The organism is Rivibacter subsaxonicus (genome assembly GCF_004217215.1).
GTDB lineage: Bacteria > Pseudomonadota > Gammaproteobacteria > Burkholderiales > Burkholderiaceae_C > Rivibacter > Rivibacter subsaxonicus.
The window spans coordinates 838,198-892,388 of sequence record NZ_SHKP01000004.1 but is presented as its reverse complement, the minus strand read 5'-3'; the positions used below and the strand labels follow the sequence as shown (position 1 = coordinate 892,388).

The following is a 54,191-nucleotide window of genomic DNA, read 5'->3' as shown; positions in this document are numbered from 1 at the left end:
GCTCTCGGGCGCCTCGGGCGTCGAACTGCTGCCGAGCCCGAAGGCGGTGAAGCTGCCGGCGTCGACCGCCGAGCAGTCGCCCAAGGAGACGATCGTCGTGATCGTCAGCGAGCAGGACATCCTGGTCGACGGCCGCAAGGTGGCGTCGGTGGCCGAGGTGATGGCGCGCAACGACGACCTGATCGAGCCGCTCAAGGCCGAGCTCGAACTGCTCGGCGGCCGCCAGGCGGTGCGCGCCGAGAACCAGGCCAAGAGCAAGTCGGTGACGATCATGGGCGACCAGTCGATCCCGTACCGCCTGCTGCGCAAGGTCATGTACTCCAGCGCACGCGCCAACTTCAGCGACGTCTCGTTCGCGGTGCGGCGGAGGGACGGCGTATGAGCGCCGCGATGAGCGTCTCCTTCCGCCCGCAGGTGCTGCCGTGGGCGACGCTGGTCGAGGATGAGGCGCGGTTCAAGCGCATCCTCGGCCGCGTGCTGGTCGGCGTGACGATCCTGTGCCTGGCGATGCTGCTGATGCCACGCCCCGAGATCGACCGCACGCAGGCGCAGGAGCTGCCGCCGCGCTATGCCAAGCTGCTGCTCGAACGCGAACTGCCTCCACCGCCGCCACCGGTGGCAGCGGCGCCAGCCAAGCCTGAGGCCGCCAAGCCCGAGGTCGAGAAGAGCCCCAGCGCCACCAAGCCCGACCCCAAGCGACCCGAGCCGCCGAAGGCCGCGATCGCGCCCGAGGCACGCAACCCGCAGCCGAACAAGGCGCCGGGCGAGGTGGCCATCGACAACGCACGGCGCAAGGCCGCCGGCGTCGGCCTGCTCGCGATGTCGGACCAGCTGGCCGAACTGCGCGGTGCACCGGTCGCGGTGCAACTGAAGCAGGACATCAAGCCGGGCGCCGGGGTCGGCACCGGGGTCGGTGTCGGCGTCGGCTCCGGCACCGAGGCCGGCGTGCCCGATCGCGCGCTGATCACCTCCAACGCGACCGGTGGCAGCGGCGGCATCAACACCGCCGCCTACAGCCGCAACACCGGTGGCGGCGGCCTCGCCGGCCGTGCAACGACGCTGGTCGAGGGCGCGGCCGGCGGCGGTGGCGGCGGCGGCTACGGCGGCGGTGGCGTGCGCGGCGGCAAGGGCAGCGGCGACGGCACCGGCGCTGGCGGCGGCGGTGCCGGCGGCACGCTCAGCAAGGGCGCCAGCGGCAAGGCCTCGCGCTCGATCGAGGAGATCAAGCTGGTCTTCGAGCGCAACAAGGGCGCGATCTACGCGATCTACAACCGCGCGCTGCGCGAGGACCCGGCGCTGCAGGGCAAGGTCGTGCTCGAGCTGAAGATCGCCCCCGGCGGCAACGTGGTCGAGGTGAAGATCCTCTCGAGCGAGCTCAAGGCAAGCGAGCTCGAGGCCAAGCTGCTGGCGCGCATCCGCCAGTTCGACTTCGGCGCCAAGGACGTGGACGTGATGGTCGTGAGCTGGCCGGTGGACTTCCTGCCGTCGTGACGACCTGATTGATGCGAAGCGTCGATGGCCGCCAGGCCGTCGACGCGCTCGCGGCAAGCTGCTTAAACTCCCGAGGGGCCTGCGTGACAGGGCGCCGGGCTGGCGCCGACGCGCCCACACGGAAGGAGAGAAGCCATGTCGCTACGCATCAACGACACCGCACCCGATTTCAGCGCCACCACCACCCAGGGCCAGATCCGCTTCCACGAGTGGATCGGCGACGGCTGGGCGATCCTGTTCTCGCACCCGAAGGACTTCACCCCGGTCTGCACCACCGAACTCGGCTACATGGCCGGCATCGAGCCCGAGTTCACGCGCCGCAACTGCAAGCTGATCGGCCTGTCGATCGACCCGGTCGACAACCACGCGCGCTGGGCCCGGGACATCGAGGAGACCCAGGGCCACCTGCCGCGCTACCCGATGATCGGCGACACCGATCTCGCGGTCGCCAAGCTCTACAACATGCTGCCGGCCGACGAGGCCGGTGGCTGCGACGGCCGCACGGCGGCCACCAACGCAACCGTGCGCTCGGTCTTCGTCATCGGCCCCGACAAGAAGATCAAGCTGATGATGACCTACCCGATGACCACCGGGCGCAACTTCGACGAGATCCTGCGCGTGCTCGACTCGATGCAGATGACCGCAAAGCACAAGGTCGCCACGCCGGTCAACTGGAAACAGGGCGAGGACGTGATCATCGCCGGCTCGGTCTCGGACGATGACGCCAAGGCGCTGTTCCCCGATGGCTGGAAGGCACCCAAGCCCTACCTGCGCATCGTCAAGCAGCCCAAGCCGTGATCTTCGAGCAGATCGCCACCGGTGGCTGCCAGTCCTACCTGGTCGGCTGCGAGAAGACCAGCGCCGGCGCGCTGATCGATCCCGAGGCGAGCCAGGTCGACCGCTACCTGGCGCTGGCCGCGCGCGACGGGCTGCGCATCCGCTTCGTGATCGACACGCACACGCACGCCGACCACTTCTCGGCCTCGCGCCAGCTCGCCGAGCAGCTCGGCGCGCTGAGCGTGATGCACCGCGCGAGCCCGGCGCCGGGCGTGCAGATGCGCGTCGAGGACGGCGAGATGATCGTGCTCGGGCAATTGCGACTGCAGGTGCTGCACACGCCCGGCCACACGGTCGACTCGATGTGCCTGGTGTGCGAGGACCGCGTCTTCACCGGCGACACGCTGCTGATCGGCGGCACCGGCCGCACCGATCTGCCGACCGGCGATCCGGAGGCGCTCTTCGAGAGCCTGTTCGGCCGCCTGCTCAGGCTCGACCCGGCGCTGAAGGTCTACCCGGCGCACGACTACAAGGGCCGCAGCCACTCGACCCTGGGCGACGAACTCGCCACCAACCCGCGCCTGCAGCAACGCGACAAGGCCGCCTTCGTGCAGATGATGCGGCAGCTCGACCTGTCGATGCCGACCCACCTGACCGAGGCGCTGCGCACCAACATGAGCGGCGGCAAGACCGTGGCGCAGATGCTGGCCGAGGCCAGCGCCAGCGTGCCGTTCATGGCGATGGCCGAACTGCTGTCGCGCGTGCAGGCGGCGCCGACCGAGCTGATCGTGCTCGACGTGCGCGAGCGCGACGCCTACGAGGCCGGCCACATCCCCGGCGCGCGGCTCCTGCCGCGCGGCCAGCTCGAACTGCGCGTCAACGCCGAGCTCCCCGACCCCACCGCGCGCATCGTCACCTGCTGCGAGTTCGGCCGCATCTCGACGCTGGCCGCGGCCACGCTGCGCTCGATGGGCTTCCAGCGCGTGGCGGCACTCGACGGCGGCATGAAGGCGTGGCTAGAGGCGGGGTATCCGGTCAGCGCGGGGCCGGGGGCCTGAGGCGACTTCGCACTCGAGGCGCAGGGCCGCTTGCGGCCACGAAGAAACCTTCGTCCCGGAGACGCAAAGCGGCCTGTCGCGGGCGACAACCAACTGCCGTCCAGGCGCGACGAGGTACGACGCACCTCGGTCCCGAAGTCGGCCCCCGGCTGTCATGGTCTGGCAGGACGCTGCACGCCACACCACGCGGCGCGGCAGGTGGGACCGTTTTGATGCAGGCGCCCCTGCAGCGACGCCTGAGGCGCCAGGCTCAGGCCGACAGGGCCTTCATTTCCTTGAACAGGTCGGCCTTGCCCTCGAAGCCGATGCCGGGCAGGTCGGGCAGCGTCACGTGGCTGTTGTCGACCTTCACGCCGTCGGGGAATCCGCCGAAGGGCTGGAACAGGTCGGGGTAAGACTCGTTGCCGCCCAGGCCCAAGCCGGCCGCGATGTTCAGCGACATCTGGTGGCCGCCGTGCGGTATGCAGCGGCTGGGGGACCAGCCGTGCTCTTTCAGCATCTCCAGCGTGCGCAGGTACTCGACCAGGCCGTAGCTGAGCGCGCAGTCGAACTGCAGCCAGTCGCGGTCGGGACGCATGCCGCCATAGCGGATCAGGTTGCGCGCGTCCTGCATCGAGAACAGGTCCTCGCCGGTGGCCATCGGGTTCTTGTAGTACTGGCGTAGCGTGGCCTGCAGTTCGAAGTCCAGCGGGTCGCCCGGCTCTTCGTACCAGAACAGGTCGTACTGCGACAGCGCCTTGGCATAAGCGATCGCGGTCTCCAGATCGAAGCGGCCGTTGGCATCCACGCACAGCTTCTGGCCGTCCTGCAGCACTTCCATGATGGCGTCGATCCGGCGCAGGTCTTCGTCGAGCGAGGCGCCGCCGATCTTCTTCTTGACCACCGTGTAGCCGCGGTCGATGTAGCTCTTCATCTCGTCCTGCAGCTTCTTGTAGTCCTGCCCGGGGTAGTAGTAGCCGCCGGCGGCGTAGACGAAGATCTTGCGGTTGGGCTTGCCGTCGCCATAGCGATCAGACAGCAGCTGGAACAGCGGCTTGCCTTCGATCTTGGCGACGGCATCCCACACCGCCATGTCGATGGTGCCGATGGCCACCGAGCGCTCGCCATGGCCGCCCGGCTTCTCGTTCCTGAACATCGCTGCCCAGATCTTGTGCGGATCCAGGTTCTTGCCGCTGGCGTCGATCAGATCGTCGGCAGGCGTCTCCAGGATGCGCGGGATGAAGCGCTCGCGCATCATGCTGCCCTGGCCATAGCGGCCGTTGGAATTGAAGCCGTAGCCCACCACCGGCTTGCCGTCGCGGATCACATCGGTGACGACGGCCACGAGGCTGAGGTTCATCTTGCTAAAGTCGATGTAGGCGTTGCGGATAGCAGAGCTGATGGGGATGGTCCTCTCACGAATCTCGACGATCTTCACGGGTGTCTCCTGCGGGTCGGTTGGGGTTGCGGTGTCGAAATGATCGTCGGCAACGACGCTCTTGCCCAATGCCGTTTATCTCGTCTTTGATGCCCGGAAAGCACCGCCATGTCGATGAACCTGTCCTGGATCGACGACTTCATGGCGCTGGCGGCCACCGGCAACTTCTCGCGTGCCGCCGCTGATCGCCACATGACGCAGCCGGCGTTCAGCCGCCGCATCCGCGCGCTGGAGGAGTGGCTGGGCGCCGACCTGTTCGATCGCACTTCGCAGCCGGCGCGGGTGACCGAAGTCGGCGAGTGGTTCCGCACCGTGGCCCAGGATCTTCAGGCGCGCGTGGCTGGCATCCCGGGCGAGGCGCGGGCGATCGCCGAAGCAAGTTCGACGGCGCTGCGATTCGCGGCCACGCACGCGCTGTCGTTCACCTTCATGCCCCGCTGGCTGCATGCGCTGGAGGCCCACTCGTCGATGGGCCAACTCCAACTGATGTCCGACACGCAGCAGAAGTGCGCAGCGCTGCTTGCGCAGAACCAAGTGCATTTCATGCTGGCCCACGCGCATCCCGGCGTACGGGGTCCGCTGGACGTGGCCGAGTTTCCGAGCCTGGTCGTCGGCTCCGACGAACTGCTGCCCGTGTCGGCGCCCGACGAGGCCGGCCGGCCTCTGCACGGCCTGCCGGTCAGCGGCAAGGGTGCCACGACGCAGTGGCTCGGCTACAGCGCGGAATCCGGGCTTGGCCGCATCCTGCGCGAACTGAAAGGGCCGGCGCTGGATCGCCTGCACGTCCATCAGGCCTTGACCGCGCACCTGGCCTCGGTGCTGCGGACGATGGCGCTCGACAAGCGCGGCCTGGCGTGGCTCCCACAACTGCTCGTGGGTGACGACATTGCCACCGGCAGACTGGTTGCCGCGGCGCCCGACGAGTGGCGCATCGATCTGGAGATTCGGCTGTACCGCCGTCGTGGCGAGGTGGGCAAAGCCGCCGAGGCGTTCTGGAACTCCGCAACCGCAGCAGCGCAGACAGCCTGAGACGGCGCACGCGGCGGCGGTGCTTTGAAAGCATCGAAGCCAAGAAAACGGGCATTGGCCTTGGCCGAATCGGCCGATGATCATCCGAGTCACAGCGCCCTCAGTGGTGCGCCCACTCGGAGACAGAAATGGACAAGCTCAATCGGCGTGCGTGGGGCCTCGCGATGGCCTCGGTGGTTCTTCTCGCCGCGGCAAGCACTGCGCGCGCCGAGTTCCCGGAGAAGCCGGTGACGCTGGTTGTCCCGTTTGCTGCAGGCGGGCCCAGCGACAAGATCGCCCGTGATCTGGCCGAGGCCCTGCGCAAACGGCTGAACCAGACCGTCATCGTCGAAAATGTCGGCGGCGCGGGTGGCACGCTGGGCGCGGCCAAGGTGGCGACGGCGACAGCCGATGGCTACACCCTGCTGGTGCACCACATCGGCTTCGCGACGGCACCGTCGCTCTACCGCAAGCTGCCCTACAAGGGCATAGACGACTTCGAATACCTCGGGCTGATCAACGAAGCGCCGTCGACCTTGATCGGCCGCACGACCCTTTCGGCTGCGAGCTTCGCCGAGCTCCGCAAGTGGATCGCGACAGATTCGACCAAGGTGAACCTGGCGCATGCAGGCGTCGGCTCTGCCTCGCACCTCTGCGGCCTGATGCTGCAAAGCGCGTTGAAGGCCGAGATGACGACCGTGCCGTACAAGGGCACGGGCCCAGCCATGACCGATCTGATAGGCGGCACGGTGGACCTGATGTGCGAGCAGGCCACGAACGCGGTGCCCCAGATCGAGGGCGGCAAGGTGAAGGCGTTTGCTGTCACCAGCAAGGAACGTATGAAGCTGCCCGCCTTGGCCGCCGTGCCGACGCTGGCGGAGAGTGGCCTGACCGACTTCAGCGTATCCGTCTGGCACGGCCTCTATGCGCCGCGCAACACACCCGTGCCGGTGCTGGCGAAGCTGAACGAGGCGCTTCGCGGGGCGCTCAAGGACCCGGAACTCATCAAGCGCCAGGAAGCGCTGGGCATCAGCGTGGTGACCGATTCGCGGCTCGAGCCTGCGGCGCACAAGAAGTTTGTCGAGGGTGAAGTGGCACGCTGGGCAACGGTCATCAAGGCAGCTGGTGCCTACGCGGACTGACCAAGACGCGTTTCACGATCTCCACCACTCCTCGGAAGTGCGCCTGCTTCTCGCTTTCCCGCTCGCAGGGCTTCCGATATCTGAGGCGCCTTGAGCGACGGGCAAACGCGCCGCGCTCTTGCGATGACCGTAGCGACGGGAGGCTGTCATGCAGTTGAGTCCGAATGCCCAACTGTGAACGTCCGCATTCATCATCCGCGGACGTCAGCTACGGGTCGAAGGCTGCCGATACCCGGCGAGCCAGGGCACGCCTGGGCTCGATCAAGCGACCCCTGCCGCACACCCTCGCGTCAGCTCATTTGCGCTCTGCAGGGCCGATTGCGTGTCGACGCGTAAGCCCTGCGTCTTCGGCGCGTCTCTTGACAGCAAATGTGGCGTGATCGTCGAGTGTTCCCGCGCTCCTGCATGCGCAGTGCGCATCGAGGCAGCACCGGTGCTTACAACCGAAACCGTTACACCCGCCCGCGCCGCCGGCCGCAACTAGCTTTACGCGCAGTCACACAGCCCGGCACCGTTCGAGGCCCGTCACGCACGATAAGGGCCGCTCTCTGTCGCGACTGCCCACTCGCACGCCGCAGAAGAGGCCCTCTCATGAACACGCACGCACGTTGGCTTTGCTGGTCGTCGCTGGCCCTGTTGCAGGCGGCCTGCAACCCCACGGAAGATGAAACGAGCAATGTCGCGGCGGCCGCGCCCGCGGCTGCATCGGAGCAACGTGCGCAGATCGCCGCGGTGCAGGCCGACAGATCGCAGTTCGTGTCGACCTCGGCGATCGGCTCCGGTGCCCGCGACCCGGGACCGCGCGGCGCGCTGGTCGGCGCAGGAGGGCCGCTGCCCGGGCTCAGCGTGCTCGAGTTGGCCCTCTTCCAGGTCGGCAGGGAAGACTTCATCGAGGAAGAGTCGGCTTCGGACGGACTGGGCCCGACGATGAACCTCGACAGTTGCGGCGGCTGCCATTCGCAGCCCGCGATGGGCGGCACCAGCCCTGCGGTGAATCCACAGGTGGCCTTTGCCGGCAAGCTGAGCGCCACCAACGTGGTCCCGCCGTTCATCACGCTCAAGGGCCCGGTGCGCGAAGCACGCTTCGTGAAGGGCAGCGACGGCCAGCGCGATGGCGGCGTGCATGCGCTGTTCACCCTGGCCGGGCGCACCGACGCGCGTGACTGCCGCGTCAGGCAGCCCGACTTTGCCGGCGCGATGGCCGCGGGCAACGTGATCTTCCGCATTCCGACGCCGCTGTTCGGCGCCGGGCTGATCGAGCTGATTCCCGACGGCGAGATCCTGGCCAACCTCGGCCGCAACACCAGCACCAAGCGCAGCCTCGGCATCCGCGGCCGCGGCAACATCATGCCGGCGGCGCAGGCCATCTCGGCGCAACCGAACAAGAACGGCAACGACGGCACGCTGGGCCGCTTCGGCTGGAAGGCGCAGAACAAGTCGCTGCTGGTGTTCTCGGGCGAGGCCTACAACGTCGAGATGGGCATCACCAACGATCTGTTCCCGACCGAACGCGACGAGACCGAGGCCTGCCAGTACACCCACTCGCCCAACAGCGTGACCCACCTGGAGGCGGCGACGCCGCTCGAAGCCATCAGCTCGATCGAGAAGTTCACGGCCTTCATGCGCCTGCTGGCGCCGCCGACCCCGTCGACCGACCAGCCCGGCGGCAGCGCTTCGATCGCCAACGGCAAGACCTTGTTCGCCAACGTGGGCTGCGCGCTGTGCCATGTGCCGAGCCTGCGCACCGGCAACGCGTCGGTGGCCGCGCTGCGCTACAAGAACGTGAATCTCTATTCCGACCTGCTGCTGCACGACATGGGCGCGGGCCTGGCCGATGGCATCTTGCAGGGCGAGGCCGGCGCGCGCGAGTTCCGCACCGCGCCGCTGTGGGGCCTGGGCCAGCGCCTGTTCTTCCTGCACGATGGGCGCACCAGCGACCTGAAGCAGGCCGTGCTGGCGCACCGCAGCGACGGTTCCGAGGCCAATGGCGTGGTCTCGAAGTTCGGCGCCCTGGCGGACCGCGAGCAGCAGGACCTGCTGAACTTCCTGCGCTCGCTGTAGATGCGCGCAAGCGGTTGGCGTGCCGCCTGCGCTCGTCGCGTGCCGCCCGCCTACTCCGAGATCGTCACCACCCGATAGTTCGGGTCGGCGGTGATCTGTGCGTCGGTGTAGGGCAGCTTGGCCCACTGCCCGGCCGAGTAGAGGCGGGTCAGGTCGTTGAAGTGCTCGCTCGAGGCGTGCGAGGACTGGCCGTAGGTCAGCATGCCCTCGGCCACCGGGCCGCTGGCGTCCCAGGTGACGAACTGCATGTAGCTGTTGCCGTAGGCGCCCTGGTTGTTGAGCGGGTCGGCCAGGTAGGCGAAGTTGCCGGACAGCGGCGGGAACTCGGTCTTCTGGCCGCGCCAGTTGTTGAAGGTGTAGCGACCACCGGGAATCGGCTGCGGCACGCCGCCGCGGATCACGAGCTGGCTGTCGATCGGCCGTGCGCGGCGCTTGAGCGCGGTGTCGAACTGGCGCGTCAGCACCAGCGCCTCGAGCTCGACCAGCGCGGCGGCGGTGCTGGCGGCGCCGCGTGGCGTCTCGAGCGGATCGGACACGCTGTAGGGCACGGCCCACCACTTGGGATCGCGCAGCTCGCCGAGCCGTTCGTAGAACTCGCGGAACAGGATGGCGCCCGAACTCAGCATGCCGTGGCGCAGGTTCCAGCCCTGCAGCACGCTGCAGGCGTCCTTGGCCGCGGCCGAGGCGGTGGCCGAGGCCAGGCAGGCCGCGACGAACTCGGGCACCCATTTTTCGGCGCGGAAGAAGCGGCCCTGCAGGTAGAGCTGCTGCAGGTTGGCGACGTTGAACTTGTTGCCGGCCAGGCCGTCGGCACCGGCCAGCCGGTCGCGCACCATCGCGTGGCCGTTGCGGGTGCGCTCGCCCTGCACCATGGCCTCGGCATCGGGGCCGGTGGCGATGATCTTGGGATAGCCGGAGAGGAAGGTCGTGGCCTGCGGCCACCAGTGGCTGTCGTTGGCGTTGAGGATGTAGTCGGATCGCGTGACCCACGGCCGCTGCGCGGCGCCGACGCCGCCGGCCCAGTCGCACAGCGAGGTGCTGCCGGTCATCACGACCAGGCCGATGCTGTTCATCAGGTCCTGGAAGGGATAGGGCGCGCCCGGCACGCAGCCGGCGATCTGCGCGTCGGCCACGTTGGCGGCCACCGAGAAGTTGCCGTAGAGCGTCTTGCCGGCCTTGTCGGCCGCCATCGTGTTGACCCAGGGCATCGCCACATAGGTGGCGGCGGCGGTGCGCAGCGAGTCGACGTCGGTGGCCTTGCCGTTGAGGATGACCTGGTCGATCAGCTTGTAGTTGACGTAGTTGGCGTCCTGGATTGCGAAGGCCGAACCGGCGCTCCACGCAAAGTCGGCATCGGCCAGCATCGGGCCGAACTCGCTGAGGTAGAGCGTGCGCGTGATGTCGTGCAGCGAACCGTCGCTGCGCTTGGCGCTGATGGTCAGCGGCACCGCGGTCAGTGGCTTGGAGACACCGTCCTTGACGTAGCGCGTGGCGTCGGTCGGATCGAGCGTGAGCACGCGCAGCGTGAAGCGGTTGTCGGTCGAGAAAGTGTGGGTCCAGGCCAGCGTGCTGTTGAAGCCGATCAGCGGCAGCGGCACGCCGAGCAGCGTGGCGCCATAGACGTCGTAGCCGGCCGAGGCCACCGTCATGTGGACCTGGTTCAGCCGCAGCGTGCCCCACCACGGAAAGTGCGGGTTGCCGAGCACGATGCCGGCCCCGCTCTCGGTGGCGTCCTTGCCGAGCGCCACACCGTTGGAGCCGATCACATGCTCCTGGATGACCTTCAGCGAGGTCGCGATGCTCGAGTTCTGCAGCGCGGCCAGCGTCAGCGGCTTCGCCGCCTTTGCGTTCTGGGCAAGTTGCGTAGCGCGGGCCTTCGGCGTGCGCGTAGCGACGACCACCCCCGGCGGTTGTGCGCTGCCAATGGACCGGATGAAGGCCATCGAGCTGCCGGCCATCGCCGCCTGCATGTAGCGCAGGTAGGCGTCGTCCTCGGTCATCGGCACGACCCAGTCCGCGCCCTTGCATTCGGCCGGCAGGCCGGCGGCGCCGACCTCGCGCAGGTAGCGGTTGTAGCCGGCGACGAAGCCGGCGGTGATGTCCTGCGAATCCTGGCCCGAGGCCGCCTTCACGCGCGCGGCCAGCGCCGGCGTGAACAGCAGCTTGTAGAAGAAGTCGGAGGAGATGTTGTCCCACTGGTCGCCGAGCTGCCCGAGGTAGCCGCCGGCCTCGCCGAAGACCTTGGAGCGCTCGCCGTGCAAGGTGACGATCTCTTCGGCGAAGGTGCAGATGTTGTCGCGGGCGAAGGCGTAGCCATAGCCATAGCCGGCGCCCTTGAAGTTGTCGGCCTTGACATGCGGCACGCCGAAGGAGGTGTAGCGGATCGTGGCCGAGTAGCTCGCGGGCGGCGGGGCGGGATCGGAGTCGGAGTTCGAGCAGGCCGCGAGCAACAGGCCCGCGCCGGCAAGCGCCAGCGCGAGCGCGCCGCGGCGCAGTGATGCCATCGATGAAGACATGAGCGAGGCTCCTCGGCGGTTGGTGGGCGCACTCTGCGCGATGCAGGCATCGCGGCGGCTCGCCTCGTGGTGGAGATTGACCATACGCGGTCGTTGCCGGGCACTGCATCGGGCTTGCCCTGAGAGGCGGCCCCGGCCCCTCCCCACGACTGTTTGATCGGACCGACACCACGCCGGCGCCAGCGGTGCTACAACCGGCGCCCCACCCTGCAAAGCGCACCCGCCCACGCCATGAAGCTCTGGGACATCTCGCCACCGGTCAGCGCCAGCGCGCCGGTCTTTCCGGGCGACACGCCCTACTCGCAGCAATGGGCGGCGACCATCGGCCCCGGCTGCCCGGTCAACGTCAGCGCGATCACGCTTAGCCCGCACGTGGGCGCGCATGCCGACGCGCCGCTGCACTACGACGCCGACGGCGCGACCATCGGCGCGGTCGCGCTCGAGCCCTTCCTCGGCCGCTGCCGCGTGATCCATGCCATCGGCGTCGGCCCCCTGGTGCGGCCCGAACACATCGCGCATGCACTGACCGACCTGCCGCCGCGGGTGCTGGTGCGCACCTATGCACGAGCACCGCTCGACCGCTTCGACGAGGCCCTCGCCGCCTACGCCCCCGAGACGATCGAGCAGCTCGCCGACCTCGGCGTGCAGTTGGTCGGCATCGACACCGCGAGCATCGACCCGGCTGACAGCAAGCTGCTGCTCAGTCACCAGGTGATCCGCCGGCGCGGCCTGCGCGTGCTCGAGAACCTGGTGCTCGACGAGGTGGCCGAGGGCGACTACGAGCTGATCGCGCTGCCCCTCAAACTCACGACGGCCGATGCCTCACCGGTGCGCGCCATCCTGCGAGAACTGCCATGACGATGTCCAGAGACCAGGCCCTTGCCCTCGACGCCAAGGATCCGCTCGCGCCGCTGCGCGCGGCTTTCAGCCTGCCGCCAGGCCGCATCTACCTCGACGGCAACTCGCTCGGCGTGCTGCCGGCCGCCACCTCGCAGCGGCTGCGCGAGGTGGTCGAGCACGAATGGGGCACCGAGTTGATCGAGAGCTGGAACAGCGCCGGCTGGATCGAGCAACCCGGGCGCATCGGCGACAAGATCGCGCGCCTGGTCGGCGTCGGCCCCGGCGAGCTGGTGGCGGCCGACTCGACCTCGGTCAACCTCTACAAGGTGCTGCACGCGGCCTGCGCGATGCAGCGCGCCGACCGGCCGGGCCGCAGGCTGATCGTCTCCGAGCGCAGCAACTTCCCGACCGACCTCTACATCGCGCAGAGCGTGGCGCGCGAGTTCGGCCTCGAGCTGAAACTGGTCGACGCGCCCGAGGCGCTGCCCGCGGCGCTCGGTGGCGAGTCCGGGGCCGAGGTCGCGGTGCTGATGCTCACGCAGGTGAACTACCGCACCGGCGTGCTGCTCGACATGGCGGCGCTGACCGCGGCCGCGCATGGCGTGGGCGCCCTCACCGTCTGGGACCTGGCGCACAGCGCCGGCGCGTTGCCGGTGGCGCTGAAGGACTGCGACGCCGACTTCGCGATCGGCTGCGGCTACAAGTACCTCAACGGCGGTCCCGGCGCGCCGGCCTTTGTCTGGGCCCACCCGCGCCATGCCGATCGCTTCTGGCAGCCGCTGTCGGGCTGGATGGGTCATGCGGCGCCCTTCGAGTTCACAAGTGACTATCGGCCGGCGCCGGGCATCGGGCGTTATCTGTGCGGCACGCCGGCGATCCTCGGCATGGCCGCACTCGAATGCGGCGTCGACACCGTGCTGGCGGCCGAGCCGCTCGGCGGCCTCGCGGCACTGAGAGCCAAGTCGCTGGCCTTGACCGATCTGTTCGCAAACCTCGTCGAAGAGCGCTGCACCGGCCATGGCTTGACGCTCGTTTCGCCGCGCGAGCCGGCGCGTCGCGGCAGCCAGGTCTGCCTGGCCCGGGACGAAGGTGCCTACGCCATCGTGCAGGCGCTGATTGCGCGCGGCGTGGTCGGCGACTTCCGCGCCGGCGACGCGCAGGTGCCCGACATCCTGCGCTTCGGCTTCACGCCGCTCTACACCCGCTTCGTCGAGGCCTGGGATGCGGTCGAGCATCTGCGCGCCGTGCTCGAAAGCGGCGAGTGGAAACGCGCCGAGTTCAACCGGCGCAATGCAGTGACCTGAGCACGACCATGAACACCCCCAGCAAGCCCGAAGACATCGTGCGCGAGGAGCGCGCCCAGCTCGACTTTTCCAAGTCGATGAGCTACGGCGACTACCTGTGCCTGGAGCAGGTGCTCGGCGCGCAGAAGCCGCTGTCGCCGGCTCACGACGAGATGCTGTTCATCATCCAGCACCAGACCAGCGAGCTGTGGATGAAGCTGATGCTGCACGAGCTGCGCGCGGCCACCGCGGCGGTCGCCGCCGATCATCTGCCCGAAGCCTTCAAGATGCTGGCGCGGGTCAGCAAGATCATGGAGCAGCTGGTCCACGCCTGGGACGTGCTGGCGACGATGACGCCGCCCGAGTACAGCGCGCTGCGGCCCTACCTCGGCCCGAGCAGCGGCTTCCAGAGCTGGCAGTACCGCTGCATCGAGTTCAGCCTCGGCAACAAGAACGCGGCGATGCTCAAGCCGCATGCGCATGCGCCGGCGCGCCTGGCCGAGGTCGAGGCCGCGTTCCACGCGCCCTCGCTCTACGACGAGGCGCTGCGGCTGCTGGCGCGGCGCGGCATCGCGGTGCCGGCCAGCCACCTGGAGCGCGACTGGTCGCAGGTCTACGTGGCCGATGCCGGTGTCGAGGCGGCCTGGCTGCAGGTCTACCGCAACCCGCAGGCGCACTGGGAGCTCTACCAGCTCGGCGAGGAACTGACCGACCTCGAGGACGCCTTCCGCCTCTGGCGCTTTCGCCACGTGACCACCGTCGAGCGCGTGATCGGCTTCAAGCGCGGCACCGGCGGCACCGGCGGCGTCAGCTACCTGCGCAAGATGCTCGACGTGGTGCTGTTCCCCGAGATCTGGACGCTGCGCACCAGCCTGTAGCGCGACGATCGCCGCCATGTACCTGCAGCGCCGGCCCGCAGCACCGCTCGACGCGGTCGTCGCCTGCCTTTGGGCCAGCGAGCGCGGTGCACTGGTCCATGCGCGCGAGCGCATCCTGCCCAGCGGCTGCGACAGCGTGGTCATCGCGCTGCACGAGGCGCCGCTGCGGCGCTTTGCCGATATCGACGATCGCTGCGGCAACAGCATCGGCAACGCGCTGTGGCAGGGCGTTCACGATGCGCCGGTGCTGCGCGACACCTCGGCGCCGGCCTGCGTGGTCGGCATCAGCTTTCGCGCCGGCGGTGCCGCTGCCCTGGCCGGCGTGCCGATGGGCGAACTGGCCGGCCGTACGGTCGCGCTCGATGCCCTGTGGGGTTCGGCGGTCGCAAGGCTGCGCGAGCGACTCCAGGACACCGCAGGCGCCGCGGCGCGACTCGATCTGCTCGAAGCCTGGCTGTATCGGCGACTTGCAAGCGCCCGTCCCGGCGATCCGGTCGTGGCGCAGGCACTCGCGCTCTTTGCGAGCATGCCGACACGCGCCGAGGTCGGGCCGGTGCAATTGGCCGTCGGCTGCTCGCCGCAGCGCTTCGTCGCGCGCTTTCGCGATGCAGTCGGGCTCACGCCCAAGCGCTATGCCCGCGTGCTGCGCTTTCACACCCTGGTCCAGCGGCTGGCCGCCGTCGACGATGCCGGCCTCGCCGAGCTGGCACTCGATGGCGGCTACGTCGATCAATCGCACCTGAGCAACGAGTTCCGCCGCCTTGGCGGCCTCACGCCCATGGCCTACCGTCCGGTGGCCGGCGACCGGCCGACGCATGTGGCGATCGGCGGCTGACCCAGAAAAATCTGCAAGACGGCGGCCACGGCACGCAGCATGCTGAGCGCCATCGCCACCGTTCTCCCCGGGAGATCCACATGACCGAGGCCGCCCCCTCCCCCATCCACGAGGTCTTCGCCTACCTGTGCGTCAGCGACAGCGCCGCGGCGATCGAGTTCTACCGCCGCGCCTTCGGCGCGACCGAGCGCTTCCGCCTGGTCGAGCCCTCGGGCCGCATCGGCCACGCAGAGTTGCAGCTCGGACCGGTGGTGCTGATGCTCTCCGACGCCTTTCCCGAGTTCGACATCCACCCGCCAGGCGGCGGCGCGCTGCCGCCGGTTCGCATCCACCTGCACGTGGACAACGCCGACCAGATGATCGCCAGCGCCATCGCCGCCGGCGCCACCGCGCTGGGCGAGGTGTCGGATGCCTTCTACGGCGAGCGCGGCGGCCGCATCAAGGACCCCTTCGGCCATGTCTGGCTGATCGGTCACTCGATCGAGGAGGTCAGTCCCGAGGAGATGCAACGCCGCTACACGGCGATGTTCGAGGGCTGAACGCGGCGACCGGCGCCGCGGCCCGCAATCACTTCGCGGGCGACAACCTCAGCAGCACCGCGCCGGCCTCATCGACCAGTAGCAGCTTGTCGCCGTCCATCCTGGCGCCACGGGTGGCGTCGAGCTTCTGGTGCATCGTGCGCTCGGCCTTCATCGCGCCGTCCTCGCACATCATCATCGATTGCGCGAGCGGGCCGATCTTGAGCTTGTCGCCGTCCATCCTGGCGCCGCCGAAGAAGTTGTTGCAGCCACCGAAGCCGGTGACCTCGGGCGCGTCCTTGGCGCCAAAGACCACCGTCGGCTTGCGCCCATCTGATCGGCCGGGATCGACCTCGCTGGCGACCCAGCTCGTGCCCTTGAGCTTGTCCAGACTCAGCATGGCGGACTTGCCCCCCATGGTCGATGAGCAGGCGGCGACGGCAAGCGCCGCCACGAAGGGGAGGATGAGCTTCTTCATGGGCCGAGAATAAGCGGGCCGCCGCAACCCGGGCAAGCCACCCGTCCGTGCCGATGAATCCCTCGCCCGTCGCCGACCCGACCGCAGCCTTGCTGCGCGACTTCGACCGACGCTACCTGCGATGGGGCTTGCCGCTGTGCCTGGCGTGCCTGCTGGCCGTGGCCTGGCTCTGGAGCCAGCCGGGCAAGCACAACCTCGGCGCCCCGTTCTGGCAGGCAGTGCAGTTGCTGGCGGCCGCGGCGGCCCTGCTGAACCTGCCGTCGTGGTGGCTGCAGCGGCGCAGCCTGCGCGCGCAACTCGAACGCGCAGCGCCGATCGGCGCGTGGCGCTTTGCGCTGCGCTTCTGGCTGATCAACCTCGCGCTGGCGGTGGCGCTGTCGGTGCTGCTGTGGCGGCCGCTGCTGAACCTGCTGTTCTTCTTTCGGCTCTACCCGGTCGCGTTCTGGCTGCTGCCATGGCATGCGATCCTGGGACTGATGCTGGGCCGGTGGCTGCAGCTGCAGGCGAGCCCGGCGCCGGTCCCGCCTGCCGCATCGCGCTGACCGCGACGCGTCCTTCGCCACCCACGGGCTCGCACGCCCTTTGCGCCGGGCCAGCATCGTCGCTGGGCGATGCGCCCGATGCAGGGGGCCGATGCTGGTGGCATTGGCAGCATGAAGGCTCGAGCCCTCACGCCGCCACGAGCTCAGCGGTAGAGGCCGATGATCTGCAGGTTCCAGGCCGCCTCTTTGCCCGAGCCCTGGCCTTCCCAGCGCTTGGCCTCGGCCGCCAGGAAGGCGCGCGCCTCGTCGCTGCCGAGGTCGCCGATCGACTTGAGCGCCATGCCGCGATCGGCCCAGACCGCAGTCTTGTTCTGCGACAGCGACTTCAGCATCTCGAGCTGGGCGTTCGCGCGCAGCGTGCCGAGCGAGGAGATCGCCGCCAGCCGCACGTTCTCGTCGGCGTCGGAGACCAGGCGCACCAGGGTGTCGACCGAGCGCGGGTTGTTGGCAAAGCCGAGCGCGTAGACGTCGAGCCAGGTGTCGGCATCACGCTTGGCGCCGATGCGCGCGATCAGCGCGTCGACCTTCGCATCGCTGGCGCGATAGCCGTAGAGCTCGTTGGCGACCTTGCTGGCGATCTCCTTGACCGCGATCGACAGCGGCTGGTTCAGCGTCGGCTCGATGACCTCGTCGAAGCTCATCACCGGCACCTTGCCGCGCTTGACGAAGGCCGCCACCCGCTTGCGGCCGGCCGGCGTGTCGAGGTCGGCGCTCAGGTAGGTCAGGGTCACGAAGGGCGCAAAGCCGTTGCTGCGGTGGTTCTGGATCTTGAAGGTGCGCAGTTCGAGCCGTGGCTGGCCGGTGGCGCCGGCGGCGACCGTGACCGGCAGGCCGCGCGAAGCCAGTTCCTGCTGCAGCGCCGTCGCGAGGTAGGCCGGCGGGTCGATCGCACCGCTGGCGGTGTTCAGGCCGGCTGGCAGCGTGCCGGCGGAAAAGACGCGATCGCTGGGCGGACGCTGGTCGGCCAGCGCCAACTCGGTCTTTGGCGGCGCCGCCTGGACGCTGGTTTCATAGCGCTGGCCCGAGGGCTCTGGCGTCTTGACGATGTAGTGTGCCGGCGCGCAGGCCGACAGCAGGGCCGCGCAAGCGGCAGCAAACCCGGCCCGGCCGAGCAGGTAGCGATTGACGTGCACTGAAGAGTCTCCCTCGAAGATCGTTGTCGTTGGCGGACCATGAGCGATCCGCGCCCGCCGGGGCAGGCCCGCCGGGCAGGCGCGACTGTAGTGCGCCGATCGGCGCTCGCCGCGGGTCGGTAGCGAGCGCACAACGCCGCCATTCGGCGGAGCGACAATAGTCACAAATGCAACGCCAGAGCGCGACGCCGCCGGCCCACCCTCCTCGACCATGGCAACCATCCTCCAGAACCTGCCCGCCGGCCAGAAGGTCGGCATCGCCTTCTCCGGCGGCCTCGACACCAGCGCCGCCCTGCACTGGATGAAGCTCAAGGGCGCGATCCCCTACGCCTACACCGCCAACCTCGGTCAGCCCGACGAGCCCGACTACGACGAGATCCCGCGCAAGGCCATGCAGTACGGCGCCGAGCTGGCGCGACTGGTGGACTGCCGCGCGCAACTGGTGGCCGAGGGCATTGCCGCGCTGCAAAGCGGCGCCTTCCACATCAGCACCGCCGGCGTCACCTACTTCAACACCACGCCGATCGGCCGCGCCGTGACCGGCACCATGCTGGTGGCGGCGATGAAGGAAGACGAGGTCAACATCTGGGGCGACGGCAGCACCTTCAAGGGCAACGACATCGAGCGCTTCTACCGCTACGGCCTGCTGACCAACCCGGCGCTGAAGATCTACAAGCCCTGGCTCGACCAGGCCTTCATCGACGAACTCGGCGGCCGCGCCGAGATGTCGGCCTTCATGACCAAGGCCGGCTTCGGCTACAAGATGAGCGCCGAGAAGGCCTACTCGACCGACAGCAACCTGCTCGGCGCCACGCACGAGGCCAAGGACCTCGAGCAACTCTCCAGCGGCATGAAGATCGTGCAGCCGATCATGGGTGTGGCCTTCTGGCGCGACGAGGTCGAAGTGAAGCGCGAAGAGGTGACGGTGCGCTTCGAGGAAGGCCAGCCGGTCGCGCTCAACGGCGCGGGCTTCGCCAGCCCGGTGGAACTGCTGCTCGAAGCCAACCGCATCGGCGGCCGCCACGGGCTGGGCATGAGCGACCAGATCGAGAACCGCATCATCGAGGCCAAGAGCCGCGGCATCTACGAGGCCCCGGGGCTGGCGCTGCTCTTCATCGCCTACGAGCGGCTCGTCACGGGCATCCACAACGAGGACACGATCGAGCAGTACCGCGACAACGGCCGCAAGCTCGGCCGGCTGCTCTACCAGGGCCGCTGGTTCGACCCGCAGGCGATCATGCTGCGCGAGGCCGCGCAGCGCTGGGTCGCACGCGCCGTGACCGGCGAGGTCACGCTCGAACTGCGGCGCGGCAACGACTACTCGATCCTGAACACCGAGTCGCCCAACCTGAGCTACGCGCCCGAGCGGCTGAGCATGGAGAAGGTCGAGAACGCGCCGTTCTCGCCGGCCGACCGCATCGGCCAGCTGACGATGCGCAACCTCGACATCAGCGACACGCGCGCCAAGCTCGGCATCTACTCGCAGGCCGGGCTGCTGTCGCAGGGTGGCGGCGCGGCGTTGCCTCAGTTGGGGGTCGTCGACGACTGAGGCGACTTCGGCGCTGCACCTTGCGGATCTGGTCTTCCTTGCAGTCGCTGCCCCCGCACCAATAGGTGCAGCCCTTCTCATCGAGCTCGGGCGTGCCGCAGGCGGCCCGGTCTGGACTCGACGCGATGCGGCTGGTGCGTGGCAGGCGCGTCGTCGTGACGGGAGTCGACCTGCACCAGCGGCCGTGCCGCTGACCCCGGCAGCCTCGGTGGTTGCCGCCGGCGCGATCTGACGCTACCGTGACCACCTGTGGCCGGCTTGTGGCCGCGGCAGGGCGCTTGGCGCGTCCGGAAACCGAGGTCCACGATGATGCGACAGGCCCACCACCAAGTGCCACGCGACGCCAGCCGAATCGGATCGGCCTGGAGACTGCTCGTCATTGGGCTGATGCTCCTGGGCGGCGCCCTGTCTGCGGCACACGCCCAGGACGCCACCTTCAAGGACGAGGAACTCGACCAGATGCTGGCGCCGATCGCGCTCTATCCGGACTCGTTGCTCGCCCAGGTGCTGATGGCCACCACCTACCCGGCCGACGTCAAGGCGGCTGCGGCCTGGTCGAAGGCGCACCCCGACGCCAAGGGCGATGCGGCGGTCAAGCAGGTGGAGAACCAGCCCTGGGAGCCGGCGGTGCAGTCGCTGGTGGCATTCCCGCAGGTGCTGGCGATGATGAACGACAAGCCCGATGACGTGCAGCGTCTCGGCGATGCCTTCCTCGCCGACCCCAGCCGCGTCATGGACCGGGTCCAGGTGCTGCGCAAGAAGGCCGAGCAGGCCGGCAACCTCAAGAGCAACGAGCAGCAGAAGGTCAGCACCCAGACCGCGGAGAGCAAGCAGGTCATCGTGATCGAGCCGGCGCAGCCGCAGTCGGTCTACGTGCCGGTCTATCAACCGACGGTCTACGGCACCTGGGCCTACCCCTCGTATCCGCCCTACTACTGGCCGCCGCCGGCCTACTACTACCCGGGAGCGGCCTTCGTCGGCGGCGTGATCTGGGGCGCGGCGGTGGTCGGGATCGCCAACGGCCTCTGGGGCGGCTGCAACTGGGGCGGCGGCGACGTCAACATCAACGTCAACAAGTACAACAACATCAACAGCAACCGCCAGATCAATGCCAACAACACCAAGTTCGAGCACAACGCCGATCGCCGAGGTGACGTGCCATACCGCGACAACAAGAGCCGCGAGCAGTACGGCAAGAAGCAGCTCGATGGCGCCAAGGACCGCGAGGCCTACCGCGGCAAGGATGGTCGTGATGCCGAGCGCGACAGGGCAGCCAATACGCTGGCGGAGCGTGGCGCCGACCCGGCCGCCGGCCGCGAGAAGCTGCAGGGCGCCGATCGCGACAAGGCGACAGCCGCGGTACGCGACAGTGACCGCGGCGGGGCCGGCGGTGGTGCGGGCGACCGGGCCGGCGCGGGTCAGAACCGGCCGTCGAACGCGGCGGCGGGCGGCGCGGCCGACCGCGGTGCCACCAACCGCGCGTCCTCGGGCAGTGGCGGTGCCCGCGACAACGCGTTGGCCGGCGCCCACAGCGGCGGAGCGGCACGCGCCAGCGCCGACCGCGGCCAGGCCAGTCGTCAGTCGATGAGCCAGCACAGTGGTGCCGGCCGAGCTGCCGGCGGCGCGCGCGCCGGCGGCGGTGGCGGTGGCCGCCGTCGTTGAGCGCAGGAGCAGCCCATGAACTCGAAAAACATTGCCCGCACCTCAGCCATCGGCGGCTCGGGATCGGGCCTGCGGCAGCAGGCTCGATCCGTCGGCGCGCTGGCGCTGGCGCTCGCGCTCGGCCTGCCGCTGGGTGCCGCTGCCCAGGTGCCGTTTGCCACACCCGAGCAAGCCGCCGACGCCCTGATCGAGGCGGTGGCCACGCGCGATCAGGTCGCGATGCCACGCTTGCTCGGCAAGGACTGGCGCCAGCTGATGCCGCCCGAAGGCGTCAGTGCCGACGACCGCGAGATCTTCCTCGACAAGGCGCGCCAGACGCGCACGGTCAACGTCACCGGCGGCCGCGGCGAACTGGTGGTGGGCGCCGACGCCTGGCCGCTGCCGATCCCGTTGGTGCAGGGAAAGGACGGCCAGTGGCGCTTCGACCCGCGCGGCGGTCGCGAGGCGATCGTTGCCCGCACGATCGGCAGCAACGAGTTGTCGGCGATGCAGGCCGCACTGGCCTACATCGACGCGCAGCGCGAGTACGCGCAGGCCGACCGCAACGGCGACGGCATGCTCGAGTACGCCCAGAAGTTGGTCAGCAGCCCGGGCCAGCGCGACGGCCTGATCTGGAGCACGAGCCTGGACGACGAGAGCCCGATGGGCGAGGCCTTCGCGCCGTCACGACCGGGCGAGGGCTATCACGGCTACCGCTTCAAGATCCTCAACGGTCAGGGATCGAACGCCAAGGGCGGCGCGCGCAGCTACCTGATCGGCAAGCGCATGAGCAACGGCTACGCGCTGCTGGCCTGGCCGGTGAGCTACGGCAAGACCGGCGTGATGAGCTTCATGGTCAATCAGGACGGCCAGCTCTTCGAGCGCGACCTCGGGCCGAAGACGAGCGAGGCAGCCGCCTCGATCAAGCGTTTCGATCCCGACAAGAACTGGCACGCGACGAAGCCCTGAGCGGACCCGGCCTCATGGCCGCGGCATGGCTCGAGGTCGCGCCGCTCAGGCGTCCGGTGCGCCGCCCAGCGCCACCAGCAGATTGACCCGCTCGATGCGCTGTGCGCCCTGCACGCGCAGCATCTGCTGCTGGGTGCCGTAGAGCGCCAGCCGTTGGTTGAGCACACCGCGCAGGTCGGCGCTGCCGACGCGGTAGCGCTCCTCGCTGAGGCGCACCGCGCGTTCGTTGGCGTCGATCTGGGCCTTCAGCAGCGTCTGGCGCTCGCCGAGCGCGATGCCCGAGGACAGTGATTCCTCGACCTCGCCGAAGGCCCGCTGCGCCGTGCTCGCGTAGCGGGCCACCGCCTCGCGCTGCTCGGCATTGCGCACCTCGACCTGCTCCTTGAGCGCGCCACCGGTGAACAGCGGCGCCATCAGCGATGCGCCGGCGCTCCAGACCGGGTTGTCGCGGTCCTTGAGAATGAACAGATCACTAGAGACCGAGTTGACACCGGCCGTCAGCGACAGCCGCGGCAGCCGAGCCGCCTTGGCCTCGGTGACACGGTTGAAGGCTGCCGCCACCCGACGCTCGGCGGCGAGCACGTCGGGGCGGCGCTCTAGCAACTCCGACGGCAACCCGGCCGGAACGTCGAGCGCCAACGGTGCAAAGCGCTGCGCGGTCTGCAGTTCGGTGGCCGGATAGCGGCCGAGCAGCAGTTCGAGCGCGCGCCGCGATTGATCGATCGCGAGCCGCGCCTGCCGTTGCTGGTCGCGCGCGCCCTGCAACGCGGCCGTGCCCTGCGCGACGTCGAGTTCGTCACCGAGGCCGACGCGCTGGCGATCGGCGGCCAGTTGCAGCAGGCGTTCATGGGCCGCGACCGTCTCGCGTGCCAACTGCTCGCGCATGCGTGCCTCGGTCGCCGTGAACCAGCCACGTGCCACGGCGGCGGCGATCGACAGCCGGGCTGCCTCGAGATCGATCTCGGTGGCTGCGAACTGCTGCGACGCACTCTCGCGGCTGGCCCGTACCCGGCCCCAGAGGTCGAGTTCCCAGCTCGCGGTCAACGCCCAGCCGGTGAGCCCGGAGTTGTCGCCGCTCATCTCGCCGCCGCCACGGGCCAGCGCATTGACCTGCGGTAACAGGGCCGCGCCGGCAGCGCGCGCGTACGCTGCGGCCTGGTCGACACGTGCCACCGAGATACCGAGATCGACGTTGTACTGCAGGGCCTCGGTCACCAGTGCGTCGAGCTGTTGGTCCTGGAACAACCCGACCCAACCCGGCGCCACCGAGCCGGCAGCGGCAGGCCCGACCCAGGCCGGTGGCACCACAGCATGCGGCAGCGCCTGTTGCTGCAACTCGGCGCGGTCGGGCGGCGTCGGCAGCGCACAGCCGATCAGCAGCAACGCGAGCAACGGCGAGAACGTCGTGCGCATCAGTGCAGCTTCGGAATGACGTAGTTGAGGTTCGAGCCGACGCGCAGGATGACCTTGCGGATGATGTGAATCATCGTCACGTGCTCGGTATAGATCGCCACGTCGCCCGAAACGCCGGCGGCCAGCACCTCTTCTTCGGTGCCGTCGGCCAGGTTGAACTTGACCGTGAAGCCGCTCGGCCCCGCCTGCAGCGCCGCCGCCATCGGCATCTGGCCGGTGGCGTCGACGCGCGACTGCGCGATGCTGTAGTCCCACACCACCGAGTCGACCTTGGCCTTGAAGATTCGCCCCGGATGGGTCGGTACCGCGAACTCGGCGGCGTCGCCGGGCTTGACGGCACGCAGTTCGTTCTGGCCAAAGACCGCCAGCACCTGTCCGCTGCGCTCGACCAGCGTCATGACGTTGTTGAACGGCATCGCGGTGACGAACACGCCCGGCCGCAACTGCAGGTTGACGACCGTGCAGTCGCAGGGCGAACGGGTCACGGTCTGCTCGATCTGCCACTGGGCGAGCGCGATGTCGGACTTGATCTTGGCGACCGAGGCGACGTCGCCACCGACCACCGCCCCCAATTGGGCCTGGACCTGGGCCTGGTTGGCGACCGCCGCTGCCAACTGGCTCTCGAGTTCGCGCAGCTTGGCCTCGGCCTGCTCGAGGTCGAACTTGTTGCCGGCGCCGCTGGCTGCCAGATCGCGGTACTGCAGCACCCGCTTGCGCGCCAGATCGACGTTGGCGCGCACCGCCGCGGTGCTGCTGACCGCGCCGCGCAGCTGCTCATTGAGGCGCTTGGACTCGCCCTCGGCGTTGGCCAGTTGCGCCTTGAGCGTGTTGAGCGTCAGCTCGTAGGGCGTCGCGTCGATGCGAAACAGCATGTCGCCGCGCTTGACGGCGAAGTTGCCCTCCTCGACGCCAACCTCGACCACCCGCCCGCTGACCTGCGAGACGATCGGCACCTGGTAGCGGTAGACCCGCAGCTTGGTCGACGAGGGCGCCACCACGTTGAGCGTGAGGATGAGGACCGTCATGCCGACGATCGGGATGGTGACGACGATCACCTGCGAGGTGATGTTCCACGGCAGCAGCTTGAACTTGATGAAGATGAGCCAGACGAAGAAGGCGTAGATCGCGAGCAGGATCGCTTCCATGGCTCAGGCTCCCGTGGCCGCGTCGGCGTGGCGCGCGGACATCTGCGCGATCTGCGACCGCAGGCTCTCGAGGTCGGTCGGCAGCGCCCCCTTGGCCGCCATCATGTCGAGCTCGGCGCCGAGCTGGGCCACGTGCTCGTCGACGATCGCATCCGGTCCGAGCGCCGCACCGGCCTGACGGTAGTAGTCCTCGTGCCTGTCGGTGCCGTAGGCCGCCTTGTAGCCGACGGGCTTGGTATAGGCCCAGAGCCACGCGATCGGCCACAGCAGGCCGCCGAAGAACAGCGACAGCAGGCACAGGGTATGAATCGCGTCCTTCTGCGGGTGATGCCTCTTGGCGGCGATCTTCTCCGGCATCACATGCACGATCCAGAACAGCGCGATGAAGATCACCGGCACGATGACCAGCACCGCGACGCCGAGAAAATCGGCCATCTTCTCCTCGAGCTCGGGCGGCAACAGCGAGGCGCGTGAGACGGCCGGCCAGAGCGCCACCGCCAGCAAGCCGCAAAGTCGGGGCAGGCGCCGTGGCGCGCTCAGGCAGGGGCAATGCATCGGCTCGAAAACCTCGGGCAAGGGAGAACCGCTTCGGCGGCCCGGTCGTACTTCTGTGAGGCCAGCGTAACGCCTTTCGCCACCGCCACGGACCGCGGTTTCCCGCGGTTCAGGCAGCTCGTCAGGACAGGCGCGCTCAGTCCGGGATTCGCAGCAACTGCCCCGGATAGATCTTGTCCGGATGGCTCAGCATCGGCTTGTTGGCCTCGAAGATCTTCATGTAGGCATTGGCGTTGCCGTAGGCCTTCTTGGCCACCGCGCTCAGGGTGTCGCCCTTCTCGACCAGGTGGAAGCGCGACTCCGGGGCCGCTTCGGCCACGGTCATCATATCGTTGACCGCGGCCACGCCGGTGACGTTGCCGCAGCACAGCAGGATCTTCTCCCTGGTCGCCTGGTCGGGCGCGACGCCCGAGACGCTGACCGTGCTGGTGGCACCGTCGAAGGCGACGCTCAGGCCGTCGGCGTTGAGCATCTGGGTGCCGATGTACTTCTCGATCGCGGCGCCTGCGGCGGCGTTCAATTCGTCGATCTTGGCCTGCGCCGCGACCGGGTCGGGGGCGGCGGCCACGGCCTTGGCGGCGGCTTCGGTGTCCTTGCTACCGAACAGCTTTTCGCCGGCTTCCTTGAAGAAACTGATGAGGCTCATCGTGACTGACTCCTGTAGGTCGGTCCCGGGGGCGGGACGGCGTCGCGTACCGTAGCACGGCGACGTGACGAAATTCACGCCGACCGGGCGCCATCCCCAAGGCGCGGGCGCACCCCTCGGGCGTCCTCCTCAGTCCTCGTACTTGAGGTACTTGAAGCGCGGGTCATCGTTGGGCGTGCCCTCCAGCGGCGAGCCGTCTTCCTTGCCCGGCTGCCACATCAACACCTCGTCGATCTTGGCGGCCAGCGCGAAGTCCTTGTCGGTCACGCCCTTCGCGGCGTGGTTCACCAGCTTGACGGTAACGAAGGCGTAGCTGACCGTCAGGTCGGGGTGGTGCCAGGCCGCCTCGGCCAGGTGGCCGACGGTGTTGACCACCATCAGCGTGCTCTTCCAGCCCGCGGTCTTGTACTTGCGACGGATCCAGCCGTCCTCGTAGCGCCAGCCCGGCAACTCGGCGGCGAGGCGGGCCTCGACTTCCTCGGGGGTGTAGACGGTGTCGGGGGTCGGTTTGCGCCACTGGCTCATCGCGGTCTCCTCGGGCCGCGTCGACCGCGGCGAGGCGACTCTACGCCGTCGCACGGGGATGCGAGACTTGTCGTCATGAAGACCGGTGCCCACGAACCATGATCGCCATTGCCCTGGCGCTGCTGGCTGCGGTCCTGGTCTACCTTGCGCTGCTGACCGCCCTGTGGTTCGGGCAGGAGCGGCTGCTGTTCTACCCGGTGCCGCTCGACCCGGCGCGGGTGCTGGCGACCGAGCCCGACGTGCACGAGCGCCTGTTCGAGGTCGATGGCGCGCGGCTGTCGGCGCTCGAGTTGCGCCTGCCCGACCCCGACGGCGTGGTCTTCTTCCTGCACGGCAACGCCGGCAACCTGCAAAGCTGGTTCACCAACGCCGACTTCTACCGCCGCGCCAACTACGACCTGGTGATGCTCGACTACCGCGGCTACGGCAAGAGCAGCGGCCGCATCGAGAGCGAAGCGCAGTTGCTGTCCGATGTGCAGGCGGTATGGGCGCAGGTGGCGCCGCGCTACGAGGGTCGGCGCGTCGTGTTCTACGGCCGCTCGCTCGGCACCGCGCTCGCCGCAGCGCTGGCAGTGCAGCAACAGCCCGACCTGACGATCCTCGCCTCGCCCTACAGGAGCATGGCCGCGATGGCGCGCCAGCACTATCCATGGGTGCCGAGCGCGCTGCTGCGCTACCCCTTGTCGACCGAGGAGCACCTGGCGCGCGTGCGCGGCCCGGTGCTGCTGCTGCATGGCGATCGCGACGAACTGATCCCGCTTGCCCACAGCCAGGCCCTGCTGGAGACCGCGCCGCAGGGGCGCCTGGAGGTCGTTGCCGGCGCCGGGCACAACGACCTGCAGGACTTCGAGAGCTACCTCCAGGCGGTGCGGGCGGCATTGCCGGGCCGGCGCTAGGCCATGACCCGCTTCATCGTCTGCGGCGAAGCACCGATGCAGCGGCGTTGACCTGCGGCGACGGGCCGAACTCGGCCAGCGCTCAGGCCGCCACGATGATCGGAAACTCGGTGCGCCAGCCGCCGTCGACGCTGGTTTGCAACGGGCGCAGCAGTGCGGCCCGGTCGGCGGGGTCGGCCAGCGACCGCAGCAGGAAGTCGCGCTGGTTGCCGGGGTCGCCCTGCACGTACATCTGGGTCGTCAGCAGTTCGCGCGTGCCGAGCCGGACCTTGACGTGAATGTGCGGCGCGCGCCCGCCGTAGGCCACCGGTCGCAGCGCGTGGAAGCGGTAGCCCCCATCGGCATCGACCTGTATCGCGCCAAAGCCCTGGAAGGCCGCATCGGCGCGATTGCCATCTCCGGGATGGTGGTAGTGACCGGCAGCGTCGCATTGCCAGATCTCGACCCGGGCGCCGCGCACCGGACGCCCCTCGAGATCGCGCACCGATCCCGTCAGTTGCAAGGCCTCACCGTGGCCGTAGCGCAGCGCACCGTTGAGGAGCAGGTCGGCATCGCTGTCGGCCGGCAACTGCAGCGGGTAGAACGGACCTTCGGTCTGGCGCGGCGTCGGGCGCAGCGCGGCCTGCGCCTGCGCACCGCGCAGCAGCCAGGGCACTCCGACCAGCGCCGCCCCTGCGCTGCGCAGCAGGACGCGGCGATGGGCAGATGGCCCGTTCACAGCAGCACCGGTTCCGGCTCGAGCCGGATGCCGAAGCGCCCGTAGACGCTCTCCTGAATGGCACGCGCCAGCGTCACGACCTCGCCGCCGGTGGCGCCGCCACGGTTGACCAGCACCAGCGCCTGGCGCTCGTAGACGCCGGCGCCGCCGATCGTCTTGCCCTTCCAGCCGCAGGCGTCGATCAGCCAGCCGGCGGCCAGCTTGAACTGGCCGTCGGGCATCGGGTAATGCACGACGTGCGGGTCGCGCGCGATGATGTCCATGCACTGCGCCTCGCTGACCACCGGGTTCTTGAAGAAGCTGCCGGCGTTGCCGATCACGGCCGGGTCGGGCAGCTTGGCGCGCCGGATCGCGCAGACCCAGTCGAAGATCTGGCGCGCATCGGGATGGTGGTTGGCGGCATCCACCATCTTCTTCTGCAGATCGAGGTAGCCGAGCACCGGGATCCACGGCTTGGGCAGCCGCAGCCGCACGCGCGTGATCAGGCTCTTGCCGGCCAGGCCGCCGTCGGCCGCGGGCTGCTTGAAGACGCTGTCGCGGTAGCCGAAGTGGCAGGCATGTGCGTCGAGCGTGACGCTGCGGCCGGTGACCAGGTCGACCGCGTCGAGCGACTCGAAGCGGTCCTTCAGTTCGAGCCCGTAGGCGCCGATGTTCTGCACCGGCGCGGCGCCGACGGTGCCCGGGATCAGCGCCAGGTTCTCGAGCCCGGGCCAGCCCTGGGCCAGCGTCCAGTCCACCGCCTCGTGCCAGGTCTCGCCGGCGCCGAACTCGATGATGAAGGCATCGTCGAGTTCGGCCACCAGGCGCCGGCCCATGACCTCGACCTTGAGCACCACCTCGTGCAGGTCGTGCGTCAGCACCAGGTTGCTGCCGCCACCGAGCACGAACTTGGGTTGCAGCCCGAGTTGCGGATGGGCCAGCAACCGCCGCACGTCGGCGTCGCTGCCGATGCGCACCAGCGTGCGCGCCAGCGCCGGCAGGCCGAAGCTGTTGTAGGGCTTGAGGCTGGCCTGCGTTTCGATGCGCAGCGCGGCACCCGCGTCGGTGCTCGCGGCAAGGGTGGCGCTGGCGGGAGTAGGCTGCATGGCAGAATTTTCGCCGATCCGCATCGACGGACCCACACAAATCCGACAACAAGAGTAGCGCCATGCCCAGCTTCGACACCGTCCTCGAACCCAATCTGGTCGAGGTCAAGAACGCGGTCGACCAGACCACCAAGGAAATCGGCACCCGTTTCGACTTCAAGGGCAGCGGCGCCAAGATCGAGATCAAGGACAAGGAGATCACGCTCTACGGCGACAGCGATTTCCAGCTCGACCAGGTCAAGGACATCCTCACCGCCAAGCTGACCAAGCGCAGCGTCGATGCCCGCTTCATGGACTACAGCGCCAAGGTCGAGAAGATCGGCGGCGACAAGGTCAAGCAGAAGGTGCTGGTCAAGGCCGGCATCGAGAGCGAGGCCAGCAAGAAGATCCAGCAGCTGATCAAGGGCAGCAAGCTCAAGGTGACGGCGGCGATCCAGGGCGATGCGGTGCGCGTCACCGGCGCCAAGCGCGACGACCTGCAGGCGGCGATGGCGCTGATCCGCAGCGACATCGCCGACCTGCCGCTGAGCTTCAACAACTTCCGCGATTGACGTGAGGCCCCACGCTTGCCGCTGCGCGGCCGCGCTGGCTCTTGTCGTGCTGGGCCTGTCCGTCGGGGGCGCGGCGAGCGCCAACGAGGCGCGCGCCGACACCGGTGCCGCGCCACCACCAGCGCCGGTGCAGCGCGCGCCATCAGCCGACGGACCGCGCGTGGGCCTGAACGGCACGATGGGCCAGATGGCGCTGCTCGTCATCGATGGCGGCCAGCCGCGCGCGGTGCGGATCGGCGACGCGGTGCAAGGCATCCGCGTCGTCAGCGTCGGCTCCGGCGAGGCGGTGGTCGAGGTTGGCGGCAAGCGGCGTTCGCTGCGCGTCGGCGACGCGCCGGCAGCCGTTGGCGGTGGCGCGGGCAGCAGCGCCGCCGGCACCAAGATCGTGCTGAGCGCCGGCAGCGGCGGCCACTTCCTGAGCAGCGGCAGCATCAACGGCAAGGCCGTGCAGTTCATGGTCGACACCGGCGCCACCGTCGTCGCGCTCGGCGAGGCCGAGGCCCAGGGCCTGAGCATCGACTACAAGAAGGGCGCGCGGGTGACGATGCGCACCGCCGGCGGCGACGTTCCGGCTTGGCGCGTGACGCTGGGGAGCGTGCGCATCGGCGACGTCGAGGTCAGCAACGTCGAGGCCGTGGTGCAACCGACGCCGCTGCCCTTCGTGCTGCTCGGCAACAGCTTCCTGACGCGCTTCCAAATGCGGCGCGAGAACGATCTGCTGACGCTCGAGCGGCGCTACTGAAGAGCACCGCAGTTCCCGGCCGGCCGATGCGGGCCGGGGCGGTCCGAGCAACGCGTGCGCTTCAGCGCTGCGCGCCGCGCGCGTCCAGTGACCAAGCGCCGGCGCCGAAGGCGACGACGAACAGTAGGCCGCCGGCGATCGCGAAGTTCTTGTAGAAGTTGATGGTCTGCGCCATCACCTGCTCGGGTGGAACGGCCCAGAACTTGTGGAAGAACAGCGCGCTGGCCACGCTGAACAGGGCCAGCGCCAGCGCGACCCAGCGCGCCTTCCAGCCCACCAGCAGTGCCAGTCCACCGCCGAGCTCGACGACGATCGCGAGCACCGCGCCCAGCGCCGCCAGCGGCAGCCCGACCGAGGCGATGTAGGCCACGGTGCCGCTGAAGCCCATGATCTTGCTCAGGCCGGCCGGGATGAACAGCAGCGCGATCAACGCACGCCCCAGCAGGGGCAGGAACTTGTCCAGGGTCGAATTCATGAGCCCGTTCTCCTGCGCGCGACGTGTGGTGTTTGTGGCCCAAGGCCGGGCCCCGCGCGGCCCGGCCCCGGACGGCTCGCTTCGCGGCGAGCGCGGACGACGATAGCAGTCGGGGCTGCGATGCAGAAGCGGCAAAGCACGCAGGCAGCACGCCTGCCGGGCGCGCCAGGAACACCGGTCAACGATGATCGGCACCCCGCCTGTCACCGCTGCGACCGTGGCCTTCGCACGAGCGTGCTAAAAAGCCATGTGCGGTGAGGACGCCGCCCTGCCAGGAGAGCTTGATGGACCTGAATTTCACCCCCGAGCAGCAGGCCTTCCGCGAGGAAGTGCGTGAGTGGGTCGGCGCCAACCTGCCGAAGGAGCTATCGCACAAGGTGCACAACGCGCTGCGCCTGAACAAGGCCGATCTGCAGGGCTGGGCCAGGACGCTCGGTCGCAAGGGCTGGCATGGCTGGGCCTGGCCCAAGCAATTCGGCGGCCCGGGCTGGGACGCGATCCAGCGCCACCTGTTCGAAGAGGAATGCGCGCTGGCCGGCGCGCCGCGGATCATTCCCTTTGGCCCGGTGATGGTGGCGCCGGTGATCATGGCCTTCGGCAACCCGGAGCAGCAGAAGCGCTTCCTGCCCGGCATCATGAGCGGCGAGGTCTGGTGGAGCCAGGGCTACAGCGAGCCCGGCTCGGGCTCCGACCTGGCCAGCCTCAAGTGCCGCGCCGAGCGCAAGGGCGACTTCTACATCGTCAACGGCCAGAAGACCTGGACCACGCTCGGCCAGCATGGCGACTGGATCTTCTGCCTCGTGCGCACCAGCACCGAAGGCAAGCCGCAGACCGGCATCAGCTTCCTGCTGATCGACATGAAGAGCCCCGGCATCACGGTGCGTCCGATCATCACGATGGACGGCGAGCACGAGGTCAACGAGGTCTGGTTCGACAACGTCGAGGTGCCGGCCGACCAGCTGATCGGCGAAGAGAACAAGGGCTGGACCTACGCCAAGCACCTGCTCGCCCACGAGCGCACCAACATCGCCGACGTCAATCGCGCCAAGCGCGAGCTGGAGCGGCTCAAGCGCATCGCCAAGGCCGAGGGCGTCTACGAGGACGCGCGCTTCCGCGACCAGATCGCGCAGGTCGAGGTCGACATCGTCGCGCTCGAGATGATGGTGCTGCGCGTGCTGTCGGCCGAGCAGAGCGGCAAGCAGGCGCTCGACGTGGCGGCGCTGCTCAAGATCCGCGGCAGCGAGATCCAGCAGCGCTACAGCGAGCTGATGATGCTCGCCGCCGGCCCCTACAGCACGCCGTTCATCGAAGAGGCGATGGAAGCCGGCTGGCAGGGCGACCATGTCGGGGCCGCCTACTGCGCGCCGCTGGCCGGGACCTACTTCAACATGCGCAAGACCACGATCTACGGCGGATCGAACGAAGTTCAGAGGAACATCGTTTCGCAAGTGGTACTGGGCTGAGCCCAGAACCACGTTCTTTGCACTCCTCCCTTCCCCAGCCCCTTCCCTCCAGGCGGGAAGGGACTCCAGTCAGATTGACGACGACGGCACAAGCCGCGCAAATCGAGTGAGGCTGAGATGGACTTCGACTACACCGACGACCAGGAACAACTGCGCGACGCCGTGCGGCGCTGGGTCGACAAGGGCTACGGCTTCGAGCGCCGCATGGGCATCGCCCGCGCCGGTGGCTTCTCCAAGGAAGCCTGGGGCGAACTGGCCGAACTCGGCCTGACCGCGCTGACCATTTCGCCCGATGCGGGTGGCATGGGCTTCGGCCCGGTCGAGTCGATGGTGGTGATGGAAGAGCTGGGCCGCGGCCTCGTGCTCGAGCCCTTCGCCGCCGTCGCGCTGGTCGCGACCGACCTCCTGCAGCAGGGGCACGCCCCTTCGGCCGCGTTGTGGCTGCAGGGCATTGCCGAGGGCAAGGAGCGCGTGGTGCTGGCGCACCAGGAGCGCGCGGCGCGCTACCGCCTGAACCACGTGACGACGCGTGCCGAGAACGTCGGTGGCAACTGGGTGATCAGCGGTGCCAAGAGCGTGGTGCCGGCCGGCGCGCATGCGGGTGCCTTCATCGTGCCGGCGCGGGTCGGCGGCGCGGATGACGACGCACAGGGCATCGCCCTCTTCCTCGTCTCGCGCGGTGAGGCCGGCGTGACGCTGCGCGGCTATTCCACGCAGGACGGCGCCTGCGCCGCCGAGCTCAAGCTCGACAAGGCAGCCGGCATCGAACTGATCGGCCCGGCCGACGGCCACGCCGCGCTCGAGCGCGCGCAGGACATCGGCATCGCCGCGGCCTGCGCCGAGGCGGTCGGTGCGATGGACAAGCTGGTGGCGATCACCGTCGAGTACATGAATACGCGCAAGCAGTTCGGTGTGCCGATCTCCAGCTTCCAGGCGCTGCGCCACCGCATCGCCGACGTCAAGATGCAGCTCGAGCTGGCGCGCTCGATGAGCTTCTTCGCGACGCTCAAGCTCGGCGCGCCAGCGGCCGAACGGCGCCGTGCGCTGTCGCAGGCCAAGGTGCAGCTCGGTCAGTCGATGCGCTTCGTCGGGCAGCAGGCGATCCAGCTGCACGGCGGCATCGGCGTGACCATGGAGTACGCCGCCGGCCACTACTTCAAGCGGCTGACGATGCTCGAGATGAGCTTCGGCGACACCATGCACCACCTTGGCGAGGTCAGTGCACGGATGCAGGACACGGCCGGCGTGTTCGCCTGACCAGCCAGGCCGCGGCCGCGCTGCGCGGCCCGGCGATCGATCGCAAGCGGCGCCACGGCGCCGCTTTGCGTTGTGCTCGGCCGCGGCGAGCCGGGGCAGCATGGCAGGGCGACTTGGCTTAGCATGATCCTCAGGCTCCGGTTCGGCTGGAACCAGGGGCCTGACCCGACCTGAGGACGGCGGTCGGGGGCGCGCGGCCTGGCGGCAGGAGGGCCTCACTGGCGACCTGTTGCCGCGGCGTGGTTCCTGCTTGCCGCCAGACACCCGCGGATCCCGTGCTCCAGAGAGATGACAGCTCCCCGGTCCTCGAATCTTCGCTCGACGTCGCCGCAGCCGCTGCCTCGACGCCAGCTCGGTGCCGACCACGTCCGGACCAGCATCGACCGGGAAAGCCGCATGCTGGCCCTGTGCATCTGGGGCCTGGCCGCACTCACCTGCCTGCTGTGCCTGCTGCTGCCGCGCATGGACGGCGATGCCGCCGTCTACGCGCTGATCGCCAAGAACATGGTGCTCACGGGAGACTGGACCAACCTGTATTTCCAGGGCAAGGACTGGCTCGACAAGCCGCATCTCCCGTTCTGGCTGGTCGCCGGCTCGTTTGAGCTCTTCGGCGTCAACGAGCGCGCCTACCTGCTGCCGGGCCTGCTGTTCTACCTGCTCGGCGCCTGGGCCACCTACAGGCTGGCTCGCCACTTCTACGCGGAACGTCGCGTGGCGCTGGTGGCGACGCTGCTCTATCTGTCCTTGCTGGGGCCGCTGCTGGCGGCCAGCGACCAGAAGGCCGAGGTCTACCTGCTCGGCCTGCTGCCGAGCGCCAGTTACGCATGGCTCAAGTTCGAGCGGCGCGGCACCTTCCGCTGGGGCCTGCTGGGAGCGCTCTTCACCGCCTGCGCCCTGATGACCAAGGGCGTCTTCGTGCTGCTGCTGGTGGGCTCCGGCCTGGTGGCGCTGCTGCTCTGGCGCCGCGACTGGGCCGGGCTGTTCCACTGGAAATGGCTGGCAGCCGCGGCTGGCTGCCTGCTGTTTCTGATGCCGGAACTGGCCAGTCTGTACCTGCAGTTCGACGCCCACCCCGAGAAGCAGTTGTTCGGACGCGACCATGTCTCTGGCGTGCGCTTCTTCTTCTGGGACGGTCAGTTCGGCCGCTTCTTGAACACCGGGCCGATCCAGAACGAAAAGGGCAGCCCCTGGTTCTTCTTCCACAACCTGTTGTGGACCTTCTTCCCCTGGGTGCTGGCGTTGCTTGCTGCTGCGGCAGCGACGCTGTCGGGGCTGTCACGGCGCACCACGGCATCTTCCACGAGTGGCGACGGCCCGGCGACCACCGCCGCCGACGGCGCGCGGCCCGGGCAGGAGGCACAGGTCTTCCTGTGGACCATGTTCCTGACGAGCTTCGCCCTGTTCAGCGCCACCGCGTACCAGATGGACTACTACCTGGTCATCGCCTTTCCCTACGCCGCCATCCTGTGCGCGCGCTGGCTGGTGGTGAACGAGCGCCGCCTGCCGCGATGGTGGCTGCGACTGCATGTCGGCTTCTGCGCTTTCGTGCTGCTGCTCGTGATTGGCCTGGGCATCGCGCAGGCGACGCGCGGCGGCCTGAACCTGGTCCTGCCGCTGCTGTTCGGCCTGGGCGGGATCGCCCTGGCCACCATCCTGCGGCGCCCGGCGCCGCTGGTGCTGGCCCTGGTGCTCGGCGCGACCTCGGCGATGGCGGCGTTCGCGTTTGCCGTCCAGGTGCAGCGCGAGCTCTACCTCGGCTACAACGGCGGCCGCCAGACGGCGCTGTACCTGAACGCGCAGGCGCCGCAGCGGGTCTTCCTGGCTGCGCCCGACCTCAAGACCTTCAACTTCCTGAGCCGGCATCCGGTGACGAAGATCGACGATGGCCGCGCGCTGGCACAGGCCCTGTCCGCCGGCAACAGCCTCTACTTGGTGGCGGTCGCCGACCAGATCGACGCCCTGCTGGCTGGCGCACCGCCCTCGCTGCGCGTCGAGGCGCTGCACGACATCGAGGAACTCGACACGCCCAAGCAGTTCCTCGGCAAGGTGCTGAAGGACGACCGCGCACTGCCGCGGCGCACGATCCGCGTGCTGCGCCTGAGCACGACCTGAAGGCGACAATGCGCCGATGCGCTGGTCCCAGGTTCTGTTTTCCCAAGGCTTCGGCGCCCGTCGCGAGTGCGAGGGGCTGATCGTCTCGGGCTTCGTGCGCCACGACGGCATCGTGATCGACGACCCCGACGCCGAGGTCGCGACCGACGGCCTGGTGTTCGAGGTCGAAGGCCGTGTCTGGCCCTTTCACCAGCACGCGCTGGTGATGCTGCACAAGCCGGCCGGCTACGAGTGCTCGCAGAAGCCGGGCGCGTATCCGAGCGTGATGAGCCTGCTGCCCGTGCCGCTGCGCCTGCGCGGTGGCAAGAAGGGTGGCGCCGCCGACGGCGTGCAGCCGGTCGGACGGCTCGACGCCGACACCACCGGCCTGCTGCTGCTCACCGACGACGGCGCCCTGCTGCACAAGCTCACCTCGCCCAAGCACAAGGTGCCCAAGGTCTACGAGCTGACGGTGGCCGATCCGGTGACCGAGGTCGCCATCGACAAGCTGCTCGCCGGCGTCGTGCTCAACGACGATCCGAAGCCGGTGCGCGCCGCGGCCTGCGTGCAGACCGGCGAGCACACGCTCACGCTGACCATCACCGAAGGCAAGTACCACCAGATCAAGCGCATGCTGGGCGCGGTCGGCAACCGCGTGACCGCGCTGCATCGCAGCTCGATCGGCGCGCTGGCGCTGCCGGCCGACCTGGCGCCGGGCCAGTGGCGCTGGATCGACGCGACGCAGCGCGCGGCCCTGATCGGGCCCTGAGCCTGAACGACCCGGCGCAGCGCCCCGCAGGCCTCGCGTGCCGTCGTGGCACTCATCAGTTCAGGCCTGGATCAACCCCCATTGCAAGGCCACCAGCGTGATTTCGCTCTGGTTGCTGGCGCCGAGCTTCTGCTTGATGTGATAGAGGTGGCTGCCCACCGTGCTGGGCGAAAGATTCAGGCGCTCGGCGATCTGCGCCACGGTCGCGCCGCGCGCGAGCTGGATGAAGACCGAGAACTCGCGCTCGCTCAACCGATCGGCCGGGCTGGTTTCGCCGTCGAGCTGGGCCACGGCCAGGCGCTGCGCGGTCTGCGCGTCGAGGTAGCGCTCGCCGCGCGCGACCGCGGTGACGGCGGCGATCAGTGCGTCGGGCGCCGCGCGCTTGGCCAGGTAGCCCAGGGCGCCGGCGCGCAGCACGCGCTGCGGGTGCGCCGTGTCTTCGTGGGCCGACAGCACCAGTACCTTGAGCTTGGGCCCCTGCGCAAGGATCCGGCGCACCGCCTCCAGACCGCCCATGCCGGGCATCGACAGGTCCATCACCACGACGTCGGGCTTGACCGTGGACAACAGCCGGCAGGCTTCCTCGCCGGACTCGGCCTCTGCCACGACCTCGATGCCGGCGTTGGCCAGCAACATGCGAAAGCCCATGCGAACCAGCGCATGGTCGTCGACCAGCATCACTCCGATCATGACGCCGCTGCGCGCGCCGACCGCGCCGCGCGTCCCCGCGGAAGATCAAGCATGGCGACTCTCACGCGGAACCCTCCTCGGTCGCGCTGAACGGCAGCCACACCAGCAACTGCGCACCGCGCACCGCGTGGTTGGCGATGTCGAGCCGGCCGCCCAGGGCCTCGACCCGCTCGCCCAGCCAGCGCAGGCCGTAGTGGCCGCCTTCCTGCCGGGTCCGATCGTGCCAGTCGGGCGCCAAGCCCGCGCCGTCGTCGCGGACCTCGAGCCGGGCGCCGCCGGCCTCGGCCCTCAGGCTCACCGCGAGGTGCCGGGCCTGGCCGTGGCGCAACGCATTGGTCATGCCTTCCTGGGCCGCGCGGTACAGCGCGAGTGCGGCCTCGCTGCCGAGCTGCACGTCGCCCAGCGCCAGTTGCAGGTCGATCGCGGCCTGCGGCTGGCTGACACGGGTGCGCTCGGTCAGGTCGCGCAGCGCGTCGGCCAGGCCAAAGGCATCCAGCACCAGCGGCGCCAGGCGCGGGATCAGGCCGTGCATCGCGTCGTACAGGCGCGAACTTTCTTCGGCAATCACGTTCGCGGCCTGCGCCGCCTCGGCGTCGAGCGGGGCCACGCGCTGCGCCACCGACAGCGCCAGGCTGCGCATCGCGGTCACCGACTGGCCAAGTTCGTCGTGCAGTTCGCGCGCGATGAGCTTGCGCTCCTGCTCCAGATGGCGGTCGATCCAGCGCGCCAGATCGCGCCGGTCGGAGAGCTCGCGCTCGGCGTGGGCAGCGCGCCTCTCGGCCTCGATGCGCACGGCTACGCCGTCGACCATGCGGTTGAAGGCGGCACCGATCGCCGCCGCTTCGGTGCCGGGCAGAGACATCAGCTTGACGTCGAGGTGGCCGGCCTCGATGCGATTGAGCGCCTCGACGATCTGGCCAAAGGGCTTGACCGTACGCCCCACCACCCAATAGACGAGCAGGTTGACGACGACCAGCAGCGCAAGCCCCGCGAGGGCGAGCACGACGATCTGGTCCCAGGCGTCGACCGCGGCACGCGAGGCATCGGCGCGAATCACCAGCTTGCCGTCCGGAAAGGCGATCGACTGCTGCTGCGGCGACGGCGAGATCAGTTGCGCGAACCACGACGGCGCATCGCGGCCAGCCTTGTAGGGTGAAGGCGGCGAGCGGTAGATCTGCTGTCCCCCGGCGTCGAGCAGCATGATCTCGTTGGATCGAACCCGCCCGAGCCCGGCCAGATAGTCCTGCATCGCCGGCGTGCCCTGCGAGGCCTGCAGCATCACGGTGCGCTTGAGCAACTGCGCGGCGACGCGATTGGCGGCCACCACTTCCTCGCGCACCGAGTCGCGCGTGGCCTGCAACTGCAGCGCGATCAGCGCCAGCACGAACAACGTGACCAGGCTGCCGACGATCAGGTGGATCTTCAGACGCAGGCTCATCGGCCGATGGTACCGACCCGCCGCAACCGCCTGGCCCGCGATTCCAGAAAATCATGAGGCCGCTTTCATGGGCCGGGGCCTGCCGCCACCGCCCGAGCCGGCGCACCATCCATCTTGAGTTGAAGGGTTTTAACGTTCCCGCCGCTCCACAAGCGCCAGATGGCGCGCTGTGCCACCGACCGAAGGAGACCCGCCATGCAATGGACAAAGCCCCAAGCGACCGAACTGCGTTACGGCTTCGAGATCACGATGTACATCTCGAACCGCTGATTCCGGCGTCCGGGTGCGGCGCCAGCCGCAACCCGCAAGACAGAGCCCGCTTCGGCGGGCTTTTTGTTGCCCGGGCCTCTGTACCGCCCGCGGATCGGACGCAGCGTCATGGCCGCGGCAGCGCGCATCGGCCTGCACACCGGGTCGCGATAATCGGCCGATGCGCGTCTTCCATGGTCTGCATCACCGCGATATCGCGCCCGCCTGCGCGTTGACGATCGGCAACTTCGACGGCGTCCACCGCGGCCACCAGGCGATGCTGGCGCTGCTGACCAACGAGGCACGCCATCGGGGCGTCGCGAGCACCGTGCTGAGCTTCGAGCCGCACCCGCGCGACTTCTTCGCCCGCAAGGCCGGCAAGCCCGAGCTGGCCCCTGCCCGCATCGCCACGCTGCGCGACAAGCTGGCCGAACTCGAGCGCTGCGGCGTCGAGCAATGCGTGGTGCTGCGCTTCGACGAGCGCTTTGCCGCACAGAGCCCGCAGGCCTTCATCGACGACGTGCTCGTGCGCGGGCTGCACACGAAGTACGTGCTGGTCGGCGACGACTTCCGCTTCGGCGCCAGGCGCGCCGGCGACTACGCGATGCTCGACGTCGCCGGCGACGCGGCCGGCTTCGATGTCGCGCGCATGAACAGCTACGAGGTGCACGGCGTGCGAGTCTCGTCGTCGGAGGTGCGCGCGGCGCTGGCCGGTGGCGACATGTCGCGCGCCGCGGCGCTGCTCGGCCGGCCCTACAGCATCAGCGGCCATGTGATCCACGGCCGCAAGCTCGGCCGCACGCTGGGCGAGAGCGGGCCCGGCGCGGCCGACGGCTTTCGCACGCTCAACCTGCGCTTCCATCACCCGAAGCCGGCGGCGATGGGCATCTTCGTCGTGCGTGTGCATGGCCTGGCGACGCAAGCGCTGCCCGGCGTGGCCAGCCTTGGCGTGCGCCCGACCATCGAGGATGGCGGTCGAGTGCTGCTCGAGGTGCATTGCCTCGACTGGCCCGCGCCCCTCGGCGCCGAGAGCGGCTACGGGCGGCTGGTCAAGGTCGAGTTGCTGCACAAGCTGCACGACGAACTGCGCTACGAGGGGCTCGAGGCGCTGCGCGCCGGCATCGATGCTGACAGCGAGCGGGCGCGGTCCTGGTTTGCTTCCCACGGCTGAGCCACCGCGGCTATCCTGTCGTGCCGGCGCGTGGCCCGGCAGTCCGATCAGGAGAAGCAGGATGACGAGAACCCATCGCTACCGCAGCGTACTGTCGCTCGCGCTGCTGGCTGCCGTGTCTCAGCTGGCGCTGGCCGCCGGCGACGCGCCCAGCAAGCCCAATCCGGCAGCACCGGCCATGCCCGCCGGTGCCAGCGCGATGCGCGTCGCCGCGACGGTGGCCGCGATCGATCAGGCCTCGCGCGCGGTCACGCTGAAGGCCGAGGACGGCTCGCAGATGAGCTTCATCGCCGGGCCCGAGGTCAGGAACCTGGCCCAGGTGAAGGTTGGCGATCGCGTCGTGCTCACCTACGCCATCGCCGGCGCGCTTTCGCTCAAGAAGGGCAGCGGCGCCGCGCCCGAGCGGGTCGAAGCCGTCAGCGGAACCCGCGCGCCCGAAGGCAGCGCGCCGGCGGCGACTGCCGTGCGTGAGGTCACGATCACCGCCAACGTGGTGTCGATCGATGCCAAGACGCAGATGGTCCGGTTGCGCGGCCCGCAGCGCACGGTCGATCTGAAGGTCGAGGACCCGGCGCTACTCAAGGAAGTGAAGGTCGGCGACTTGGTCGAGGCCCGCTTCCGCGAATCCGTGGCGCTGCGGGTCGATCCGGCGCCGAAGTAGGCTGCTCTACGTTGCACCGGCCGCCGCGGCGGCCGGTGCGCGTCATCGTCGCAGCTAGTGCTTGACGGCACCGAGGGCGCGCACCGGCGCCTTCAGCTCGATCGTCTCGCGCTTGCCGCCTGCGGTCTCCACCACCAGGCTCAGCGGCACGCTGTCGCCTTCCTTGAGTTGCTGCTTCAGGCCCATCAGCATCACGTGGTAGCCACCCGGCTTGAGCTCGACAGTCTTGCCGGCGGGCAGCTCGAGCGCCTGAACCGGGCGCATCTGCATCACGCCGCCGTCCATCTTCATCTCGTGGATCTCGACCATCGCCGCCGCCGGCGAGCGTGCCTCGAGAACACGGGCGCCCTGGACCGACAGCAGTTGCATGAAGGCGCCGGTCGCCGGCTGCTGGGCGACCGTGGCGCGAACCCAGGGGTCACTGACGGTCACCGACTGAGCCGACGCTGCGGCGCTGGACAGCACAACGCCAAGGGCGAATGCGGCCTGATGGATGCGATTCTTCAAACGGCTCTCCTTGCAGAACTGCGGGCAGTTTAGGCGTGCACCGCCGCGCTCGAGCCGCAGTGCAGCCCCGGTAGAATCGAGCCATGAGTTCGCTTGCGAGCCCCCAGCGCCCGACCGGCCAGCGTGCCGGCTGCCTCGGCGCGGCCACGCGTCGCCAGACCACACGCGACCGAATTTGACCCTCCGGGTCGTCCCCACCCCTCGGGGACCCAGCTACTCCTCGCCCTGCCGCCCGCAGCCCCCTGCTGCCCGCCACGGGCTCCCGACCCGGACCGGAAAGCCTCTGCCATGAACGACGCCACCAACCCCGCCCCCGTGGACTACCGCGCCACGCTGAACCTGCCCGACACGCCGTTTCCGATGCGCGGCGACCTGCCCAGGCGCGAGCCGGGCTGGGTGAAACAGTGGGAAGAGCAAGGCACCTACCAGCGCCTGCGCGACGCCCGCATCGGCGCGCCACGCTTCGTGCTGCACGACGGCCCGCCCTATGCCAACGGCGCGCTGCACATCGGTCATGCGCTCAACAAGATCCTCAAGGACAGCATCGTCAAGGCACGCCAGCTGGCCGGCTATGACGCGCTCTACGTGCCGGGCTGGGACTGCCACGGCCTGCCGATCGAGAACCAGATCGAGAAGAACTTCGGCCGCGGTCTCAGCCGCGACGAGGTGCAGGCAAAGAGCCGCGCCTACGCCACCGAGCAGATCGCGCAGCAGATGGCCGACTTCAAGCGCCTGGGCGTGCTCGGCGCCTGGGACCGGCCCTACCGCACGATGGACTTCGGCAACGAGGCCGGCGAGATCCGCGCGCTGAAGGGGCTGATGGAACGCGGCTACGTCTACCGCGGCCTGAAGCCGGTCTACTGGTGCTTCGACTGCGGCAGCTCGCTGGCCGAGTTCGAGATCGAGTACGCCGACAAGGTCTCGCCCACCGTCGACGTGGCCTTCCTCTGCGCCCAGCCCGAGCGCCTGGCCACGGCCTTCGGCCTGCCCTCACTGGCCGGCAAGGACGCCTTCGCGGTGATCTGGACCACGACCCCGTGGACGCTGCCGGCCAACCAGGCGCTGAACCTGAACCCCGAGCTCGAGTACGCGCTGGTCGACACCGAGCGCGGCCTGCTGCTGCTCGCCGTGGCGCTGGTCGACAAGTGCCTCGAGCGCTACGGCCTGCAGGGCAAGGTGCTCGCCACCGCCAAGGGCTGGAAGCTCGACCTGATCGAGTTCCACCATCCGCTGGCCGCGGTCGACCCCGGCTATGCGCGCACCGCGCCGATCTACCTGGCCGACTACGCCACCGCCGACGACGGCACCGGCCTCGTGCACTCGGCGCCGGCCTACGGCGTCGACGACTTCCAGAGCTGCACTGCGCATGGCCTGTCGCACAAGGACATCCTGAATCCGGTGCAGGGCAACGGCGTCTACGCCGCCGAGTTGCCGCTGTTCGGCGGCCAGTTCATCTGGAAGGCGAACCCGAAGATCGTCGAGGCACTGCGCGACGCCGGCCGGTTGCTGGCGAGCAGCCAGTTCAGCCACAGCTACCCGCATTGCTGGCGCCACAAGACGCCGGTGATCTACCGCGCGGCGGCACAGTGGTTCGTGCGCATGGACGAGGGCGAAGGCGTGTTCACGACCGCCAAGGCGCCCGGCACGCTGCGCGAGACGGCGCTGGCGGCGATCGACGCGACCTCCTTCTATCCGGAGAACGGCCGCGCCCGCCTGCACGACATGATCGCCAACCGGCCCGACTGGTGCATCAGCCGCCAGCGCAGCTGGGGCGTGCCGCTGCCCTTCTTCCTGCACAAGGTGACGGACGCGCTGCACCCGCGCACGATGGAGTTCATCGAGCGCGCGGCGCTTCTGGTCGAGCAGGGCGGGGTCGAGGGCTGGGCCAAGCTCGATGCGCGCGAGTGGCTCGGCGACGAAGCCGAGGAGTACACCAAGAGCAGCGACATCCTCGACGTCTGGTTCGACTCGGGCTCGACCTTCAGCCATGTGCTCAAGGGCTCGCACGCCGGCGCCGGCCATGACAGCGGCCCCGAGGCCGATCTCTACCTCGAAGGCCACGACCAGCACCGCGGCTGGTTCCACAGCTCGCTGCTGATCGCCTGCGCGCTCGAAGGCCGCGCGCCCTACAAGGGCCTGCTGACGCACGGCTTCGCGACCGACGGCAACGGCCGCAAGATGAGCAAGAGCCTGGGCAACGTGGTCGCGCCGCAGAGCGTCAGCGAGAAGCTCGGCGCCGAGATCATCCGGCTGTGGGTGGCCAGCACCGACTACTCGGGCGATCTCAACATCGACGACAAGATCCTGGCCCGCGTGGTCGATGCCTACCGCCGCATCCGCAACACGCTGCGCTTCCTGCTCGCCAACACCAGCGACTTCGATCCGGCGGTCGATGCGGTGCCGCACGACCAACTGCTCGAGATCGACCGCTACGCGCTCGCCCGTGCCGGCCAGCTGCAGCGCGAGATCCTGGCCCACTACGAGGTCTACGAGTTCCACCCGGTGGTCGCCAAGCTGCAGGTCTACTGCAGCGAGGACCTCGGCGCCTTCTACCTCGACGTGCTCAAGGACAGGCTCTACACCACCGCGCCCAAGAGCCTGGCGCGGCGCTCGGCGCAGACCGCGCTGTGGCAGATCACGCACGCGATGCTGCGCTGGATGGCGCCCTTCCTCAGCTTCACCGCCGAGGAGGCCTGGCCGATCTTCGCCGCCGGGCCGAAGGGCGCGCCGGTGTCGCCATCGATCTTCACCGAAACCTACTGGCGCTTTGCCGAGGGCGGCGACGAGGCGCTGCTGGCCAAGTGGCAACGGATCATCGAGATCCGCGCGGTCGCCAACAAGGCGATCGAGGCGGTGCGCGCCGAGGGCGGCGTCGGTGCCTCGCTGCAGGCCGAACTCGGCATCACCGCCAATGACGAGGACCGCGCGCTGCTGGCCTCGCTCGGCAATGACCTGCGCTTCGTGCTGATCACCTCGGCGGCCGAACTGTTGGCGGGCACCGAACTCGCGGTGCAGGTCAGTCCGAGCAGCGCGAGCAAGTGCGAGCGCTGCTGGCACTACCGCGCCGACGTCGGCAGCGACCCCGCGCACCCCACCATCTGCGGCCGCTGCGTCGGCAACCTCGAGGGCGCGGGCGAAGTCCGCACGGTGGCCTGATGGCGCGCGCCACCGCCACCAACCGTGACGGCAGCCGCTCGACCACGGGCAGCGGCCTGCTGTTCTGGCTGCTGATCGCGGCGCTGGTCGTCGTTGCGGACCAGTTGACCAAGTTCCTGATCGTCCGCAGCTTCAACTACGGCGACGTGCGCGAGGTGACGAGCTTCTTCAACGTGGTCCGGGTCCACAACACCGGCGCCGCGTTCAGCTTCCTGGCCGGCGCCTCGGGCTGGCAGCGCTGGTTCTTCGTCGCGCTCGGCCTCGCGTTCTCGGCCTTCTGCATCGTGATGCTGCGAAGCCATGGCGCGACCCAGAAGCGATTTGCCTGGGGCCTGACGCTGATCATGGGTGGCGCGATCGGCAACGTCATCGACCGCCTGGTGCATGGCTACGTGGTCGACTTCCTCGACTTCCACTTCCGCTTCCTGGCGCCGCTGTTCCCCGGCGGCCATTTCCCGGCCTTCAACCTGGCCGACGCCGCGATCACGCTCGGTGCGATGCTGCTGATCGTCGACGAGGTGCAGCGGGTGCGCGGCAAGCCCTAGCCGGGCGGCCGAACCACGAGTTCGGTGTAGCCGGTGGCCGGATCGAAGGCCCGGCCCAGTTGCCCTGGCGGCAGCAGCGCCAGCAGCAGCTCGGCCGTGGTGCGCACGATGCAGCCCGGCGTCACATGCCCGCCCCAGACCCTGCCCTGCGCATCGGCCACGCTCATGTGCAGGTGCGAGCCGTCGGCGCTGACGCTGCCGGCCAGCGTGAGGATCTCCAGGTCGCCGTCGAGCCGCAGCAACTGCTCGGCACCGGCCAGGCGCAGCGAGGCGCCGTCCAGGCTGCCGATGCCGGCAAGCACGAAGGCACCGGCGCCGCCGTGCGCCGCCACCGCGGCCTCGATCGCCGGCCGCAGGTCGTCGCCAGGACGCAGTCGGATGGGAAGGCATTGCATCGACGGCCAGACTACCGCATCCGGTGAAGCTCCCGTAGCGCGAGCGCCGCGGCTCGCGCTACCGTCATGCCATGAGCCCGGCTCCCGACCCGTCATCACCCGCGCCCGCGCGACCGCCCGGCGTCTTCGACTACTCGCTGCGGCCGCTGCGCCTGGTCGACCCGCTGCGCTGGCTCGCACTCGGCTGGCGCGACTTCATCCGCGCGCCCTGGATCGGCCTGTTCTACGGCGCCGCCTTCGCCGGCATGGGCTACCTGCTGCTCTACCTGTTCAGCCACGCGCCGGCCTATGTGCTGGCGCTGGCGGCCGGCTTCCTGCTCGTCGGCCCCTTCATGTGCCTTGGCCTCTACCAGGTCAGCCAGCGGCTCGAGCGCGGGCAGAAGCCCGACCTCGGCGACTCGCTGCTGGCCTGGGAAGACCGGGTCGGTGCGCTGGCGCTGTTCGGCGGTGCGTTGCTGATCCTCGAGCTGATCTGGGCCCGCGCCTCGCTGGTGGTCTTTGCGTTGAGCTTCGACGGCATGCCCGACTTCCAGGGTTCGATCGCGGCCCTGCTCGACCCGCAGAACCTGGAGTTCATCCTCGCCTACCTCGCGGTCGGCGGCGTCTTCGCCGGCCTGATCTTCGCGGTCAGCGTCATCAGCATTCCGATGCTGCTCGACCAGCCGGTCGACGCCATCACCGCCGCGCTCACCAGCCTGCGCCTGGTGCTGGCGCAGCCGTTGGTGATGCTCTGGTGGGGCGCGCTGATCACGCTGATCGTGGTGCTGGCGATGCTGCCCTACTTCCTGGGGTTGCTGGTGGCGGCACCGGTGCTCGGACACGCCACCTGGCACGCCTACCGCGGCGCGGTGCGTCCACCGGCCTAAGAGCCAGCCGCGCCATCAGCCGGGCGGCGGCACCTCGTCCACGCGCGGCTCGCCTTGCGGCTCGATCACGACCTGCATCTGCAGCGCGGTGAACACCAGATCGACCGAGGCGGTCAGGGTGACCGGCCCAGCGACCACCGGGTGCGCCTGCAGGTCGGCGGCGGCAATCTGCAGCACCGTGCGCATCTCCTGCACTGCGGTGTGCACCGCCTTCTCGTTGAAGGTGTTGGCCACCGAGCCGGCGGCATCGACCACGCTGGCGGCGCCGCTCCTGACCGTGGACGCAACGCCATCGACGGTGCTGCCGGCGATGCCCTTGAGCTTCTCGAACATGGTGATCTCCGGCGTGAGTCGGGTGGACGGCCATTGTCGAGCGCCGGCCGCGATCCGCGCGCGGCGTTGCCAGCCAGATCTGGCGCCTAGGGCCGGCGCGCCATCTCGACGTGCGGGATGTTGTCTTCCAGGTACTCGGCACCCTCGGCCACGAAGCCGAAGCCCTCGTAGAAGCGCTGCAGCCGCGCCTGCGCCGAGATGCGCAGGCCAAGGCCGGGGAACAGTCGGCCGGCGTGCGCCACGCCTTCGACCATCAGCGCGCGGCCGGCGCCGCTGCCGCGCACCGCGCCGGCGCTGATGACACGGCCGATCGAGGGCTCCGTGTACTTGAGGCCGGGCGGCACGATCCGCAGGTAGGCGCGCAAAGCGCCCTGCTCGTCGCGGCCGAGCAGATGCCAGCTCTGCAGGTCGATGCCGTCGGCGTCGAGATAGGCGCAGTGCTGCTCGATCACGAACACCTCCTGGCGCAGCCGCAGCAGCGCGTACAGCTCGCGGGTGTTCAGTTCGTCGAAGCCGCGCAACGCAAAGTCCAGCGCCCCAATCATGGAATCAACACGCTGCATCCCACCGTCAGCCGCGCCTCCAGATCCTCGTGCGCCTGCGCCGCGTCGGCCAGCGCGTAGCGTCGCTCGACGGGAATCTTCACCGCGCCGCTCTGCACGATGGCGAACAGATCGTCGGCCATGGCCTGGGTCCGCTCGCGCGTGGCGATGTGGGTGAACAGCGTCGGCCGCGTCACGTAGAGCGAGCCCTTGGCCGCCAGCAGGCCGATGTTGAGCGGCGCGGCCGGGCCCGAGGCGCTGCCGTAGCTGGCGAGCAGGCCGAAGGGGCGCAGGCAATCGAGGGAGCGCTCGAAGGTGTCCTTGCCGACCGAGTCGTAGACCACCTTGACGCCGGCGCCGCCGGTGATCTCCCTGACCCGGGCGACGAAGTCCTCGCTGCGGTAGTTGATCGTGTGCGCCGCGCCATGGGCCCTGGCCAGCGCGCATTTCTCGTCACTGCCGGCGGTGCCGATCAGCTGCAGTCCGAGCGCCTTGGCCCACTGGCAGGCGATCAGGCCGACGCCGCCGGCCGCCGCGTGCCAGAGCACGAAGTCGCCGCGCTCCAGCCCGGCCTGCGGCAGCGTCTGGCGCAGCAGGTACTGCACCGTCAGCCCCTTGAGCATCATCGCCGCGCCGGTCTCGAAGTCGATCGCGTCCGGCAGCTGCACCACCGTCTTGGCCGGCATCACGCGCGCCTGGCTGTAGCTGCCGGGCGGCTGCCCGGCATAGGCCACGCGGTCGCCGACCGCCAGATGCTCGACGCCCGCACCGATCGCCTCCACCACCCCGGCGCCCTCCATGCCGATGCCGGCCGGCAGCGGCAAGGGGTACATGCCGTTGCGGTGGTAGACGTCGATGTAGTTGATGCCGCAGGCGTGATGGCGGATGCGCAGTTCGCCGGGGCCGGGCGCACCCACTGGCACGTCGACGAGCCGCATCTGGCCTGGCCCGCCGACGGCGTCGATGCGGATGGCCTTGACGGTGTTGCTCATGTCCTGTTCCTCGTGTTCGTTTGAAGCGCGCAACTTGCGCTTGCGTCGCCAGCTTCTCCGGTATGGTGCCAAGACTCGCAAGACCTCGCTTGCCACCCCGCCGATGCAACGCCTGCAAATCGCCCCCAACCTCGCGCTGGCCACACTGTGGGCCGACTGGCTCAGCCAGTCCGGCTTCCCGGCCAGCGTGCAGCGCGCCAACGCGGTGGCGCTGGCCGGCAGTATCCCGCCCGACGAGGCCCTGCCCGAGGTCTGGATCGAGGGCGAGGCGGACCAACTCGACGCCGCCCGCGCGCTGCTGGCCCTGCTGACGGCCGGACCGAGCCGCCGCTGGTGCTGCCGTGGCTGCGGCGAGCAGATCGACGGACCCTTCGAGCAATGCTGGAACTGCGGCGCGGCGATGCCTGCATGATGCCGACCCGTTCGTTGGGTCACGGATGAGCCGGATCTCCGCCAGGACCGCCTTCCTGATGTCGCTGCCGCCCCTGCTGTGGGCCGGCAACGCGGTGGTCGGGCGGCTGATGGTGGGCCAGGTGCCGCCACTGGCGCTCAACGCGCTGCGCTGGTCGCTGGCGCTGCTGATCCTGCTGCCGCTGGGCTGGCGGGTGCTGCGCGCACCCGGCGAGATCGCCTCGCGCTGGCCGCACCTGCTGCTGCTGGGCACGCTCGGCGTCGGCAGCTACAACGCGCTGCAATACATGGCGCTGGTGAGCTCGACGCCGATCAACGTCACCCTGATCGCCGCCTCGATGCCGGTCTGGATGCTGGCGGTCGGCGCGCTGTTCCACGGGGTCCATCCGAGCCGCGCGCAGCTGGTCGGGGCGGTGCTGTCTCTGGCCGGCGTGCTGCTGGTGATCGCGCGCGGCAGCCCGGCGGCGCTGGCGCGGGTCCAGTTCGTCATCGGCGACCTCTACGTGCTGGCGGCGATCATCGGCTGGGCCTTCTACAGCTGGATGCTGGCGCGGCCGCCGGCCTCGATGCGGGGCGCGTCGGCACCCCAGGTGACCGGCGACGACGGCCAGCCGCGCGGCTGGAACTGGGCCGAGACCCTGCTGGTGCAGGTGATGTTCGGCCTGCTCGGCGCCAGCGCCGCGGCCGGCGCCGAGCGGGCCCTGGGCGACGCGACGATCCACTGGAGCCCGGCGGTGCTGCTGGCGCTGGTCTACGTGGCGATCGGCCCCTCGGTGATCGCCTACCGCTGCTGGGGGCTCGGGGTGGCGCGGGCCGGCCCGGCGGCGGCGGCCTTCTTCGGCAACCTGACGCCGCTGATCGCCGCGCTGCTCTCGGCCGCGGTGCTCGGCGAGGCGCCGCGCTGGTACCACGCGCTGGCCTTTGCACTGATCGTCGGCGGCATCGTCGTGTCGTCGCGCGCGCCCCCGCGGACCGGGCATTGACCACTGCCCCTCGCCCGATGCGCTGGCTATGATGGAATGGACAACCGTCAGCCTCCGATGCCAGCCGCCCCCGTCCTCCCCCCGTCCGGCCCGGGCGACGAGGCGCAGCGCCTGCGACTGCTCGCCGACCACGTGCCGGCCCTGATCGCGTACTACGAGACCGAAGGCCTGCGCTGCAACTTTGCCAACCGGCGCTACGCCGAGACCTTCGGCTTCACGACCGAGACCATCCTCGGGCTCAGCGTGCGCGAGGTCGTCGGCGAGGCCGGCTGGGCCCAGATCGGGCCAATGGTCGAGCGCGTGATCCGCGAGCACGAAGGCGTCTCCTACGAGCGCGAGCTCGTCAGCGCCGCGGGCCAGCAGATGTGGATCGAGGTCGAGCTGGTGCCGCACCTCGACACCGACGGCCAGTTGCTCGGCGCCTTCGTGCGGCTGTCGGACGTCACCCGCCATCGCCAGGCCGAGCGGGAGGCGCGCGAGAGCGAGGCGCGCCTGGCCAAGTTCATGGAGGCCAGCGCCGAGGGCATCGTCTTCCATCGCAACGCGCTGGTGGTCGACGTCAACCCGGCGCTGTGCGCCCTGCTCGGCTACGCCCGCGACGAGCTGATCGGCCGCCGCACCACCGAGTTCGTGGCGCCGGCGCACGTGCCGCGCGTGATCGAGGTCATCGGCGGCGGTGCCGATCTCAGCTACGAGGTCGAGGTCGTCCACCGCGACGGCACGCTGATCCCGGTCGAGCTGCTGACACGCGTCATCGCGCTCGACGGCGAGCATCTGCGCTTCGTGATCGTGCGCGACATCCGCGACCGCCTCGCGGCGCAGGCGCGCATCAACCACCTCGCCCACCACGATGCGCTGACCGGGCTGCCCAACCGCATTGCCTTCGTCCAGCAGCTCGATCGCATGGCCGCCTCGCACCGCGCCGGCGAGGCGCGCTTTGCGCTGCTGTTCATCGACCTCGACCACTTCAAGCGCGTCAACGACTCGCTCGGCCACCTCGCCGGCGACACGTTGCTGCAGACGGTGGCCACGCGCATCACCGGCGCGCTGCGCGACAGCGACCGCGTGGCCCGCTTCGGCGGCGACGAGTTCATGGTGCTGGCCGCGGGCGCCCACGACGTGACGGTGGTCGAGCAGGTCGCGGCCAAGCTGCTGGCAGCCATCGAGGCGCCGATCACCGTCGGCGGGCGGCCGATCTCGGTCTCGCCGTCGATCGGCGTGGCGCTGTTCCCCGAGGACGGGCGCACGCCGGCCGAGCTGATCCAGCATGCCGACGCCGCGATGTACCTCGCCAAGGCGCGCGGCCGCGCCAACGTGCAGTTCTTCGATCCGACGCTGTCGCGCAATGCCTATGCCGCACTGGTGATGGAAGGCCAGCTAGCGCAGGCGATCGCGACCAACGCCTTCCGCCTGCAGTTCCAGCCCCAGGTGCGCGAGTTCGACGGTGCGATGGTCGGCGCCGAGGCGCTGATCCGCTGGCAGCACCCCGAGCGCGGCCTGCTGATGCCCGACGTCTTCATGCCGGTGGCCGAGGCGCGCCGGCTGATGGTGCCGATCGGCCAGTGGGTGATGCGCGAGGCGCTGCAGAGCGCGCGCCGCTGGCGCGCCGCCGGCCTGACGGCGCCGGTCGCGGTCAACCTGTCGACCCTGCAGTTCCAGCAGCACGGCTTCGTCGACGGCCTGGCCCACCTGCTCGAGGAACTGCAGGTGCCGGGCGACGCGCTCGAGCTCGAGCTCACCGAGCGCATGCTGATGGACGACCTGGTCGAGGTGAAGCGCAAGCTGCAGGCGCTGCAGGCGCTCGGCATCCGCATCGCGGTCGACGACTTCGGCACCGGCTACTCCTCGCTGCGCCATCTCAAGGACCTGCCGATCAACAAGATCAAGATCGATCGCAGCTTCGTCAAGGACCTGACCCGCGACCGCGACGCACTCGCGATCACCCAGGCCATCGTGCAACTGGCGCACAGCCTGGGAATGGCGGTGGTGGCCGAGGGCGTGGAGACCATCGAGCAGCGCCGGGTGCTGGCCGACCTCGGCTGCGACGTGCAGCAGGGCCACCTGGTGGCGCCGCCGCTGGATGAAAGCGCGCTGCTGGCCTGGGCCCGGCAGCGGGCGCCGGTCGATCGGTCGATTGCCTAGACCGCGTGCATTCGACCTCCCGTCTCAGCATCGAGCCACTCGCGCTTCACCCCGACGCGGTGCCCGTGCTCGTGTCCTGGTACGAAGCCGAATGGCCCGAGTGGTACGGCACGGGCCGGGGAGATGCCACGCGGGATCTTCAATCCTTCTCGAACCAGGGCAGTCTCCCGGTCGGGGTGCTGGCATTGCAGGATGGTGTTGTTTGCGGTGTCGCGGCGCTCAAGGCAGAGTCGATTCCCAGCCACAAGCATCTCTCGCCGTGGGCTGCGGCCGGGCTGGTAGCTCCGGCGCACCGTGGCCAGGGCATCGGCCTGCAGCTGTTGCTGGCGCTGGAGAGCCAGGCCAGGGCCTTGGCCTTCACGCACATCTACTGCGGCACCAGCACCGCCGGGACCTTGCTCCAGCGAGCCCACTGGCAAGTCCTGGAGCGAATCACGCACGAAGGCAAGGCCTTGTCGATCTACGAGAAGGCGCTCTAGCCCTGCTGCGGAGCGGGTGCCGGTGGCGCCATGCGCCAATGTCAGCAGCGCCGTTCGCCGGCGTTCACGTCAGGCGGCTTTCGGCCAGTGCCGCGCCCACAGCGGAGCGAACTGCGGATGCGCGTCGACCCGCTCGACCAGCGCGTGGCAGGCCGGCCGCGCCGCCTTCAGGTGCTTGCGCGCGCCGGACCAGCGGCTGACCACCGCCGCCAGGATGTCGAGCGCGCCCGGCTCGGCGCCGGCGAAGAAGGGATCGGCCTTCGGCGCGAGATCGGCGAAGTGTTCCCACAGCAGGTGCAGCCGCGCCCGCGCCACCGCGATGCTGCGCTTGCGCGCGGCCTCGTCGGGCACGTCGGCGTAGCGTTCGGGGTAGTCGTTGACGCCGATCAGCGCGTAGCAGTTGGCGGCGATGAACACCAGGCCGCGGATCGCCTGTGCGCGCGCCGAGGGCTCGGCCGGCAGCAGGCCTCCATCCGGATGCGCGAGACCGAGATGGATCAGGATCGCCGCGCTCTCGCTGAGCACGGTGCCGTCGGGCAGCACCAGCGTCGGCACCTGCGCCAGCGGATTGACCCGCTTGAGTTCCTCGTAGCCCGGTCCCGGCTCCCAGGTCGCACCCTCGACCACGCGGTAGGGCAGGCCGCAGCGCAGCAGCGCCGCCTCGACCGCGGCCGAGCCGGAGCCGTTGGCGCCGTAGAGCGTGTGCTGTTCACTCATGCTTGCTCCTCGATGAACGATGAGCGCTCGCCGCTGCGCGGCGTCGCATGAACGACGAACAGTTCATTCGTGCCGCAGGCACGTTCATGCGATGGCGCAGCCAAGCGTTCATCGTTCATCAGAACGTGCCCGGATAGCCGCCGCCGTCGAGCAGCCAGTTCTGGCCGGTGATGTAGCCGGCCTGCGCGCTGCACAGAAAGGCGCAGGCCGCGCCGAACTCGGCCGCGCTGCCGAAGCGCTGTGCAGGGTGCGCCTTGCGGCGCGCCTCGAACACGGCGTCCAGGCTCTGGCCGCTGGCGGTGGCCGCACCCTGCATCGTCGCGCGCAGGCGGTCGGTGTCGAAAGGGCCGGGCAGCAGGTTGTTGATCGTGACGTTCTTCGCCACCGTCTTGCGTGCGAGGCCGGCGACGAAACCGGTCAGGCCCGAACGTGCGCCGTTGGACAGCCCGAGGATGTCGATCGGCGCCTTCACCGCGGCCGAGGTGATGTTGACGATGCGGCCGAAGCCGCGCGCGAGCATCGGGTCGACCGTGGCCTTGATCAGCTCGATCGGCGCCAGCATGTTGGCGTCGAGCGCCTTGATCCAGGTCTCGCGGTCCCAGTCGCGAAAATCGCCCGGCGGCGGCCCGCCGGCGTTGTTGACCAGGATGTCGACCTGCGGGCAGGCCGCGAGTGCGGCCGCGCGGCCCTGCGGCGTGGCGATGTCGCCGGCCACCGCGACGACCTGCACCGAGGGATAGGCCGCGCGCAACTCGGCCGCCGTGGCCTCCAGCGCCTCGGCGCCACGCGCGGTGATCACCACGTTGACGCCCTCGGCGGCCAGCGCCTGCGCGCAGCCCTTGCCCAGACCCTTGCTGGCGGCGCAGACCAGCGCCCACTTGCCTTGAATGCCCAGATCCATCTCGACTCCTCGAATGAGTTCAGCGCGCCCGCGCCAGCAGCGCCACGCCCGCCAGCACCAGCAGCGTACCGGCGCCGATCCACGCGTTCAACGGCTCGCCCAGGAAGACCGCGCCCATCAGCAGCGTCGCCAGCGGGCCGATCATGCCGGCCTGCGCCGCCAGCGGCGCGCCGAGGCGCTCGATCGCCATCATCACCGCCAGCACCGGCAGCACGGTGCACAGGCTGGCGTTGAGCACGGACAGCCACCAGACCGGCGACGGGATCGCGCCGAGCACCTCGGTCCGCAGCACGAGGAACTGCGTGATCGCCAGCGCACAGGCCACGGTGCTGGCCAAGCCGACCAGGCGCAGCGAGCCGAGCGCCTTGACCAGTTCGCCGCCGTAGGCCAGATAGATCGCGTAGCTCAGCGCGCTCGCGAACACGAGGCCGGCGCCGAGCGCGGTCGTGGCGCCCGGGCCACCGGCCGGTGTGCTCGCCAGTTCGTGGCCGAAGACCAGCAGGATGCCGGCGTAGCTGGTCGCCATCGCCACCAGCTGGCGCGCGC

At 69.5% G+C, this 54,191-nt stretch carries 56 protein-coding genes (2 of these 56 only partly in view); 33 read left to right on the top strand and 23 right to left on the bottom strand.

Features of this window, described 5'->3' with window-relative positions; all coding sequences use genetic code 11:
- The 4 genes from EV670_RS04125 to EV670_RS04110 form a co-directional block, all read left to right on the top strand.
- Positions 1-382 carry the 3' portion of an ExbD/TolR family protein gene (locus EV670_RS04125; RefSeq protein WP_130430519.1) on the top strand. 113 nt of this gene lie to the left of the window's left edge, so the window shows 382 of its 495 coding nt (coding positions 114-495); the start codon falls outside the window, past its left edge; it ends in the stop codon at positions 380-382.
- Between the two features lie 8 nt (positions 383-390).
- Entirely contained in the window at positions 391-1,491 is a 1,101-nt protein-coding gene (locus tag EV670_RS04120; protein ID WP_242616825.1) for an AgmX/PglI C-terminal domain-containing protein, read from the top strand.
- Positions 1,492-1,626: 135 nt separating this feature from the next.
- Positions 1,627-2,289, top strand: coding sequence for a peroxiredoxin (locus EV670_RS04115; protein WP_130430517.1), 663 nt, complete (start codon positions 1,627-1,629; stop codon positions 2,287-2,289).
- Positions 2,286-3,326, top strand: a complete 1,041-nt coding sequence (locus EV670_RS04110) for an MBL fold metallo-hydrolase (protein WP_130430516.1) — start codon at positions 2,286-2,288, stop codon at positions 3,324-3,326. Before EV670_RS04115 ends, EV670_RS04110 begins: the two co-directional genes overlap by 4 nt.
- A 250-nt stretch (positions 3,327-3,576) precedes the next feature.
- Here the strand turns inward: EV670_RS04110 and EV670_RS04105 are convergent, their stop codons facing one another.
- The gene (locus EV670_RS04105) at positions 3,577-4,743 is read right to left on the bottom strand and encodes a mandelate racemase/muconate lactonizing enzyme family protein (RefSeq protein WP_130430515.1); all 1,167 of its coding nucleotides are present in this window, start codon (positions 4,741-4,743) and stop codon (positions 3,577-3,579) included.
- A gap of 108 nt (positions 4,744-4,851) precedes the next feature.
- Here EV670_RS04105 and EV670_RS04100 point away from each other — a divergent pair, with 108 nt between their 5' ends.
- The 3 genes from EV670_RS04100 to EV670_RS04085 all read left to right on the top strand — a co-directional run bounded on the left by EV670_RS04100 (position 4,852) and on the right by EV670_RS04085 (position 8,954).
- Positions 4,852-5,772, top strand: a complete 921-nt coding sequence (locus tag EV670_RS04100; protein ID WP_341274602.1) for a LysR substrate-binding domain-containing protein — start codon at positions 4,852-4,854, stop codon at positions 5,770-5,772.
- Between the two features lie 128 nt (positions 5,773-5,900).
- Complete coding sequence (locus EV670_RS04095) at positions 5,901-6,893, top strand: tripartite tricarboxylate transporter substrate-binding protein (RefSeq protein WP_130430514.1); 993 nt, start codon at positions 5,901-5,903, stop codon at positions 6,891-6,893.
- A 369-nt stretch (positions 6,894-7,262) separates the two neighbouring features.
- Positions 7,263-8,954 (top strand): di-heme oxidoredictase family protein, encoded by a 1,692-nt coding sequence (locus EV670_RS04085; RefSeq protein ID WP_423213561.1) that lies wholly within the window; start codon positions 7,263-7,265, stop codon positions 8,952-8,954.
- A 50-nt stretch (positions 8,955-9,004) separates the two neighbouring features.
- Here EV670_RS04085 and EV670_RS04080 read toward each other — a convergent pair whose 3' ends face one another.
- Positions 9,005-11,470, bottom strand: coding sequence for a penicillin acylase family protein (locus EV670_RS04080; RefSeq protein WP_165393229.1), 2,466 nt, complete (start codon positions 11,468-11,470; stop codon positions 9,005-9,007).
- Between the two features lie 231 nt (positions 11,471-11,701).
- Between EV670_RS04080 and kynB the strand changes: the two genes are divergently transcribed.
- The 5 genes from kynB (at position 11,702) to EV670_RS04055 (ending at position 15,845) form a co-directional block, all read left to right on the top strand.
- The gene (kynB, locus tag EV670_RS04075; RefSeq protein ID WP_130430510.1) at positions 11,702-12,328 is read left to right on the top strand and encodes an arylformamidase; all 627 of its coding nucleotides are present in this window, start codon (positions 11,702-11,704) and stop codon (positions 12,326-12,328) included.
- Entirely contained in the window at positions 12,325-13,614 is a 1,290-nt protein-coding gene (gene kynU / locus EV670_RS04070; protein ID WP_423213560.1) for a kynureninase, read from the top strand. Before kynB ends, kynU begins: the two co-directional genes overlap by 4 nt.
- Before the next feature lie 8 nt (positions 13,615-13,622).
- The gene (kynA, locus tag EV670_RS04065) at positions 13,623-14,471 is read left to right on the top strand and encodes a tryptophan 2,3-dioxygenase (protein WP_130430509.1); all 849 of its coding nucleotides are present in this window, start codon (positions 13,623-13,625) and stop codon (positions 14,469-14,471) included.
- 16 nt (positions 14,472-14,487) lie between these two features.
- A complete protein-coding gene (locus EV670_RS04060) occupies positions 14,488-15,306 on the top strand; it encodes an AraC family transcriptional regulator (RefSeq protein WP_130430508.1) in 819 nt (272 codons plus the stop codon).
- Positions 15,307-15,386: 80 nt separating this feature from the next.
- Positions 15,387-15,845, top strand: coding sequence for a VOC family protein (locus EV670_RS04055; RefSeq protein WP_130430507.1), 459 nt, complete (start codon positions 15,387-15,389; stop codon positions 15,843-15,845).
- 28 nt (positions 15,846-15,873) lie between these two features.
- Here the strand turns inward: EV670_RS04055 and EV670_RS04050 are convergent, their stop codons facing one another.
- Positions 15,874-16,302 carry an META domain-containing protein gene (locus EV670_RS04050; protein ID WP_130430506.1) on the bottom strand — a complete coding sequence of 143 codons (429 nt, stop codon included), beginning with the start codon at positions 16,300-16,302 and terminating at the stop codon, positions 15,874-15,876.
- 53 nt (positions 16,303-16,355) lie between these two features.
- On the opposite strand from EV670_RS04050, the gene EV670_RS04045 reads away from it, so the two are divergent.
- Entirely contained in the window at positions 16,356-16,844 is a 489-nt protein-coding gene (locus EV670_RS04045; RefSeq protein WP_130430505.1) for a hypothetical protein, read from the top strand.
- Between the two features lie 143 nt (positions 16,845-16,987).
- Here the strand turns inward: EV670_RS04045 and EV670_RS04040 are convergent, their stop codons facing one another.
- Positions 16,988-17,977 carry a HEAT repeat domain-containing protein gene (locus tag EV670_RS04040; protein WP_165393228.1) on the bottom strand — a complete coding sequence of 330 codons (990 nt, stop codon included), beginning with the start codon at positions 17,975-17,977 and terminating at the stop codon, positions 16,988-16,990.
- Positions 17,978-18,188: 211 nt separating this feature from the next.
- Here EV670_RS04040 and argG point away from each other — a divergent pair, with 211 nt between their 5' ends.
- The 3 genes from argG (at position 18,189) to EV670_RS04025 (ending at position 22,136) form a co-directional block, all read left to right on the top strand.
- Positions 18,189-19,526 (top strand): argininosuccinate synthase, encoded by a 1,338-nt coding sequence (argG, locus tag EV670_RS04035; RefSeq protein WP_130430503.1) that lies wholly within the window; start codon positions 18,189-18,191, stop codon positions 19,524-19,526.
- 387 nt (positions 19,527-19,913) lie between these two features.
- On the top strand, positions 19,914-21,188 hold the full coding sequence (locus EV670_RS04030) for a DUF3300 domain-containing protein (protein WP_242616824.1): 1,275 nt from the start codon (positions 19,914-19,916) through the stop codon (positions 21,186-21,188).
- Between the two features lie 15 nt (positions 21,189-21,203).
- Positions 21,204-22,136, top strand: coding sequence for a DUF2950 domain-containing protein (locus tag EV670_RS04025; protein ID WP_130430502.1), 933 nt, complete (start codon positions 21,204-21,206; stop codon positions 22,134-22,136).
- 45 nt (positions 22,137-22,181) lie between these two features.
- On the opposite strand, the gene EV670_RS04020 is transcribed toward EV670_RS04025, so the two are convergent.
- From EV670_RS04020 to EV670_RS04000, 5 genes are all read right to left on the bottom strand, one after another.
- Positions 22,182-23,549: an efflux transporter outer membrane subunit gene (locus EV670_RS04020; protein ID WP_130430501.1), complete on the bottom strand. Its 1,368-nt coding sequence runs from the start codon at positions 23,547-23,549 to the stop codon at positions 22,182-22,184.
- Positions 23,549-24,694 carry an HlyD family secretion protein gene (locus EV670_RS04015; RefSeq protein ID WP_130430500.1) on the bottom strand — a complete coding sequence of 382 codons (1,146 nt, stop codon included), beginning with the start codon at positions 24,692-24,694 and terminating at the stop codon, positions 23,549-23,551. Before EV670_RS04015 ends, EV670_RS04020 begins: the two co-directional genes overlap by 1 nt.
- Before the next feature lie 3 nt (positions 24,695-24,697).
- The gene (locus EV670_RS04010) at positions 24,698-25,270 is read right to left on the bottom strand and encodes a DUF3302 domain-containing protein (RefSeq protein ID WP_242616823.1); all 573 of its coding nucleotides are present in this window, start codon (positions 25,268-25,270) and stop codon (positions 24,698-24,700) included.
- A 115-nt stretch (positions 25,271-25,385) separates the two neighbouring features.
- A complete protein-coding gene (gene lysM, locus EV670_RS04005; protein WP_130430499.1) occupies positions 25,386-25,895 on the bottom strand; it encodes a peptidoglycan-binding protein LysM in 510 nt (169 codons plus the stop codon).
- Positions 25,896-26,024: 129 nt separating this feature from the next.
- Complete coding sequence (locus tag EV670_RS04000; RefSeq protein WP_130430498.1) at positions 26,025-26,420, bottom strand: 4a-hydroxytetrahydrobiopterin dehydratase; 396 nt, start codon at positions 26,418-26,420, stop codon at positions 26,025-26,027.
- 98 nt (positions 26,421-26,518) lie between these two features.
- Here EV670_RS04000 and EV670_RS03995 point away from each other — a divergent pair, with 98 nt between their 5' ends.
- Positions 26,519-27,316, top strand: coding sequence for an alpha/beta hydrolase (locus EV670_RS03995; RefSeq protein WP_130430497.1), 798 nt, complete (start codon positions 26,519-26,521; stop codon positions 27,314-27,316).
- Positions 27,317-27,398: 82 nt separating this feature from the next.
- Here EV670_RS03995 and EV670_RS03990 read toward each other — a convergent pair whose 3' ends face one another.
- Together EV670_RS03990 and murB are read right to left on the bottom strand one after the other, a co-directional pair.
- Complete coding sequence (locus EV670_RS03990) at positions 27,399-28,034, bottom strand: dioxygenase family protein (protein WP_423213559.1); 636 nt, start codon at positions 28,032-28,034, stop codon at positions 27,399-27,401.
- Entirely contained in the window at positions 28,031-29,119 is a 1,089-nt protein-coding gene (murB, locus tag EV670_RS03985) for a UDP-N-acetylmuramate dehydrogenase (protein ID WP_130430496.1), read from the bottom strand. Before murB ends, EV670_RS03990 begins: the two co-directional genes overlap by 4 nt.
- A 62-nt stretch (positions 29,120-29,181) precedes the next feature.
- Between murB and EV670_RS03980 the strand changes: the two genes are divergently transcribed.
- A complete protein-coding gene (locus EV670_RS03980; RefSeq protein WP_130430495.1) occupies positions 29,182-29,670 on the top strand; it encodes a YajQ family cyclic di-GMP-binding protein in 489 nt (162 codons plus the stop codon).
- 1 nt (position 29,671) lies between these two features.
- A complete protein-coding gene (locus tag EV670_RS03975; protein WP_242616822.1) occupies positions 29,672-30,412 on the top strand; it encodes a retropepsin-like aspartic protease family protein in 741 nt (246 codons plus the stop codon).
- Positions 30,413-30,473: 61 nt separating this feature from the next.
- On the opposite strand, the gene EV670_RS03970 is transcribed toward EV670_RS03975, so the two are convergent.
- Positions 30,474-30,887, bottom strand: coding sequence for a DoxX family protein (locus EV670_RS03970; protein WP_130430494.1), 414 nt, complete (start codon positions 30,885-30,887; stop codon positions 30,474-30,476).
- Between the two features lie 284 nt (positions 30,888-31,171).
- Between EV670_RS03970 and EV670_RS03965 the strand changes: the two genes are divergently transcribed.
- From EV670_RS03965 to EV670_RS03950, 4 genes are all read left to right on the top strand, one after another.
- Complete coding sequence (locus tag EV670_RS03965) at positions 31,172-32,350, top strand: acyl-CoA dehydrogenase family protein (RefSeq protein WP_130430493.1); 1,179 nt, start codon at positions 31,172-31,174, stop codon at positions 32,348-32,350.
- 117 nt (positions 32,351-32,467) lie between these two features.
- On the top strand, positions 32,468-33,607 hold the full coding sequence (locus EV670_RS03960; protein ID WP_130430492.1) for an acyl-CoA dehydrogenase family protein: 1,140 nt from the start codon (positions 32,468-32,470) through the stop codon (positions 33,605-33,607).
- 396 nt (positions 33,608-34,003) lie between these two features.
- Positions 34,004-35,719, top strand: coding sequence for an ArnT family glycosyltransferase (locus EV670_RS03955; protein ID WP_165393227.1), 1,716 nt, complete (start codon positions 34,004-34,006; stop codon positions 35,717-35,719).
- Positions 35,720-35,735: 16 nt separating this feature from the next.
- Positions 35,736-36,467, top strand: coding sequence for a pseudouridine synthase (locus tag EV670_RS03950; protein WP_130430490.1), 732 nt, complete (start codon positions 35,736-35,738; stop codon positions 36,465-36,467).
- A 60-nt stretch (positions 36,468-36,527) separates the two neighbouring features.
- Here EV670_RS03950 and EV670_RS03945 read toward each other — a convergent pair whose 3' ends face one another.
- Together EV670_RS03945 and EV670_RS03940 are read right to left on the bottom strand one after the other, a co-directional pair.
- Positions 36,528-37,157: a response regulator gene (locus tag EV670_RS03945; protein ID WP_130430489.1), complete on the bottom strand. Its 630-nt coding sequence runs from the start codon at positions 37,155-37,157 to the stop codon at positions 36,528-36,530.
- A gap of 61 nt (positions 37,158-37,218) precedes the next feature.
- Positions 37,219-38,595 (bottom strand): ATP-binding protein, encoded by a 1,377-nt coding sequence (locus EV670_RS03940; protein ID WP_130430488.1) that lies wholly within the window; start codon positions 38,593-38,595, stop codon positions 37,219-37,221.
- Positions 38,596-38,754: 159 nt separating this feature from the next.
- On the opposite strand from EV670_RS03940, the gene pqqA reads away from it, so the two are divergent.
- The 3 genes from pqqA to EV670_RS03925 all read left to right on the top strand — a co-directional run bounded on the left by pqqA (position 38,755) and on the right by EV670_RS03925 (position 40,676).
- Complete coding sequence (gene pqqA, locus EV670_RS18985; protein ID WP_207224991.1) at positions 38,755-38,865, top strand: pyrroloquinoline quinone precursor peptide PqqA; 111 nt, start codon at positions 38,755-38,757, stop codon at positions 38,863-38,865.
- A gap of 160 nt (positions 38,866-39,025) precedes the next feature.
- Positions 39,026-40,015, top strand: coding sequence for a bifunctional riboflavin kinase/FAD synthetase (locus EV670_RS03930; protein ID WP_130430487.1), 990 nt, complete (start codon positions 39,026-39,028; stop codon positions 40,013-40,015).
- Between the two features lie 61 nt (positions 40,016-40,076).
- Positions 40,077-40,676: a hypothetical protein gene (locus EV670_RS03925; protein WP_130430486.1), complete on the top strand. Its 600-nt coding sequence runs from the start codon at positions 40,077-40,079 to the stop codon at positions 40,674-40,676.
- A gap of 54 nt (positions 40,677-40,730) precedes the next feature.
- On the opposite strand, the gene EV670_RS03920 is transcribed toward EV670_RS03925, so the two are convergent.
- Positions 40,731-41,108, bottom strand: coding sequence for a copper chaperone PCu(A)C (locus EV670_RS03920; protein ID WP_242616821.1), 378 nt, complete (start codon positions 41,106-41,108; stop codon positions 40,731-40,733).
- A gap of 363 nt (positions 41,109-41,471) precedes the next feature.
- On the opposite strand from EV670_RS03920, the gene ileS reads away from it, so the two are divergent.
- Positions 41,472-44,339 (top strand): isoleucine--tRNA ligase, encoded by a 2,868-nt coding sequence (ileS, locus tag EV670_RS03915; RefSeq protein ID WP_130430485.1) that lies wholly within the window; start codon positions 41,472-41,474, stop codon positions 44,337-44,339.
- Positions 44,339-44,884, top strand: coding sequence for a signal peptidase II (gene lspA / locus EV670_RS03910; RefSeq protein WP_130430484.1), 546 nt, complete (start codon positions 44,339-44,341; stop codon positions 44,882-44,884). Before ileS ends, lspA begins: the two co-directional genes overlap by 1 nt.
- On the opposite strand, the gene EV670_RS03905 is transcribed toward lspA, so the two are convergent.
- On the bottom strand, positions 44,881-45,279 hold the full coding sequence (locus tag EV670_RS03905) for a PPC domain-containing DNA-binding protein (protein ID WP_130430483.1): 399 nt from the start codon (positions 45,277-45,279) through the stop codon (positions 44,881-44,883). The genes lspA and EV670_RS03905 overlap by 4 nt on opposite strands.
- 71 nt (positions 45,280-45,350) lie before the next feature.
- Here EV670_RS03905 and EV670_RS03900 point away from each other — a divergent pair, with 71 nt between their 5' ends.
- Positions 45,351-46,145 (top strand): DUF2189 domain-containing protein, encoded by a 795-nt coding sequence (locus tag EV670_RS03900; protein ID WP_130430482.1) that lies wholly within the window; start codon positions 45,351-45,353, stop codon positions 46,143-46,145.
- Positions 46,146-46,160: 15 nt separating this feature from the next.
- Here the strand turns inward: EV670_RS03900 and EV670_RS03895 are convergent, their stop codons facing one another.
- The 3 genes from EV670_RS03895 to EV670_RS03885 form a co-directional block, all read right to left on the bottom strand.
- Positions 46,161-46,478 carry a hypothetical protein gene (locus EV670_RS03895; protein WP_130430481.1) on the bottom strand — a complete coding sequence of 106 codons (318 nt, stop codon included), beginning with the start codon at positions 46,476-46,478 and terminating at the stop codon, positions 46,161-46,163.
- A gap of 86 nt (positions 46,479-46,564) precedes the next feature.
- Entirely contained in the window at positions 46,565-47,023 is a 459-nt protein-coding gene (locus EV670_RS03890; protein ID WP_130430480.1) for a GNAT family N-acetyltransferase, read from the bottom strand.
- Positions 47,020-48,012, bottom strand: coding sequence for a quinone oxidoreductase family protein (locus tag EV670_RS03885; protein WP_130430479.1), 993 nt, complete (start codon positions 48,010-48,012; stop codon positions 47,020-47,022). The genes EV670_RS03890 and EV670_RS03885 overlap by 4 nt, the downstream gene beginning before the upstream one ends.
- A 103-nt stretch (positions 48,013-48,115) precedes the next feature.
- Here EV670_RS03885 and EV670_RS03880 point away from each other — a divergent pair, with 103 nt between their 5' ends.
- The 4 genes from EV670_RS03880 to EV670_RS03865 are packed head-to-tail and all read left to right on the top strand — an operon-like array spanning position 48,116 to position 52,027.
- A complete protein-coding gene (locus tag EV670_RS03880) occupies positions 48,116-48,424 on the top strand; it encodes a DUF2007 domain-containing protein (protein WP_130430478.1) in 309 nt (102 codons plus the stop codon).
- Positions 48,425-48,482: 58 nt separating this feature from the next.
- On the top strand, positions 48,483-49,406 hold the full coding sequence (locus EV670_RS03875) for a DMT family transporter (protein WP_242616820.1): 924 nt from the start codon (positions 48,483-48,485) through the stop codon (positions 49,404-49,406).
- Positions 49,407-49,463: 57 nt separating this feature from the next.
- The gene (locus EV670_RS03870) at positions 49,464-51,548 is read left to right on the top strand and encodes a putative bifunctional diguanylate cyclase/phosphodiesterase (protein ID WP_242616819.1); all 2,085 of its coding nucleotides are present in this window, start codon (positions 49,464-49,466) and stop codon (positions 51,546-51,548) included.
- Positions 51,549-51,553: 5 nt separating this feature from the next.
- A complete protein-coding gene (locus EV670_RS03865; protein ID WP_165393226.1) occupies positions 51,554-52,027 on the top strand; it encodes a GNAT family N-acetyltransferase in 474 nt (157 codons plus the stop codon).
- Positions 52,028-52,096: 69 nt separating this feature from the next.
- Here EV670_RS03865 and EV670_RS03860 read toward each other — a convergent pair whose 3' ends face one another.
- The 4 genes in view from EV670_RS03860 to EV670_RS03850 are tightly spaced (at most 19 nt apart) and all read right to left on the bottom strand, a layout consistent with a single transcriptional unit that may run on beyond the window.
- A complete protein-coding gene (locus EV670_RS03860) occupies positions 52,097-52,744 on the bottom strand; it encodes a glutathione S-transferase family protein (RefSeq protein WP_130430474.1) in 648 nt (215 codons plus the stop codon).
- Positions 52,741-52,863, bottom strand: coding sequence for a hypothetical protein (locus tag EV670_RS18925; RefSeq protein ID WP_278044406.1), 123 nt, complete (start codon positions 52,861-52,863; stop codon positions 52,741-52,743). Before EV670_RS18925 ends, EV670_RS03860 begins: the two co-directional genes overlap by 4 nt.
- Positions 52,863-53,645 carry an SDR family oxidoreductase gene (locus EV670_RS03855; RefSeq protein WP_130430473.1) on the bottom strand — a complete coding sequence of 261 codons (783 nt, stop codon included), beginning with the start codon at positions 53,643-53,645 and terminating at the stop codon, positions 52,863-52,865. Before EV670_RS03855 ends, EV670_RS18925 begins: the two co-directional genes overlap by 1 nt.
- 19 nt (positions 53,646-53,664) lie before the next feature.
- Positions 53,665-54,191 carry the 3' portion of a DMT family transporter gene (locus EV670_RS03850; RefSeq protein ID WP_130430918.1) on the bottom strand. 352 nt of this gene lie beyond the right edge of the window, so the window shows 527 of its 879 coding nt (coding positions 353-879); its start codon lies beyond the right edge, outside the window — the gene reads right to left on this strand; the stop codon is at positions 53,665-53,667.

Excerpts from the sequence above, each read along its gene's own strand:
- EV670_RS04120 (WP_242616825.1), top strand. The coding sequence starts at position 391 with ATGAGCGTCTCCTTCCGCCCGCAGGTGCTGCCGTGGGCGACGCTGGTC.
- EV670_RS04115 (WP_130430517.1), top strand. The coding sequence starts at position 1,627 with ATGTCGCTACGCATCAACGACACCGCACCCGATTTCAGCGCCACCACC.
- EV670_RS04100 (WP_341274602.1), top strand. The coding sequence starts at position 4,852 with ATGTCGATGAACCTGTCCTGGATCGACGACTTCATGGCGCTGGCGGCC.
- EV670_RS04095 (WP_130430514.1), top strand. The coding sequence starts at position 5,901 with ATGGACAAGCTCAATCGGCGTGCGTGGGGCCTCGCGATGGCCTCGGTG.
- EV670_RS04085 (WP_423213561.1), top strand. The coding sequence starts at position 7,263 with ATGTGGCGTGATCGTCGAGTGTTCCCGCGCTCCTGCATGCGCAGTGCG.
- EV670_RS04080 (WP_165393229.1), bottom strand. The coding sequence starts at position 11,470 with ATGTCTTCATCGATGGCATCACTGCGCCGCGGCGCGCTCGCGCTGGCG.
- kynB (WP_130430510.1), top strand. The coding sequence starts at position 11,702 with ATGAAGCTCTGGGACATCTCGCCACCGGTCAGCGCCAGCGCGCCGGTC.
- kynU (WP_423213560.1), top strand. The coding sequence starts at position 12,325 with ATGACGATGTCCAGAGACCAGGCCCTTGCCCTCGACGCCAAGGATCCG.
- kynA (WP_130430509.1), top strand. The coding sequence starts at position 13,623 with ATGAACACCCCCAGCAAGCCCGAAGACATCGTGCGCGAGGAGCGCGCC.
- EV670_RS04060 (WP_130430508.1), top strand. The coding sequence starts at position 14,488 with ATGTACCTGCAGCGCCGGCCCGCAGCACCGCTCGACGCGGTCGTCGCC.
- EV670_RS04055 (WP_130430507.1), top strand. The coding sequence starts at position 15,387 with ATGACCGAGGCCGCCCCCTCCCCCATCCACGAGGTCTTCGCCTACCTG.
- EV670_RS04050 (WP_130430506.1), bottom strand. The coding sequence starts at position 16,302 with ATGAAGAAGCTCATCCTCCCCTTCGTGGCGGCGCTTGCCGTCGCCGCC.
- EV670_RS04045 (WP_130430505.1), top strand. The coding sequence starts at position 16,356 with ATGAATCCCTCGCCCGTCGCCGACCCGACCGCAGCCTTGCTGCGCGAC.
- argG (WP_130430503.1), top strand. The coding sequence starts at position 18,189 with ATGGCAACCATCCTCCAGAACCTGCCCGCCGGCCAGAAGGTCGGCATC.
- EV670_RS04030 (WP_242616824.1), top strand. The coding sequence starts at position 19,914 with ATGCTCCTGGGCGGCGCCCTGTCTGCGGCACACGCCCAGGACGCCACC.
- EV670_RS04025 (WP_130430502.1), top strand. The coding sequence starts at position 21,204 with ATGAACTCGAAAAACATTGCCCGCACCTCAGCCATCGGCGGCTCGGGA.
- EV670_RS04020 (WP_130430501.1), bottom strand. The coding sequence starts at position 23,549 with ATGCGCACGACGTTCTCGCCGTTGCTCGCGTTGCTGCTGATCGGCTGT.
- EV670_RS04015 (WP_130430500.1), bottom strand. The coding sequence starts at position 24,694 with ATGGAAGCGATCCTGCTCGCGATCTACGCCTTCTTCGTCTGGCTCATC.
- lysM (WP_130430499.1), bottom strand. The coding sequence starts at position 25,895 with ATGAGCCTCATCAGTTTCTTCAAGGAAGCCGGCGAAAAGCTGTTCGGT.
- EV670_RS04000 (WP_130430498.1), bottom strand. The coding sequence starts at position 26,420 with ATGAGCCAGTGGCGCAAACCGACCCCCGACACCGTCTACACCCCCGAG.
- EV670_RS03995 (WP_130430497.1), top strand. The coding sequence starts at position 26,519 with ATGATCGCCATTGCCCTGGCGCTGCTGGCTGCGGTCCTGGTCTACCTT.
- murB (WP_130430496.1), bottom strand. The coding sequence starts at position 29,119 with ATGCAGCCTACTCCCGCCAGCGCCACCCTTGCCGCGAGCACCGACGCG.
- EV670_RS03980 (WP_130430495.1), top strand. The coding sequence starts at position 29,182 with ATGCCCAGCTTCGACACCGTCCTCGAACCCAATCTGGTCGAGGTCAAG.
- EV670_RS03970 (WP_130430494.1), bottom strand. The coding sequence starts at position 30,887 with ATGAATTCGACCCTGGACAAGTTCCTGCCCCTGCTGGGGCGTGCGTTG.
- EV670_RS03965 (WP_130430493.1), top strand. The coding sequence starts at position 31,172 with ATGGACCTGAATTTCACCCCCGAGCAGCAGGCCTTCCGCGAGGAAGTG.
- EV670_RS03960 (WP_130430492.1), top strand. The coding sequence starts at position 32,468 with ATGGACTTCGACTACACCGACGACCAGGAACAACTGCGCGACGCCGTG.
- EV670_RS03955 (WP_165393227.1), top strand. The coding sequence starts at position 34,004 with ATGCTGGCCCTGTGCATCTGGGGCCTGGCCGCACTCACCTGCCTGCTG.
- EV670_RS03950 (WP_130430490.1), top strand. The coding sequence starts at position 35,736 with ATGCGCTGGTCCCAGGTTCTGTTTTCCCAAGGCTTCGGCGCCCGTCGC.
- EV670_RS03945 (WP_130430489.1), bottom strand. The coding sequence starts at position 37,157 with ATGATCGGAGTGATGCTGGTCGACGACCATGCGCTGGTTCGCATGGGC.
- EV670_RS03940 (WP_130430488.1), bottom strand. The coding sequence starts at position 38,595 with ATGAGCCTGCGTCTGAAGATCCACCTGATCGTCGGCAGCCTGGTCACG.
- pqqA (WP_207224991.1), top strand. The coding sequence starts at position 38,755 with ATGGCGCGCTGTGCCACCGACCGAAGGAGACCCGCCATGCAATGGACA.
- EV670_RS03930 (WP_130430487.1), top strand. The coding sequence starts at position 39,026 with ATGCGCGTCTTCCATGGTCTGCATCACCGCGATATCGCGCCCGCCTGC.
- EV670_RS03925 (WP_130430486.1), top strand. The coding sequence starts at position 40,077 with ATGACGAGAACCCATCGCTACCGCAGCGTACTGTCGCTCGCGCTGCTG.
- ileS (WP_130430485.1), top strand. The coding sequence starts at position 41,472 with ATGAACGACGCCACCAACCCCGCCCCCGTGGACTACCGCGCCACGCTG.
- lspA (WP_130430484.1), top strand. The coding sequence starts at position 44,339 with ATGGCGCGCGCCACCGCCACCAACCGTGACGGCAGCCGCTCGACCACG.
- EV670_RS03905 (WP_130430483.1), bottom strand. The coding sequence starts at position 45,279 with ATGCAATGCCTTCCCATCCGACTGCGTCCTGGCGACGACCTGCGGCCG.
- EV670_RS03900 (WP_130430482.1), top strand. The coding sequence starts at position 45,351 with ATGAGCCCGGCTCCCGACCCGTCATCACCCGCGCCCGCGCGACCGCCC.
- EV670_RS03895 (WP_130430481.1), bottom strand. The coding sequence starts at position 46,478 with ATGTTCGAGAAGCTCAAGGGCATCGCCGGCAGCACCGTCGATGGCGTT.
- EV670_RS03890 (WP_130430480.1), bottom strand. The coding sequence starts at position 47,023 with ATGATTGGGGCGCTGGACTTTGCGTTGCGCGGCTTCGACGAACTGAAC.
- EV670_RS03885 (WP_130430479.1), bottom strand. The coding sequence starts at position 48,012 with ATGAGCAACACCGTCAAGGCCATCCGCATCGACGCCGTCGGCGGGCCA.
- EV670_RS03880 (WP_130430478.1), top strand. The coding sequence starts at position 48,116 with ATGCAACGCCTGCAAATCGCCCCCAACCTCGCGCTGGCCACACTGTGG.
- EV670_RS03875 (WP_242616820.1), top strand. The coding sequence starts at position 48,483 with ATGTCGCTGCCGCCCCTGCTGTGGGCCGGCAACGCGGTGGTCGGGCGG.
- EV670_RS03870 (WP_242616819.1), top strand. The coding sequence starts at position 49,464 with ATGCCAGCCGCCCCCGTCCTCCCCCCGTCCGGCCCGGGCGACGAGGCG.
- EV670_RS03860 (WP_130430474.1), bottom strand. The coding sequence starts at position 52,744 with ATGAGTGAACAGCACACGCTCTACGGCGCCAACGGCTCCGGCTCGGCC.
- EV670_RS18925 (WP_278044406.1), bottom strand. The coding sequence starts at position 52,863 with ATGAACGATGAACGCTTGGCTGCGCCATCGCATGAACGTGCCTGCGGC.
- EV670_RS03855 (WP_130430473.1), bottom strand. The coding sequence starts at position 53,645 with ATGGATCTGGGCATTCAAGGCAAGTGGGCGCTGGTCTGCGCCGCCAGC.